Below are 57,192 nucleotides of genomic sequence, written 5' to 3' on the forward strand. Positions count from 1 at the left end.
TGCGCGCCGCCGATGCGGGCGCGGAACGCGGCGACGGTGCGCGTGAGCCGCGCGGCGTAGTCCGAGCCGGACAGCGCGCCGACATCGGCCTCGCCCTGGTGCCAGAGGATCGCGGCGAGGCAGGCGTTCGGCGCGGCGGCGAGCGCCGCGCTGGTGCGCTTCACCGCGGCCTCGAACAGGTCGTCGCCGGGGTTCCAGCGGCCGTTGGCGAAGCCGGTGCCGCCGACGGCCGCGGGCACGAGCAGGATCCGGCGGCCCGGCGGCCGCGCGGCGATGTAGGCGCGGGCGAAGCTCAAGCCGAGGCCGACCCGCCCCGCGGCGGGCCCCGGATGCAGGAGCGGATCGATCGCGGCCACGATCCGGCCACGGCCGCCGGCCTGGCTCCACTGCCCGATGCGCGGATCGGGCGTCCCGTCGAGCGCGGCGTCGAAGCCCAGGCCGAACCCGACCATGTTCGACTGCCCGGCGAGCAGCACCACGTCGGTGCCCCGCCCCCGATCGGTCGGCCTGCAGACCCCCGCCGTCGCGGGCGACGCCAGCGCGAGGCCGACGAGGGCCGAAACGCCGAGCCTCCTGGCCCGGCGAGGACCCGTGCGCTGCGTTCTCAAGATCATGGCTGCCGTGCCCGCGCCCCCGGGATCGAGGGGCTTCCGGCCCCCCTCTACACCGAAAACCCGCGGCGCCGCCGCCGTCCGTGCTCTGCGCGCCCTTGCGTCTGCCCGCGCGGTTGGCCAACTGGGCGCCCCCGCCTCACCCGGATCGGACCCGCCCCCGGTGTACCGCCTCACCGACATCGCCCTTTCGAACTGGTACCTCATCCGGCGCGAGCAGATCCGGATCCGGGGCGCGGCGGCGCTCGTCGGGCCGACGGGGGCCGGCAAGTCGACGATCTTCGATGCGGTCGGGACCGTGCTGGCCGGCAACAACGCCAGCCGGCTGGCGCTGAACGCCTCGGCCTCGGGCCGCAGCGCACGCACCGTGCGCGACTACTGCCTCGGCTGGATCAGCGACCCGGCCGAGGGCGGGCGCCCGACGCGCGAGGCCTGCGAGACCGTCATCGCCCTGGTGTTCGAGAACGCCGAGAGCGGTCGCACGGTCTCCTTCGGGCTGGCGCTCGCCGCGCGGGCGACCGACCAGAAGGAGGAGGTGCTCTCCCGCTTCATCGCCACCGGGCACCGCTTCGAGATCGGCGACTACCTGCGCACCAATGCCGAGGGCAGCTTCACCGCGCCGTGGACCGAGATCGCCAAGGACCTGCGGCTGCGGGCCGAGCGCTTCGAGGAGTTCCGCTCCTCCGGCGAGCGCTTCACGGCGGAAGTGCTGGCGACCCTGCGCGAGGGTGCGCCGGCGCCGGACCCGCGCCACTTCCTGCGCACCTTCTCGAACGCGGTCGCGTTCAAGCCGATCTTCGATTCGAGCGCCTTCGTGCGCAGCTTCGTCCTCGACCCCGAGCCGCTCGACGTCGCGCGCGTCCGGCAATCGGTCGAGAATTGGCGCCGGCTGCTGGAGACGATCGAGGAGCTGGAGGTCAAGCTCGCGCGGCTGAAGCGTCTCGCCGGGCGCTACGAATCCTGGGCCGATGCGGTGCTCGCCTCCGGCATCCACGAGGCCCGGGCGGCCAGCGCCGAGCTGCGCCGCCGCTGCCACGATCTCGTGGCGGTGCGGGCCAAGCTCCGCGCCGGCGCCGAGCCGCTGCGGATCGCCCGCGAGAGCGTCGCCACGAGCCGCGGCTTCGTGCGCGACATCGACGGGGAGATCGCCGAGAAGAAGGCCCTCGTCGTCGTCGGCGGCACGGACGGGCGCCTGGCCGCCTCGACCATCGGCCTGTCGATGCTGGAGCGCGACCGGCGGGACCTGGCGGCCCGGGTCGCCGACCTCGTCGGCCTCGTCGGGCAGATGGGCAAGCTCCAGGCGGTCGCGCCGGTGCTGCGCCAGGTGGCGCCGCAGGCCGCGCGGCTCGCCGAGGCCTGCGCCCGCTCGGGGCTGCGCCGCGAGGCCCCGCCGGAGGAGACCCTGCGCCACGACGGGCCCCTCCCCGACCTGATCGAGGGCCTGCTGCGGCTGCCCGAGTTCGACGAGGCCCTGGACCGGGCCGCCGAGGACACGGCGCTGAAGGCCCGCGCGCAGGAGAGCGAGGCCGAGCGCTCGGCCCCCGCCCCGGCCGCAGGGCACGGCGCGCGGCTCTCCTCCGACACGGTCGCCTTCCGCGCCGAGCTGGCCCGGCGCAACATCGATGCCGTGCCGGTCTGCGAGCTCGCCGAGATCGTCGATCCGCATTGGGGGCCGGCGCTTGAGGGCCTGCTCGGCCGGGCGCGCGAAGCCCTCGTGGTCGCGCCCGACCGGCTCGAGGAGGCGCTCGGCGTGCTCCAGGGCAACCGCGACCGGTTCAGCCGCTGCATCCTGGTGAAGACGACCGACACCGCCGGCCAGCGGGCGCGCCGCTTCGACGACGGCCCGCTCTCGGTGATCGAGACCGACGACCCGCACGCCGCCGCCTTCCTCGGCGTGCGGCTCGGCGGCTACGATCTCGCCCGCGACGACGCCGAGCTGCGCCGGATGAGCCGCGCCGTGGCGCCGAGCGGGCGCACCACCGCCGGCATGGCCTACTCGGTGACCCGCTCGGTCGACCTGCTGATGACCCGTGGCCAGCGCGGCCCCACCGCCGAAGGCCGGCGCAACCACGAGGTCGCGGTGGCGGAGGCCAAGCGCCTGCGCGGCGAGGCCGTGGTCCTGCGCGAGGCCGCGCGGACGGCGGCGGCGATCCGCGCGCGCATCGCCCGCGGCGTCGAGGATTGCGACGCCCTGCGCGAGGAGATCGACGGGATCGAGGGCCGCAAGCGCACGCTCGCCACCGAGCGCGAGGCGATCGAGAAGCGCGACACCGCCGGCCTCGCCGAGGAGATCAAGGCGCTCACCGCCGAGCGCATCGCCTATCTGCGCGAGCTCTCCGAGGTGCTGGAACCGAAGCTCGACGGCCTGCTCGCCGAGGAGGCCGGGCTCAAGGCGCGGCTCGGGGCCGGGCGCGAGGCGGCGCGCGCCGCCTTCGCCGCCCGCCGCAGCGCCCTGCATAGGCTCGCCAGCGGGGATTGCCTGCGCATCCGCATGGTGCGCGGGCAGGTGTTCTCGGCCGCCCCCGTCCACGCGATCCGCGCGGGATTGGCTGGGCGGGAGGCGAAGGCGATCTCGGCTGCGGCGTCGGCCGAGCGCAGCCTCGCGCAGGAGGCGGCCGAGAGCGCGCGCTCGCACGGCCGCGCGGCCGAGCGCGACCTCGCCGAGTATTGCGCCCAGTGGCGGATCGACAACCCGCTCGGCCGCGGTGACGGCAACCGCGGCGACCAGCCGGCGACCTTGGGCTATGCCTGGGTCCGGCGCGAGCACGACGAGGTCGAGGGGCACGAGCTGCGCCGCTACCGAGCCCAGGCCGAGCGGGCGACGGACGAGATGCGCCGCCTGATGACGGAGGACCTGCTGACGCGGCTCGCCGACAAGTTCGAGCGGGTGCGCGCGCGCCTCGACGCGCTCAACGAGCGGCTCTCGACTCAGCGCTTCACCGGCCAGACCTACGCCTTCGAGGCCGTGGTCGACCGCCGCTACGCCGCCGTCCACGCGCTGGCGACCGAGGTGGCGCGCTCGCCCGACGCGGCCCAGGCGCTGCTGCCGGACGACGGCGAGGGCCCGATGGCCGCTGCGCTTGCCGAGGTCACCGCCCTGATCTCCGGCGCCGAGGACGCGGCACGCCTGGCCGACTACCGCAACTACTTCGTCTACGAGATCGGGATGCGGGACGGGGCGGGAAACCGCACCACGATGTCGAGCCGGGCGCTGCGCGGATCCGGCGGCGAGGCGCAGGCACCGTTCTACGTGGCGATCGCGGCCTCGCTCGCCAGCGCCTACTATCCGGGCGACCGGCCGGGCGACGAGAATCCGGGCTTCGGCCTGTGCCTGCTCGACGAGGCGTTCTCGAAGCTCGACGTGCGCAACAGCCAGGCGCTGGTCGATCTCTACGCGGCGTGGGGGCTGCAGCTGCTCATCGCCGCCCCGGAGGACAAGCGCACCACGCTGACCGAGGTGATGGACACCATCGTCACCGTCTACAAGAGCCCGGATCTCGCCTCGGTGCGGATCGAGTCCGAGCACCCGCTGGAGGCGGCCAAGCGTGCGCTGCACGCGATCAATCCGGAGCGGTACGACGACGATCGCGATGCGGCCGAGTAGGCGGCGCGATCGCGATTAGGCACCGCCGGCGCGAGAACGATCGGGAGAACGTCCGGCCAGCGGTGCCAGCCAGACGAGAGGGGGGAACTCATCGAGCTGATTACATCCTAGGGTTTGCTCGGCCGATCGCCATTCACATTTGTGAAAGTGCCGACGACAAAACTCCGGCGTGTCGGACTTATGCACCGTCGCGCATCGTGGGCGGCCGGCGGTCGGCAGCGCGACCGCGCCCGCGCATCGGGCCGGGCGCGGTCGCGTCGCGGAAGCGCCGCCCGTCCGGGGGGCCGGCGCGACGTCTCAGTTCAGGTAGGTGCGGATCCAGTTCGGGGACAGGATCTCGCCCTCGTCCGTGATGATCCAGGGCTGCTTGGCCGGGTCGGTCAGCGCGCCGGCGGCGGCGGCGATCGCCTCGCGCAGGGTGCCGTAGCGCTTGGGCTGCGCCAGCGGCGAGCTTGCCGGCAGGGTGCGCCAGATCGTCAGATCGGCGGGTCGTTCGAGGGCCTCGGTTTCCATCTCACTCTTTTCCTTCCGAAACGGTATCGTCCGTTCAGGCGTCCACGGCCGGCACCAGGGCTGGCCGATCAGGAACGCAGCGTAATTGCCCAGACATCGAAGCATCTCTAAGGCAGCTTCACGATCATTGCGGCACCCTCGTCAGGAACCGGTCATGATTGCGTCGCAAATCGCCCGCGTCGGATTGCCGACCACCGGTGGCAGATCGGGCGCGAACACCTCAGGACTTCGTTTCGTCTTGTCGAAACTGTGGTCTTGAGGAATGACCATTCCGTTAGCGTCTCCGCCGCAGCGCGACGGTGCGGCGCCGCACCTTGACCATTCCCGTGAGAGAACGTTGAAGCGGGCAGGCTGAATGCCACGTTAAGGGTCGACGGATCGCGGGTCGGCCGCGTCGTCGTGCCCGTCGGTCGGAGATCGCGTCATCGTGCCGGATCGTTTCGCGCGCCTAGTGCTGGCCGCCATCCTGGTGCTGCTGGCGCTGTTCGTCGCACAGCCCTACGTCACCGCGTTCCTGTTCTCGCGGGAGGTCCCGCGCGCGGTGACCGCCCGCGGCGACCTCGCACCGGCGGAGGCGACCACCGTCGCCCTGTTCGAGCGGGCGAGCCCTTCGGTGGTGCACGTCTTCGCGCAAGGGGCGGCGCGCGGCGCCGACCTGATGAGCCTCGACGACGAATCCGAGCAGGGCCAGGAGGGCGGCCGGTCGGGCAACACCCAGACCGGGACCGGCTTCGTCTGGGATGCCGGCGGCCACGTCGTCACCAACAACCACGTCGTCCAGGCGGCGATCCAGTCGGGCGGGTCGATCTCGGTGCGCCTGTCCTCGGGCGAGGTGGTCTCCGCGACCGTGGTCGGCGCCGCGCCGGCCTACGACCTCGCGGTGCTGCGGCTCGGCCGGGTGGCGAAGGCGCCGCCGCCGCTGGCCATCGGCACCTCGGCCGACCTGAAGGTCGGGCAGTCCACCTTCGCCATCGGCAACCCGTTCGGGCTCGACCACACCCTCACCACCGGCGTGATCAGCGCGCTCCAGCGGCGCCTGCCGACGAGCGAGGACCGCGAATTGTCCGGCGTGATCCAGACCGATGCGGCGATCAACCCCGGCAATTCCGGCGGGCCGCTGCTCGATTCCGCCGGCCGGCTGATCGGCGTCAACACCGCGATCTTCTCGCCGTCCGGGGCGAGCGCCGGCATCGGCTTCGCGGTGCCGGTGGACGTGGTCAACCGCGTGGTACCCGATCTCATCCGCAACGGCCGCGTGCGCAACCCCGGCATCGGCATCATCGCCGGTCAGGAGGCGACCGCCGCCCGGCTCGGCATCGACGGCGTCGTGGTGCTCCGCGTCCTGCGCGGATCGCCGGCCGCCGGCGCGGGCCTGCGCGGGGTCGACCCGCAGACGGGGGCGATCGGCGACGTCGTCGTCGGCGTCGGCGACCGCCCGGTCCACCGCCTGGCCGACCTCACCGCGGCGCTCGAGGCGGCGGGTCTCGGCCAGCCGATCGACCTCGCGGTTGAGCGGGACGGGCGCACCCGCCGCGTGCGCATCACGACGGCGGACGTCGCGGAGAACCGGCCATGATCCCAACCCTCGCCGTGCTGATCGGCCTCGCCGCCGGCCTCTCGATCGCCGCCCCCCTCCCCGCGCGAGCCGCCGAGAGGCCGGCGCGCCCGCGGCTCTGCCCCGAGGACGCGCCGGAGGGCGTGCGCCTGCCGCCGCAACCGGGCTGCGGATCGCGCGAGATCCCGGCGCCGCGGCGCGATTCCGGGTTCCACGAGATCCTTCCGGGCACGGGCATCCGCATCAGCGGGCGCGCGAGTTCCAGCTTCGACACGCGGCGCTAGGCCGATGCTGCTCGTCCTCGGCTTCGCGGCGTGTTTCGGCCTGTGGTGGCTCGGCCGGAACGGCGGCCGGCTCGGGCCCAGGCTCACCCCGCGGTCGATCCGGCGTGCCGGCGCCTGGATCGCGATCGGGCTCGCCGCCATCCTGCTGCTGCGCGGCCAGCTCGCCCCGGCCCTGGTCGTCGGGCTCGGCGGCGTCTGGCTGCTCGACGGGCCGGAGACGCTGGGTTCCCGGCTCAAGCGGCTGCTGGCGTCGATGAAGCCGTCGCCGAGACGGCACCGGACGGCGCGGGTGGATTTCGTCCTGCGCGACGACGGCAGCGTCGGCGACGGCATCCTGCGCGGCGGCCCGCTCGGCGGCCGGCGTCTCGAGAGCCTCGGGCTCGCCGACCTCCGCGCGGTGCTGGCGGTCTGCCGGACGCAGGATCCCGCGGCGGTGGTGCCGCTAGAGGCGTATCTCGACCGCCGGCACGCCGGCTGGCGTGTAGACGCTGAGCGCGATCGCGACGCGGGGCCGCGCCGTCCGGCGCAGCCAGGGACGATGACGCAGGACGAGGCCTATCAGATCCTGGGGCTTGAGCGCGGGGCGACCCCAGAGGCCGTCCGCACGGCTCACCGGACCTTGATGAAGCGCGCCCACCCCGACCAGGGGGGAAGCGCCGAAGGGGCGGCCCGCGTCAACGCGGCCCGCGACAGGCTGACGAACCGACATCGCTGAGACTCCACGCGCGTTGCCAGGGGTGCAGGACGACGTTCGCCGAGGGCGGCGTCCGCCGTCGGCGTTGATGGCGACCGGGACGGCGAAGGCCGCCGGTCGCTGAATGCCACGGTCGAACGGACCGCGGCGCGACGTGAGGGGGATCAGCTGCGGGTGGCGAAGCAGCTGAAGCCGCTGCGCTTCAGGGCGGAGCAGGCATCCTGCGCCGCGTCCTGCTCCTGGAAGCCGGAGAAGCGTGCGCGGTAGAGGGTGGCGCCGCTGTGCTCGACCTTCACCGTGTAGGGCGCGGCCTTCGAGAGGCTGCCGCCGCCCTTCGCCTTGGCGTCGGCCAGCATCGCCTTGGCCTTGCCCTCGTCGTCCATGGCGCCGAGCTGGATCACCCAGGCCGTCGGCACGATCTTCGGGCCGGCGATGGGCTTCGGCGCCTCGGCGCGGGCGATCGGGCCGTCGGCCGACGCGATGCGCTGATCGGATTTGCGTGCGCCGCCCGGGAACGCGGCCTGTGCCGTCGCGGGCGCGGCGTAGGCCTGCGCCGCCTTCGGCAGGGGCTGCGCGCCGGCCTTGAAGGCGCCGGCGCTGCCGGGGGTCGCGGTCGAGCGCCGCGGCGCGATGTCGAGGGGCTGGCCGGCATCGGTCGAGTTCGTGGTCTCGACCTCGTCGTCCTCGGCCGAAGCCAGCTGCGTCCGGGTCCGCGAGACCGCGTCGGCGACGACCGCCGGCCGGGCGCGCTCGGCGACCTCGACGGTCGGCGGCGCCTGGCGGGCGCCGGCATAGGCGCGCGGCAGGCTGGCGCGGACGAGGTCGGCCATGATCCGGTCGCGGCTGGCGCCCGACTTGCCGCCGAGCACGATCGCGACGATCTGGCGGTCGTCGGACTTGGCCGCCGTCATCAGGTTGAAGCCGGAATCGCGGGTGTAGCCGGTCTTGATGCCGTCGACGCCCTCGACGTTGCCGAGCAGGTGGTTGTGGTTGCCGATCGTCCGGCCGCGGAAGGCGAAGGACCGGGTCTGGAAGTAGCGGTAGTAGCGCGGGAAGCGGTCCTGGATCGCGCGGGCCAGCACGGTGAGGTCGCGGGCCGTCGTCACCTGCTCGGAATCGGGAAGGCCCGAGGCGTTGGCGTAGTGCGTGCGGCTCATGCCGAGCGCGTGCGCCTTGGCGGTCATCAGCTCGGCGAACCGCTCCTCGGAGCCGGCGATGTTCTCGCCGATGGCGCAGGCCACGTCGTTGGCCGACTTGGTGACGATCGCCTTGATCGCGTCCTCGACGGCGATGGTCTGCCCGGGCCGCAGGCCGAGCTTCGACGGCGCCTGGGCTGCGGCATGGGCCGAGATCGTCAGCTCGGAATCGAGGGCGAAGCGCCCCTTCTCCATCTGCTCGAACAGCATGTAGAGGGTCATCACCTTGGTGATCGAGGCCGGGTGCCGGATCGCGTCCTCGTTCACCGCGTGCAGCGTGCGGCCGGACTTCACGTCGACCACCATCGCGGCGTAGGGCGGATTGTAGCCGCCGCCGGGGCGGACGTGGCGCCCGTGGCGGCGCGCCTCGGCGGGAGACGCCAGCGCGGTCAGGACCGCGGCGGCGGCGAGCGCGGCCGAGATCGTAGGCACGGTCCGGGAGCGACGGGAAACGCTACGCATCACGACTCATTGCCCTCGACAGACCGGCCACGGCCAGTTTGCATCGCACCATTCAGCTCGGACATGCCCTGCGGCGTGGCCCGATCACGTCTGTCAAACACGCTACGGCGATGCAGTTACGGCGCGGTTAATGGAGCCGACGACATTCGACGCATCACTTTTGCATCGCAACACGGATTGACGGCGGATGCTGCAGTGCACAAATGTGACGGGCCGTAGCCGTTCGGGCCGGACGACGGTGGCACCCCGATTATTCGCGGGCGCGCGGTCGAGGCCGTGGCGCCGCAGGAGATGCTTCATGACCCCATCCTACGCCCCGGCCGCCGACACGGTCCGCAACGGCCTCGACGGCGCGAAGGCCGGCGCCGCGGCGCTGAGCCAGAGCGTTGGCGCCGCCGCCCGCACCAGCCAGACCATCGGCATCGAGTGGATGGACTTCCTCAAGCAGGTCAGCGCCGAGGTCACCGCGACCACGGAAAAGGTCGTGAAGGCCGGCAGCCCGGCCAAGGCGATCGAGATCCAGAGCGCGTTCGTGAAGACCTCCGGCGAGCTCTGGATGGCGCGCGCGGCGACCTTCCGCGACCTCTACGCCACGCTGGCCCAGGACATGACGAAGCCGTTCACGACGCTGGCCGGCCGGTCCGCCACGGCGGCGGCGGCGCGAACCGCCGCCTGATCCGTTTGCGGGTGCGGCGGCCCGCTCCCGGACAGTTGCGCGCAGACGACTGGCGAAACCGAATCCCGCCGCCTAGATTGGCTCAGACGCGGCCGGGCCCGTCGCAGCGACGCGACAAGCCCCGGTCGGCACGAAGGAGCCGGTTCCATCACGATGACAGACGTCCCGATGCGGGGCACCGCTCATCCCCACGACTCGACAGGCCGGCCTTCGCTCGAGGCGGTGCGATTCACGACGACCGCCTCGGACCCCGGGGACCCGGGCGGCGACGATCGCTCGAATACGGCGATCATCACCCGTACCAAGCCGAAGACCAAGCGGCCGAGCCTGTATCGGGTGCTATTGCTCAACGACGACTACACGCCGCAGGATTTCGTCGTGCTGGTGGTCGAGCGTTTCTTCAACAAGACCCACGAAGACGCCTACCAGATCATGATGCACGTGCATCATAACGGCGTCGGAGAATGCGGGGTGTTCACCTACGAGGTCGCCGAGACCAAGGTGACGCAGGTCATGGACTTTGCGCGCAAACACCAACATCCTCTGCAGTGCGTTATGGAAAAAAAGTAGGCTCACGCAGCACAAAGGCTCGAGCATTGCCCAGCTTCTCACGCAGCCTTGAACAAGCTCTCCACCGCGCCCTGGCGCTGGCCGGCGAGCGCCGGCACGAATACGCCACGCTGGAGCATCTGCTCCTGGCGTTGGTCGACGACCAGGACGCCGCCGCCGTCATGCGGGCCTGCAACGTCGAGATCGACACGCTGAAGCGCAGCCTCGTCGAGTACGTCGACACCGAGCTTTCCAACCTCACCGGCGACGGACGCCAGGACGCCAAGCCCACGGCCGGCTTCCAGCGCGTGATCCAGCGCGCGGTGATCCACGTGCAGTCCTCGGGCCGCGAGGAGGTCACCGGCGCCAACGTGCTGGTGGCGATCTTCGCCGAGCGCGAGAGCCACGCCGCCTACTTCCTGCAGGAGCAGGACATGACCCGTTACGACGCGGTCAACTACATCAGCCACGGCATCGCCAAGCGCCCCGGCGCCTCCGAGGCGAAGCCGGTGCGCGGGGCAGACGACGAGGGCTCGAACGAGCGCCCGAGCGACGACGGCGAGAACCGCACGAAGAAGAAGGGCGACGCCCTCGACGCCTACTGCGTCAACCTCAACAAGAAGGCCCGCGACGGCAAGGTCGACCCGCTGATCGGCCGCAAGAGCGAGGTCCAGCGCACGATCCAGGTGCTGTGCCGCCGGCAGAAGAACAACCCGCTGCTGGTCGGCGATCCCGGCGTCGGCAAGACCGCGATCGCGGAAGGGCTCGCCCGCAAGATCGTGCAGAAGGAGGTGCCGGAGGTCCTGGCCGACGCCACCGTGTTCTCGCTCGACATGGGCACGCTGCTCGCCGGCACGCGCTACCGCGGCGACTTCGAGGAGCGCCTGAAGCAGGTGATGAAGGAGATCGAGGCGCACCCGAACGCGGTGCTCTTCATCGACGAGATCCACACCGTGATCGGCGCCGGCGCCACCTCCGGCGGCGCGATGGACGCCTCGAACCTGCTCAAGCCCGCGCTTGCCGCCGGGACCCTGCGCTGCATCGGCTCGACCACCTACAAGGAGTACCGCCAGTACTTCGAGAAGGACCGCGCCCTGGTGCGTCGCTTCCAGAAGATCGACGTCGCCGAGCCGTCGATCCCGGACGCGATTGAGATCGTAAAGGGCCTGCGGCCCTATTACGAGGAGTTCCACAAGCTCAAGTTCACCACCGAGGCCGTGAAGGCCGCGGTCGAGCTGTCGGCACGCTACATCAACGACCGCAAGCTGCCCGACAAGGCGATCGACGTGATCGACGAGACCGGCGCGTCGCAGATGCTGGTGCCGGAGGCGCGCCGCAAGCGCGTGATCGGCATCAAGGAGATCGAGGCAACGATTGCCACGATGGCGCGCATCCCCCCGAAGACCGTGTCGAAGGACGACGCGGTGGTGCTCCAGCACCTCACCGAGAACCTGAAGCGCGTCGTCTACGGCCAGCCCAACGCCATCGATGCGCTGACCTCGGCGATCAAGCTGGCGCGCGCCGGCCTGCGCGACCCGGACAAGCCGATTGGCTCCTACCTGTTCGCGGGACCGACCGGCGTCGGCAAGACCGAGGCCGCCAAGCAGCTGGCGTCGTCGCTCGGCGTCGAGATGCTGCGGTTCGACATGTCGGAATACATGGAGCGCCACACCGTCTCGCGCCTGATCGGCGCACCGCCCGGCTATGTCGGCTTCGACCAGGGCGGCCTGCTGACCGACGGGATCGACCAGCACCCGCACTGCGTGCTGCTGCTCGACGAGATCGAGAAGGCGCACCCGGACCTGTTCAACATCCTGTTGCAGGTGATGGACCACGGCAAGCTCACCGACCACAACGGCAAGCAGGTCGATTTCCGCAACGTGATCATCATCATGACCACGAACGCGGGCGCGTCCGACCTCGCGAAGTCGGCCTACGGCTTCACCCAGGCCAAGCGCACGGGCGACGACGTCGAGGCGATCAACAAGCTGTTCGCGCCGGAATTCCGCAACCGGCTCGATGCGATCATCTCGTTCGGCCACCTGCCGAAGGAGGTCGTGGCCAGGGTCGTCGATAAGTTCGTGCTCCAGCTCGAGGCGCAGCTCGCCGATCGCAACGTCACGATCGAGCTGTCGGACGAGGCGCGCGCGTGGCTGGTCGAGCACGGCTACGACGATGCGATGGGCGCCCGCCCGATGGCGCGGCTGATCCAGTCGAGCATCAAGACGCAGCTCGCCGACGAGGTGCTGTTCGGCAAGCTGAAGAACGGCGGCGCGGTCCGCGTCATCGTGCGCAAGCCCGAGGATGCGGAGGCGAAGGCCGGCGGCAAGGAGACGCTGGGCTTCGAGTTCCCAGCCGGCCCCGTGGTGCCGAAGCCCGAGGCGGACGTGACCAACGCGGTCAAGAAGCACAAGCGCGCCAAGCCCCGGGCCGCGGCCCGCAAGAAGACGCCCAAGGACGACAAGGGCGGCAATTCGGGTGGCGGCGGCGTCCGCACGGTGCCGAAAGTCCCCCTCGTCCGGGCTTGACGCCGGAGCGACGTGAGCCCGATCGACCTGGCCCCGGAGCGCGCCTCGCGCTCCGGGGCCTTGCGCATGACGGCGAATGCGGCTTTCAGGTTCGCGGACGATTGCACCATGGACGCGGCGGCCGACCGTCGCCGCGAAGGATCGAGCGGGCGTGACGATGAGCGAACTGCATGAGGGCCCCCTCCTGCCCGTCGATCAGCCCACGGCGGCGCCCGCCCGACCGAAGCCCGTCACCCGACGCGAGGAGCGCCGCCGCCGCCGGACCCGCCGCCGCCGCGGCGAGGAGATCCTGGCCTGGGTGCTGGTGCCGCTGATCTGCCTCGGGATCTACTGGGGCATCAATGCCGGCTTCGAGTTCATGGGAACCTCGCCGGGCCAGGTCTGGGACCAGCTGATGCAGGTCAAGGCGATGATGGAGAAGCGCGCCTGATCGCGTCGCTCCGGTCGCCGCACGCACTCGCGCGAACGGAGCCGTCATGTCCCTCACCCGTCGCGCCGCACTGATCGGCGCCCTCTTCGCGGCTCCGGTCGTGAGGGCGGCCGGTCGCGACGGGCCGGTGATCGTCGTCGGCGCCGGTGCGGCCGGGCTCGCGGCCGCCGACATCCTGCGCCAGGCCGGGCGTCCCTTCACCGTGATCGAGGCGCGCGACCGCATCGGCGGTCGCGCCCATACCGAGCTCGGGCTCGGGCCGGACTGTCCCTTCGATGCCGGTGCCGAGTACGTTCACTGGGCCGAGCGCAATCCCTGGCGCGCCGTCGCCGAACGCGAGAACGTGCGGATCGCCGGGCAGGAAGGCTGGGCGCGGATCCTGTTCGTCGACGGGCGCCCGGCGACCGTGACCGAGCGCAACCGACGCCGCGCCGCCTTCTCCGGCCTCGACGCCGCCCTGAAGCCGGTGGACGGCCCCGACCGGTCGCTTGCCGAAGCCGCCGCCGCGGCCGGGCCGGACATGGCGCAGGCGGCGGCGGGCCTTGCCCGGCTGTCGCTCGGCGAGGAGCCCGAGCGCGTCTCGGTGCTCGACTACGACCGGCTGTGGTCCGGCACCGACCTGTGGCTCGACGGCTACGGCAGCCTGGTCCGGCGCCGCTTCGCGACGATGCCGGTCTCCCTCGGCACGGCCGCGACCGCCATCGATTGGACCGGCGAGGGCGTGCGGGTGACGACTCCCGGCGGCACGCTCGACGCCGCGGCGGTGATCCTCACCGTTCCGGTCGGCGTGCTGGCGGCGGGCACGATCCGCTTCACGCCGGACCTGCCGGCCCCGACGCGGGATGCGCTCGGCGGCCTCGGCATAGGCGCCTACAGCAAGGTCGGCCTCCGGCTCGATCCCGCCCGGATCGACCTGAAGGCGGTGGGGGACGCAGTGTCCGTGGCGCACCGCGGCGACCAGGACCGGACGATCTACTTCGAGGTCTCGCCGTTCGACCGACCGCTCGCGGTGGCCAACATCGGCGGCGACGGATCCCGTGCCCTGTGCGAGCTCGGCGAAGCGGCGGCCGTCGCCGAGGTCACGGACCGGCTGGTGGCGATCCTCGGCACGCAGGCGCGCGGCGCCGTGACGGCAGGCAAGCTTGCCGGCTGGTGGACCGATCCGCATGCGCGCGGCAGCTACGCGATCGCCCATCCCGGCCATGCCGACGCCCGGACCGCCCTGCAGGCGGCGATCGGCGACCGCATCTTCCTCGCCGGCGAAGCCTATGCCGGCGGCGGCGCCATGACGGTCGGCGGCGCGACCCTCGACGGCGAACGCGCCGCGCGGGCCGTCCTGCGGATGCTGGGCTGAGGGGGATCGGACGCGGATCTCGCGTGCGGATCGGGGTGCAGGCCCTCTCCCATGCGGGAGAGGGGGTCGTGACGTGCGACGCTCTCGCGAGAACCGTCGAGCCGCCCCCTATCCCAAGCGCAGGGCATGCACCGAGAACAACCTCTCGGGGTCGGTCCACACCGTGACCGGCGACCACCCGGCCTCCGCCGCCAAGGCGCGAAAACCGTCGAGCGTGTACTTGTAGCTGTTCTCGGTGTGGATCGTCTCGCCCTCGGCGAAGGCGAAGGCGTGTCCGGCCACCGTCACCGTCTGGTCGGCGCGGCTCACGAGATGCATCTCGATCCGCGAGGCCGCGCGGTTGAACACCGCCCGGTGCGCGAACGCGGCGGCGGCGAAGGTGCCGGACAGGTCGCGATCGATCCGGGTCAGCAGATTGAGGTTGAACGCGGCGGTCACGCCGGCCGCGTCGTCGTAGGCCGCCTCGAGCACCGCGGCGTCCTTGACGAGGTCGACGCCGACGACGAGCGTCGCGCCCTCCCCCAGCACGTCGCCGAACTGGCGCAGCAGGCGGGCGGCCTCCGCGGGCTCGAAGTTGCCGATGGTCGAGCCCGGGAAGAACCCGGCGCGCGGGGCGTCGCCGAGGTCGTGCGGAAGGGCGAAGGGCTGGGTGAAGTCGGCGGCGATCGGCGCGATGCGCAGGGCGGGATGATCACCCTGGAGCGCGGCCGCCTCGCTGCGCAGGAACGTCTCCGACACGTCGACCGGGACGTAGGCCGCGAGGTCCGGCATGTGCCGGAGCAGGCGACGGACCTTCACGGTCGAGCCGCTGCCGAACTCCACCAGCGCGGCGCCGCGCGGCAGGGCGGCGGCTATCTCGGCGCCTCGCATGTCGAGGATGCCGAGCTCGGTCCGGGTCGGGTAGTATTCCGGCAGCCGCGTGATCTGCTCGAACAGGTCGGACCCGACGGCGTCGTAGAAGTACTTCGCCGGCAGGGTCTTCTGCGGCTTCGCGAACCCGGCCAGCACGTCTTCGAGGAACGCCCGGTCGTCGGGCAAGTGGGCGAGCGGCGTCGCGTCTGCGAAGACGGGCTTGATGGTCACGCGCGGTACTCCGGGATGCGACGTCAGGCGCGGGACTGCGCGAGGCGCAGGCCCGTGAATTGCCAGCGCTGATGCGGATAGAAGAAGTTGCGGTAGGGCAGCCGCGCATGACCCTCCGGCGTCGCCACCGACGAGCCGCGCAGCACGAACTGGTTCGACATGAACTTGCCGTTGTACTCGCCGAGTGCACCCGGCAGCGGGCGATATCCCGGGTAGGCGGTGTAGGCGCTGCGGGTCCATTGCCAGACGAGGCCGAACGCGTCGTCGAGCCCGCCGTCGCGGGCGGCGACCTCCCATTCGAACTCGGTCGGCAGGTCGCGCCCGGCCCAGCGGGCGTAGGCATCCGCCTCGTAGTAGCTGATGTGGGTGACGGGCTGCGCCGGATCGATCGGGCGCCGGCCGCCGAGCGTCATGCAGGTCCAGCCCGGCTCGCCCGGCTGCCAGTAGCCCGGCGCCTCCCAGCCCTCGGCCTGCGCCGCGAGCCAGCCGTCGGACAACCACAGGTCGGGGCGGGAATAGCCGCCATCTTCCATGAAGCGCAGCCAGTCGCCGGTCGTGACGAGCGCCCGGTCGATCGACACGGGCAGGACCAGGCTGTCGTGCCGGGGATGCTCGTTGTCGAACGAGAACCCGTCGCCGGCATGGCCGACCTGATGGATGCCGTGGGCCAGGTCGATCGTGCCGGAACGATTGGCCGCCTTCGGAAAACGCCATTCGGCGTCGTAGACTGGATGCAGCGGGTTCTGCGCGAAGGCGTGCAGGATGTCGGTGATCAGCAGTTCCTGGTGCTGCTGCTCGTGGAACAGCCCGATCTCGAGGATCGGCAGGATCGCCTCGAGCGCGCCCGGCGCGGCCTGCGCCAGCAACGTCTCGACCGCGCGGTCGATGTGGGCGCGGTAGCCGGCGATCTCCTCGGTGGTCGGCCGGGTGATCAGCCCGCGCATCACCCGCGGCTGACGTGGGCCGGCGGCGACGTAGTACGAGTTGAACAGGTAGTGCAGGCGCTCGTCGTGGATGTGGTAGCCCGGCAGGTGCTCGCGCAGCAGGAACTGCTCGAAGAACCACGTCGTGTGCGCGCGATGCCACTTGGTCGGGCTGGCATCGGCCATCGACTGGACCTGCTGATCCTCCGGCGACAGCGGCGTGGCACGGCGCTCGGTCTCGGCGCGGACGAAGCGGAAGGCGGCGATCCAGGCGTCCCGGTCCACCGGCCGGGCGGAGACGGGCGGCGGCGGGAAGGCCTGAGCGGGCGCGTCCGTCTCGCGAAGTGTCGCCGTCGCAGCCATGCTGGTCCTCCCGTCGTCCGTTGATCCGCCGGTCGCGGTTGATGGAGATATGGCCGAAGGCGCAGCCGACAACGGCAGCGCGACGATTCAGTTCGCAATAGGCTCACCGACGCCGGCCGACGCGCCGCAAGTCTGTGTAGAGCGGGGCCGCTCGACGCGGTTGATCGATCCCCGAGCCTTTTTGCAGCCGCAGTGAGATGGCCTTAACCCTCTCGTCCAAGACTGCGGGGCTCTGATGCTGGGGTACGCGTTCTGATGCGGATCGATCTGATGGCCGGAGCGAGCCTGTCGGCGGCGGCTTTGCGCGCGGCGCCCGAGCCCACCATCCTGGTGTTCGACTCGGGCCTCGGCGGCCTGACGGTGCTGGAGCAGGTGCGCCGGGCCCGGCCCGACGCGCGCTACGTCTACGCCGCGGACGACGCGGCCTTCCCCTACGGCCGGCTCTCGGAATCGGTCCTGATCCAGCGCGTGCTCGACGTGATGGCGCGCCTAATCGCGACGCACCGGCCCGACCTCGTCGTCATCGCCTGCAACACCGCCTCGACGCTGGTGCTGCCGGCCCTGCGCCAGCGCTTCCCGACGCCGTTCGTCGGCGTGGTGCCGCCGATCAAGCCGGCGGCCGAGACCAGCCGCTCACGCCTCGTCACGCTGCTGGCGACCCCCGGCACCGTCGCGCGCTCCTACACGCGCGACCTGATCATGACCTATGCCGAGGCCTGCTCGGTGACCTCGATCGGCTCGGCGAACCTCGCCAACTACGCCGAGGCGGAACTCGCCGGCACGCCGGTGGACGACGCGGCGATCGCCGCCGAGATCGCACCGTGCTTCGTCACGGCCGAGGACGGCCGGCGCACCGACGTCGTCTGCCTCGCCTGCACCCATTACCCGCTGCTGCGCGCCCGCTTCGAGCGGCTCGCGCCCTGGCCCGTCACCTGGATCGATCCGGCGCCCGCCATCGCGCGCCGGGTGACGCAGCTTCTCGGCAGCACCCCGCGCGATGCGCGCTCGGACGAGGGCCCGGTGCTCGGCGCCTTCACCGGCGGCGCGACGCTCACGGATGCGCTGCGCGCCTCGCTCGACCGGCGCGGCATCCCGTCGATCGGCGTCGACCCGATGCCGCTGACGCTGCAGTAGCGCCGCGCCGCCGCCTGGCCAGCGAGACCGGCGGGGCGCGCGACCGCAAGAAATCCATCGATCAGTGCTGGGCCGCCACGGCGCCGGGCCGCGGTCGCTCGGCGAGCGGTCGCCGGCGCAGCCCCGCCGCCTTGTAGGCCGCGAAGGCGAAGGCGGCGCCGAGCCCGAGCAGCGTGAGATCGAACCCGTAGAACGCCGCGTCGCCGGCCCGCATGCTCGCGAGCAGGTGGCGCCCGGTGGCGAGCCCGCCGACGACCGGCACGGCGGCGAGCAGCGCGGCCGCGGTCGCGAGCATCGCGGTCCATCCGGTTCGCGGCGGCAGGGCCAGCGGCACCAGCGTGGCCAGGATCCAGGCGCCGAAGAAGACCGTCACCTCGGCCTCCTTGCGCGCCGCCATCCCGAGCGGGAGCAGGCGGTTGGCCAGGAAGTAGCCGGCGATGGCGATCGGCAGCCCGGCGATGGTGCCGACGTTGAGCGCCTGCACCAGCCGCATCGCGAGATGCGCCCGCGTCGCGGTGCCGGGCTTGGGCACCCGCGCCACCGTCCAGAGGATCAGCCCGGTCGCCACCATGGCCGCGCCCATCGCGCCGCTGAGGAAGAACAGCACGCGCAGGGCCGGCCCGGCGAAATGCGCCTCGTGCAGGCCGACCATCGCGGTGAAGGTGCCGGCGGCGGGCTTCATCGCGCCCAAGGTCTCGATCACCGCGCCGCTGGTGCCGTCGAACGCCACCTGCGGATGGCGGTGCCTCAGGCCATGCGGCTCCTCGAACACCGCCACGACCGTCGCGTTGGCGTCGCCCGGGTTCTGCACGGTGATCCGCTCCAGCGGCTCGGCGTTCATCGCGAGCGCGCGCTCGACCATCGGGCCGAACGGGGCGAGCGGCGCGGGGCGTCCGGCGGGCGGGCGGGCGGCGGTGATCTGGCCGGATTCGGCGAAGAAGGCCTGCGCGTCGCCGCGATAGGCGGTGGTGACGCCCCAGGGCATGTACATCAGCGCCAGCGTCACGATCCCCGTATAGGTGATCATCAGGTGGAACGGCAGCGCCAGCACCCCGGTCACGTTGTGCGCGTCGAGCCAGCCGCGCTGCGCCGACTTGGCGTGACGGCGGAAGGTGAACAGGTCGACGAAGATCCGCCGGTGGGTGACGATCCCGGAGACCAGCGCCATGAGCATGATCATCGCGCAGCTTCCGACGAACCAGCGGCCCCAGAGCGGCGCCATGCTGAGCTCGAAGTGGAAGCGGTAGAGGAAGTCGCCACCGCGGGTGTCGCGGACGGCGACCGCGGCGCCGGTCGCGGGATCGAGCATCGCCTGGCCCGGCGGGGTGCCGGGCTTGCGGCGCCAGAACAGGTCGAGGGTCGGCCGGTCCGGGCTCGGCAGGGTGATGAACCAGCTGCGCGCGCCCTTCGCCTGCGCCTCGAGATGGGCGCGGGCGAGGTCGGCAGCGTGCCCGAGGGCGGCCGGGCTCAGCGGAGCCCCGGCCCTCAGTTCCGGCCGCATCCACTGCGAGATCTCCGAGCGGTAGTAGCTCGCCGTGCCGGTGACGAAGACGGAGAACAGCACCCAGCCGACGACGAGGCCGGACCAGGCGTGCAGCCACGCCATCGATTGCCGGAAGCCGTTGCGCATGGTTTCGCGTCCTACCAGCGGTAGCGGAGCGTGGCGTAGACCGTGCGCGGCAGCCCGTAATAGCAGCTGGTGTAGCCGTTGCAGCCGCTGACGTAGGTGTCGTCGAGGAGGTTGTTGGCGTTCAGCTGCATCGAGAAGCCGGCCAGCGTCGGGTCGAGGTTCTTCAGGTCGTAGGAGACCACGGCGTCGACCAGCACGCTTTCCGGCACCTTGAAGGTGTTGGCCGCGTCGCCCCAGGACGGGCCGAGATAGCGGACGCCGCCGCCGACCTCGAGGCCGAGCATCGGCCCGTCGAGGAAGCGGTAGGTCGCCAGAAGCGAGGCGGTCGAATCCGGCACCAGCACCGGGCGGCGCCCCTGCAGCGGCACCGTCTGCCCGGGCGCGAGGTCGTTGGCGGTCCGGCCGTCGTCGCGGACGTTGCGGATGTCGAGGAGCGAGAAGCCGCCGATCAGGGTCACGCCTTCGGTGAGGTTCGCCCGCGCCTCGAACTCGACGCCCTGCACGCCGACCTCGCCGGTCTGCAGCACGAAGCCGGTGGGGCGGCCGAGCGTGGTGTCGGCCGTCGTCCGGTTCGACTGGCGGATGTCGAAGAATGCGGCGGTGAGGAGGATGTCGGTGCCCGGCGGCTGGTACTTGATGCCGGCCTCGTACTGGTCGCTGAGTTGCGGGTCGGGCACGCGCCCGACGGTGCCGAAGGCGGTGTCGAACACCCGGCCGGCGACGATCGGCTCGAAGGCCTGGCTGTAGGACACGTACGGCGCGACGCCGGACTGGAACAGGTAGAGCAGGCTCGCCCGGCCCGTGAAGGCGTCGGAGGCCGCGTCCTGCAGCGTCAGCGTGCTTCCCGTCGCGGTGAACGACCGGGTCGGGCCGGTCTGGCGGGCGACGTCGTAGCGCCCGCCCAATGTCAGGATCAGGCCGTCGACCTTCATCTGATCCTGGAAGTAGACGCCGGTCTGCTGCGCGTCGACGCGCGAGGTCGTGTTGATGGCCGGGAACGGGATGTTCATTTCGTAGTTCGGCGCGAGCGCGTTCAGGTCCGGCGCGTTCGGGAACGGCGTCCCGCTGGCGCGCGTGCTGAAGGTGCGGTGGTCGACGCCGAGGAGCGCCGTGTGGGCGATGGGGCCGGTGTCGAAGTTGGCCACGACGTTCGAATCCATCGTGTAGGCTTCGGCCGCGACGATGTTGCCGATGACGGCGCGCGGCAGCAGCGGGCCGGTGGCGAACGGGCCGTTGCGGGGGCTGAACGCGCTGTAGACGCTGCGGTAATCGCCCTGCGTCCGCAGGTAGCGCCCGGCCGAGTGGAAGCGCAGGTTCTCGTTGAAGCGGTGGTCGAAGAGGTACTCGATCGACGCTTGGGTCCGGTCCGAGCGCTCGATGTTGCGGTCGCCGTCGTAGAAGTTCACCGGCAGTCGCCCGATCACGCCGCTGCCGAAGCTGCGCGGGAACACGGTGCCCACCGCCGGGAAGCCGCCGTAGAAGCCGGAGAACGGATCGCGCTGGTAGTTGCCGATGATCGTCAGCTGGGTGTCGGTGGAGGGCCGCCAGGTGACGCTCGGGTTGATCAGGGCGCGCTCGACCCGCGTCGTGTCCACCGGGCCGTCCCCGTTCCAGCCCGCGCCGACGATGCGGTAGGCGAACTGGTCGGCGAGCCAGGGCACCTCGGACTGGATCGGGCCGCCGACGTCGATGCCGCCGCGCACCTCGTTGAAGCCGCCGCCCTGGACGAAGACCTCGCCGTGGCGGACGAATTGCGGGACCTTCGAGACGAGGTTGACGATACCGCCCGGCCCCGACTGCCCGTAGAGCACCGAGGCGGGCCCCTTGATCACGTCGACCCGCTCGAGGCGGTAAGGATCGATCGTCGCGTTGGCGTCGCGGCTGGCGATCAGCGCCATGCCGTCGAGGAAGACCGGCGCGTTGAAGCCGCGGATCAGGAACTGCTCGAGCCGGGTCGAGCCGGCGCCGCCGCGCTGCTCGGTGGTGACGCCGGGCGTGTAACGCAGGGCCTGGTTGATGGTGAGCGCGTTCTGATCCTCGATCTGCTTGCGCCCGATCACCGAGATCGACTGCGCCGTCTCCACGATCGGCGTGTCGGTCTTCGTGGCGACGGTGCTGCGGCTGGCGACGTAGCCGGGCACGGCACCGGACGCGCCGCCGGGACCGTAGAGCGATCCGCCGAGGCTGCGGCCGGCGCCCTCGCCGGTGACGCTCAGCTCGCCGAGCTCGATGTCGGTCGTCTGCGCGGGCTGGGCCGAGGCGGAGGACGCGACCGAAATCGCGCATGTCGTCGACAGAAGAGCGACGATCAGAGCGCTGCGGCACCGACGTGCGGACGCGGACCGCACGACGGACGGACAGTAATGAATCATCTTGCCGACCCTAGACGCGACACGAAACAGCAGAGACCCGCCGCGTGGACTTGCGCATCACGGCGGCGTGATCGGGTTATCGGTAAGTTCTCGCGGCAACACAATTTCTATCTTATGGAAACATTCCAGGGTAACTTCGAAACGTTCCAGGCTGGAACGGGGTGTCGGGCGGCGGCCAGCATCACGCCCCTAGGGGAACAGCCCGTTTCGGCACCGTTTCCATGGAGGAGACCAGCGGCACCGCGCCATAACTCACGATGAAAACCGAGCGGCCGTTGTGACCGATCGGTAACACCCGACGGTTGCGACGCCGCGAAGGATCGTGTCAGGCCGGGACCGTCATCCGGCTCGGATCGACCCAGGCGCCGAGCGTCTCGGTCCGGTCCTGCGATAGGATCTCGGGGGGCACGTCGGAGACCGGCTCCGCTTCGGGGCGTTCGGCGCCGAAGGCCGCGAGCGCCGCGCGGGTCTCCGGATCGTGGCAGGCGCGGTCGAACGCGGCGCAGTCGAGGCAGGCGAGGCGCCCCGCCTCGAAACGGGCATAGACCCGGCCCGAGCCGGCCTCGGCGAAGCGGACCGAGCGCAGCCGCCGGGCGCATTGGCGCAGGAAGCCGGTGTTCCGTTCCGGCGCCAGGGCTACGGCGTCGGGATAGACCTCCGCCGGCGAGAGCGCGTCGATGTTGATCTTGGTGTAGCGCGCGATGTCGATGAGGCAGCCGGCATCGAGCACGGTGAGGTCGCCGTTCTCGCCGAAGGCGACCGTGCGCGGGCGCTCGCCCTGCGGCACGCTGTTGTCGAGGAACTCGTAATGCACCTGCTTGCCGGCCTTGGCCGCCCAGGTGAAGAACAGCTCCGGCATCCCGGTGAACGCCTCGACGTTGTGGGCGAGAAGATCGTCCACCGCCTTGTAGCGGCCGAAGATCCGCCCGCGGATCCAGGCGCGCTCGACGGTGGCGTCGGGCGGCGTAATCATGAACAGCATGAAGACGCGGTGGCCGAAGCGGGTCAGCAACTGGCTGCCATCCTGCGTGCGCGAATCGGCGTTGAAGCTGTCGAACCGGAACCGGTCGATCAGCAGATGCGACATCCGCCCCTCGCGGGCCTTGCGCGCCATGTAACGATCGAGCTTGCGGTCGACGATCTCGACCTCGTGGCCCGTGAGCGTGCCGGCATAGCCGATCGCATCGCCGATCGAATCGTAGTCGAGCAGGAACTTGCGCCAGATATCGGGGGTGATCACCGCGAAATCAGACCAGGATTCGCCGAGCCGCCGGGCCAGCGCCCGCTGGAGCGGACGCATCGTGCTCTTGCCCGAGGCGGAGGCGCCCTTGACGTTCATCACGATCGGCGCGGCCTGCGCACGGACCGGAACGTAGCCCTCCCGCGCCACGGCCTCGGCGAACCACGGCTCGATCAGGCAGCCGATCCGGCGGCTGCCCTCGTCGTTGGCGACGAGCGTCGTCGCGAGGTTCGCAAGCAGGGCGCGGTCGCCGACGAGCTTGCCGCGATGCCGGACGATCCCCGACGCGACCTTGTGCAGGGCGGCGCTCGCCGCAAGCTCGAGCGCGTTTTCGCTGGCCGCGGCGCGGACGCACCATGCGGCGCAATGGGCGAGCGCGCGCTCCTCCGGGGATCGCGCGTCGTCGGCGACGGGGGCCGGCGGCGCCGCGAGGCCGAGCACGTGCCGCCAGGTTCTCGGCGGAGGGGGCGGCGGCGCGGGCGGCGCGAAAGCCGCGTCGAGTTCCACGGCGATCCGGGCGCGCGCCTCGTCCGCCACGGCGCGAAGGGTCTCGGCGATCCGGTCCGCATGCGGCGCGATCGCGGTCGCGAGGATGTGGGCGACGATCGCGCGGAAGTTGACGCCGAGATCGCCGTAGGTCTCGCCGACGGGGACCGAGAGGTCGGCCATCACCCGGATCAGCAGCTCGTGCACGACGAGGCGATCCGGCCGGAAGGCGACGATCTCCGGCATCGGCAGGCCCGAGAAGGCGGAAAGCTCCATCGCCTCGGCGAGGGGCGTCGCGACGTTCTCGGGGCGGTACAGGGTCGTCAGCGGCAGGAAACGCCGCGGCAGCGTCGATTCGATGCCGGGATTCCACGGCCCGCGCCCGACGAGGCCGTCGTCCGGCAGGGCGTAGCCGGCCGGTGCCGCCGAAGCGCTCATCGCATCACGACGCGGGTCCGGCTCAGGCCGCCTCGGCCGGGGCCCGGAACAGGCTGGCGCAGCCGGAGCCGCGATGCATGCTCAGGATCGAGGCCCGGTCGATCTCGGGATGCGCCGCGAGCACGTGCCGGACGCAGTCCACGACCTTCTCGTACTGTGCCGCCTCGTAGTTCCGCTCGAGCGGACTGACGGCGATGTAGGTCTCGACCACCAGCACGCGCTCGGCGCGCTCCTGCGTGACCTCGACGGCGATCCAGGACGACTTGATGAGGCGGGAACTCGAAAGCATGGGCGTACCTCCGTTGGTCTTCGCTCGTTGATCGAGCGTCGTTTGACCGGGAGGATGAACCCGTATCCTGCCCGTGCCAAGTGCCTTGCTGGAAAGACAGGTGGGCGGCCGCGAACGTCGTCGGCCTGCGCGATGAATGCTGCGACGAGGGCCGCCAGATCAATCGAGCTCGCCGGCGGCCGAGATCGCCTGATCAAAGCCCGCCTGGTCGCCCAGCCATACGATCATCGACAACACGAGGCCGAGGCCGACGAGGTAGAGGATCGCGAACGCATCCCCGTTGCCCCGGCGCGTCGACAGCGCCAGCCAGGCGAACGGGAGCGATTGGATCGCCAAGGCGGCGGGAACATTCATCGTGTCGATCCGTCGGACGACGCAAGATGCCCTGCGCGGCCTGCGCCGACAACAACAATCGGCCCGCGTGAATGCGGAATTCGATCGATTTCAGGGGCGACATCTTGCGGTTGCACAAGTCGAGGCGGATCGTAAATTTGGTCGGCTCGCCCGATCGGCGGGCCCGGCATAGCGGAAATCGGGGCAACCGACGCCTTCGTTTGGCATATTGCATGCCATTCCATCTTCGGTCATCTTGCCGGCAACGGTCGACAAGGCCGACGTCGAGCAAGGCAACAGGGATGGAGCGTCGCAATGCCCCTCGGGCGTGATGAGGGCCTTCGGGCAGCCGCGGCCGGACCTGCGCGCTCGGACGCCCCGCACCGGGTCGGCGCATGCGTGACCCTGCGGCAAGCCGGGCTTGGCCGGCACCGGACTTTTATTGACTTGACGATGCGCGAGCGCACCCGCCAGGCATGAGGCCTGACGGGATCGCGGCGCGACACCTTCGAAGCCGGGCGGCATCGCCGGCATCCCGATCCACCGGACTCGAGAAGATCAGAGACAGACCATGAGCAAGGCCCTGGAAGGCGTCAAAATCCTGGACTTCACCCACGTCCAGTCCGGCCCGACCTGCACGCAGCTGCTCGCGTGGTTCGGCGCCGACGTGATCAAGGTCGAGCGTCCCGGCGCCGGCGACGCGACCCGCGCCCAGCTCCAGGACCTGCCCGACGTGGACAGCCTGTATTTCACCATGCTGAACCACAACAAGCGCTCGATCACGCTCGATTCGAAGACGCCGAAGGGCAAGGAGGTGCTCTGGCGCCTGGTGAAGGAGTGCGACGTGCTCGTCGAGAACTTCGCCCCCGGCGCGCTCGCCCGCATGGGCCTGACCTGGGAGAAGATCCACGAGGCCAACCCGCGCATGATCCTCGCCTCGGTCAAGGGCTTCGGGCCGGGCCGCTACGAGGAATGCAAGGTCTACGAGAACGTCGCGCAATGCGCCGGCGGCTCGGCCTCCACCACCGGCTTCCGCGACGGCATCCCGATGGTGACCGGCGCCCAGATCGGCGATTCCGGCACCGGCCTGCATCTCGCGCTGGGCATCGTCACCGCCCTGTTCCACCGCACCGTCACCGGGCTCGGGCAGAAGGTCGACTGCGCGATGCAGGACAGCGTGCTCAACCTGTGCCGGGTCAAGCTGCGCGACCAGCAGCGCCTCGATCACGGCCCGCTCACGGAGTACAGCCAGTTCGGCGAGGGCATCCCGTTCGGCGACTCGACCCCGCGCGCCGGCAACGATTCCGGCGGCGGCCAGCCCGGCCGCATCCTCAAGTGCAAGGGCTGGGAGCACGATCCCAACGCGTACCTGTACTTCATCACCCAGGCCGCGGTCTGGGCGCCGATCTGCGACATCATCGGAGAGCCGGGCTGGAAGACCGATCCGGGCTACGCCACGCCCAAGGCGCGGCTGCCCCACCTGAACGAGATCTTCACGCGCATCGAAGCCTGGACGATGAAGCACGACAAGTTCGAGGCGATGGACATCCTCAACGAGTACGACATCCCCTGCGGCCCGATCCTGTCGATGAAGGAGATCGCCGCCGACGAGTCGCTGCGCAAGACCGGCACGATCGTCGAGGTCGAGCACCCGACGCGCGGCACCTACCTGACCGTCGGAAACCCGATCAAGCTGTCGGCGAGCTCGAGCGAGGTGACGCGCTCGCCGCTGCTGGGCGAGCACACCGACGAGATCCTGCGCAGCGTCCTCAAGTACACCGATGCCGAGGTCGACGAGATCGCCCATTCCGGCGCCGTCGGACGGATCGAGAAGATCGCGGCGGAGTAGGCCCGCGGATCGCATCCGACCATCGCGGCGGAAGCGGGCCAACCCGCCTCCGCCCGTCATCCCCGGGGCTGCGTCGCAGAGCCCGGGATGACGGCGAGCATCCCGGGGCGGCCGAGGTCACCCGTGCATCCGGCATCCTCCTGGACGAACGGGTCGAGGCGGACCATCCCACCGAAACGACGAGGATCCCATGCGCATCGCCTTCATCGGTCAGCAGGATTTCGGCAAGGCGGTGCTGGAGGCCTTCCTGAAGCGCGGCGACACGGTGGCCGGCGTGTTCTGCGCGCCCGAGAAGGAGGGCGCCAAGCCCGACGTGCTCAAGACCGCGGCGCTCGAGCAGGGGCTGCAGGTGTTCCAGTTCCCGAGCCTGAAGAGCGCCGAGGCGGAGGCCGCGATGCGCGGGCTCGACGCGGAGATTGGCGTCATGGCCTACGTGCTGCAGTTCGCGCCGCAGGACTTCGTCACCATCCCGAAGCACGGCACGATCCAGTACCATCCCTCGCTGCTGCCGCGGTATCGCGGGCCGTCCTCGATCAACTGGCCGATCGCGAAGGGCGACACGAAGACCGGGCTGACGATCTTCCGCCCGACCGACGGCCTCGACGAGGGCCCGATCCTCCTGCAGAAGACCTGCGACATCGGCGCCGACGACACCCTCGGCGACGTCTACTTCAACAGCCTTTTCCCGATGGGCGTCGCGGCGATGCTGGAGGCGGCCGACCTCGTCGTCGCCGGCCGGCACATCGAGATCGACCAGGACGAGGACGCCGCGAGCTACGAGGGCTGGTTCCGCGCCCGCGAGGCGACGATCAACTGGGGCGCCCACGCCAACCAGATCTACGACCTGATCCGCGCCGCCAACCCCGCGCCCGGCGCCTGGACCACGGTGAACGGCGCCAAGCTGCAGATCTTCGATGCCCGCCTGCACCCGGTGCGGACGCTCGGCGGCGTGAAGGGCAAGGTCGGCGAGGTGATCGCGATCGGCGACGACTCGATCCGCGTCGCCGCGCAGGGCGGCCAGATCGAGATCTTCAAGGTGAAGCCCGAGGGCGGCAAGAAGGTCTCGGCGGTGGAGTTCGCGCAAGGCGGCGGCGTGAGCGTCGGCACGATCCTGGGCGGCTGAGCCTCGGAACGAGGACCCGAGCGCGCTGGCGATCGGCCGACGCGTCGATCGCGTCAGGCCGTCGGCCGAGGCCCGTAGCTCCTGAACTTCTCGATGTTGCGCGCGATCTCGTCGTCGGGCAGCACCACCGGCGTGCCGACCTGCAGCGCGATCGCGTATTGCCGACAAAGGGTCTCGATCTCGACCGCGAGCCACAACGCCTTGGCGAGGTCGGGGCCGGTGGCGATCATGCCGTGGTTGGCGAGCAGGCAGCCGTTGCGGTCCTCCAGCGCTTCGAGCGCTAGGCGCGAGAGCTCCTCGGTGCCGAAGGTGGCGTAGCCCGAGCAGCGGATCGTCGGACCGCCCACGGCCGCGATCATGTAATGCACCGCCGGGATCGTCTGGCGGCACATGGCGAAGGCGGTGCCGTGGTCGGGATGCGCGTGCACCACCGCGTTCACCGCCGGCTTGTCCTGCAGGATGTCGCGATGGAAGCGCCATTCCGAGGACGGGCTCAGGGGATGGTCGAAGCTGCCGTCCATGCGGAGGAAGACCACGTCCTCCGGGGCCATCCGCCCGCTCGGGATGCCCGACGGCGTGATCAGCAGGCCGTCGCGCCAGCGCAGCGAGACGTTGCCCGAGGTTCCGCGGTTGAGGCCCTGCGCATCGAGGCCGCGCGCGGCCTCCACCACCGACGCCCGCGCCCTGGTCTCGTCGGCGTCCATCCGCAATCCTCCGGTTCCCCTCCCCCCGATATGCGCGAAGGCCCGGCACCGTAAAGACGGTGCCGGGCCTCGTCGCGTTCGGACCTGTCGGTGGGGTGGCGCCCTCAGGCGGCCACGACCCCGCGGGTGGTGGTGGCCTCGGGCGCGGCGAGCATCGCGTTGGCGACCACGCGCTTGCGCCAGGGCTTCAGCACCGCGATCGCGAGGATCGAGGCCAGGATGTTGGCGCCGGCGGCCATCAGGAACACGCCGTCCCAGCTGCCGGAGCTCTGCTGCAGGTAGTTCGCCGCCGGCACCAGCAGGGCCGCCGTGCCCTTGGCGGTGTAGAGCAGGCCGGCATTGGTCGCCGCGAACTTCGAGCCGAAGGTGTCGGTGCAGGTCGAGGGGAAGAGCGAGTAGATCTCGCCCCAGGCGAAGAACACGAAGCCCGAGAGCAGCACGAACCACAGCGGATCGTGGCCCCAGAGGTAGAGCATGTAGATGCCGAACCCTTCCATCGCGAAGGCGATGAACATCGTGTTCTCACGGCCGATCTTGTCCGAGACCCAGCCGAAGAACGGCCGCGTCAGCCCGTTGAGCACCCGGTCGATGGTCGCGGCGAAGGTGATCGCCACCATGGTCACGCCGAGGATCGTCACCGGGATCTTGTCGACGCCGATGTCGGCGGCGATCGGCTTCAGGTTGGCGGTGATCATCAGGCCGCCGGCGCCGACGATGACGAACATGAAGTACATCAGCCAGAAGATCGGCTGCCTCGCGACCTCGCCGGGCGCGTAGTTGCGCCGGGTCTGGATCACGTTGGCGTTCACGGCGGCCTCCGGCACCTGGCCCTTCTTCGGCGAGACCAGGAAGAACGCCAGCAGGCAGACGACGAGGCCCTGGCCGAGGCCGAACCACAGGAAGGCGGCCTGGAAACCGTTCTCGGCGATCATCCACTGGATCGGGGCGACGGTGAAGGCCGAGCCGGCGCCGAAGCCCGCGGCGGTGATGCCCGCGGCCAAGCCCCGCTTGTCCGGGAACCACTTGAGCGCGCTGCCGACGCAGGTTCCGTAGACCGCGCCCGCGCCGATGCCGGCGATGACCTGGCCGAGATAGAACATGTTGAGCGAGGTGGCGTAGGAGTTGATCACCCAGCCGATCCCGCAGAGCAGGCCGCCGAACAGCACGACCACGCGCGGGCCGTACTTGTCGACGAACCAGCCCTCGACCGGCACCAGCCAGGTCTCGAACAGCACGAACAGCGTGAACGCCCACTGGATGGCGGCGCGGTCGAAGCCGAACTTCTTCTGGATGTCGGGCACGAAGAACGTCCAGCCGTACTGGAGGTTCGCGATCATCACCATGCAGATCACGCCCAGCGCGAGCTGCATCCATCGATATCCGTCGGACACCCGTCCGATCGCCGGCCGTTCTTCGTGCATCATGTCATCCTCCCAGAGGTCTCGCGTAAGGCCGGTTGTCCGGCACGTGGCGTGTCGTCTGCGTTGACCGCAGCATCGTCGTGTGGCGGCCGGCGTCCGAGCCGGCCGTCAGACGGCGCGCCATGGAACGCCGACGCCCTTCAATCCTCGATGTCGTCGCGCGAACACCGTCGTTCACGCGCGAACCGCAATGTCGGCATGATCCTGATGCCGCGTTCCGGCTTCCGATGCAGCTTCAATTGCACGGCTCATCTCGGAAAAACTTTTGGCACCGCAACAAGAAAAAGTCAGCGCCTCAGCCGGCCGATCTCTGGTCTACGGTATGCCAGAAATATCGTGCGTCATCCTCGCGGAACCTGTCAACGAGAGTGGAATAAAAATACAGAAATTTCGCCGGGATTACCAAGAAGGATCGGACGTGCACGCGGTCGGGCGGTGCTTTGACGATCCTGACGCCGAGCCGCCTTGGTCCCGCCCACGACGCGCCGAGCGGTGCCTGTGTGGAGCGCACGGGTGCCATCTAGGCTGGCGCCGAGGTTTGGGTTACTTCGGCGGTCGGTCGCGCGTCGAACACAAACCGAAGAACGCGGACCGACGGGTACGGCATGTCGAACTCCGAGTCGCTCAGCATCAAGCCGATCGTGGTCAGTTCGAGCCTGCGGACCTTGGCCTACGAGGCGTTGAAGACGTTCATCACCAACATGGACATCTACGGGCGCCCCGACGAGGTCCGTCTCGACGAGCGCAAGCTGTCGCAGGATCTGGGCGTCAGCCGGACGCCGGTGCGCGAGGCGCTGACGGTGCTGGAGCAGGAGGGCTTCGTCCGCTCCGAGGCCCGGCGCGGCGTGTTCGTGATCAAGAAGACCAAGAAAGAGATCGTCGGGATGATCCATGCCTGGGCGGCGCTCGAGAGCATGGCCGCCCGGCTCGCCTGCACCCGCGCCTCGGACGCCGAGCTGCGCTCGCTGCGCGAGGCATTCCCCGAATTCTACGACGGCCGCCCGGCCGAGCACATCGACGAGTACTCCGACGCCAACATCCGCTTCCATCAGAAGATCATCTCGCTCGGGCAATGCGCGATGATCTCGGAGCTGTCGAGCAACCTGCTGATGCACGTGCGCGGCATCCGCAACACCGCCTTGCGCCAGGGCGACCGGGCAGAGAAGTCGATTCGCGAGCACGTCGCCATCATCGACGCGCTGGAGGCGCGCGACGTCGAGCTCGCCGAGCGGCTGGTTCGCGACCACGGCATCGGCCTCGCCGACCACGTCGACGCCTACGGCGCCTATCTCGACTGACCTCAAGGATCGTTCGGAGGCTCCGAGCCGGATCGGTGGAACATATCCGCCGAGCCTGAGCGCATGCGTGATTCGCATATTTGGCATGTGGCGTTTGGTATACCATAATGCAGCGCAGCATGAGATCTATTGCGTCGCAACACGCAACCGGATCCCGCCATGCTGACCTCGTTCCTCGCCGTCTTCGCCGCCCTCGCCAGCGTGCAGGTGCTGCTCGTCGTGAAGCTTGCCGATTTCCTCACCGACGGCGCCGAGGCGCGCGGCGCCCGCGCGATCGACGCCGACGTCCACGGCGCGACTGTCGCCTGAATCGACGACGGGCGCATCCCGTGCGCCGGCGACCTGCGCACTCTGCCCGCTTACGGACGAGGTGAACGCCGACGCCGAATCGGGCATTAGCGTGGCGTCGCCGAAATATCCGGAAACGGTTCACTCACGAAGTTCGGTTTATCGTCAACGAAGCGTTGACGACGACAACCGAGGATTTCCGGCATTGGCTCAGGGCGCCCAGTTCCCGGCCGCGGAGGACGCCTTCGTTCTCCTGATCACCGATCATGCCGACCTGCGGCGCCCGCTTGCGCGCGGGATCGATCTGGTGATGCCGTGCCGCACGGCGGCCGCCTGGCCGCTCGGCGGCGGACGCCCCGCCCTGGTGGTGCTCGATCTCGCACCGCCGATCGCCGACGCCATCCTCGCCGAGACCCCCTGGATCCCGACGCTGGTGCTGCGCCGCGGCGGCCCGCAGCGTCCCTCCTCCTCGCCGATCGTGAGAAGCCTGCCCGCGACGGCCGCGCGCGAGACGATCCTCGCCGGCGTCTTCGCGATGATCGAGGTCGGGGCGAACCGGACGCGGCGTCTCGAGGCGCGCAGCGCGGCCGCCACCGGGATCGTCACGGAGATCTTCGATTCGGCGGCGCTCGGAGCCGGGTTCCAGCAGGCCGAGATCGACCGCGGCACAGACCTCGTCCTCGCGGCGGTGTCCGAGGCCGGGATCGGCGACTGGCTCGCCACCGTCTGGCGGCACGATGCCGGCGTCTACCAGCATACGCTCGGCGTGGCCGGCTACGCCGCGGCGTTCGGCGCGCTGGTCGGCCTGTCGCGTGCCGACCAGCATCGCCTCACCAAGGCCGCGCTGCTGCACGACATCGGCAAGGCGCGCATCCCGGTCGAGATCCTGAACAAGCCCGGCCGGCTGACGCCGGAGGAGATGCGCCTGATGCGGCGGCACCCGGAGATCGGCGCCGGGCTGCTGGTCGCGCAGGGCGGTTTCGAGCCGGAGATCGTCGAGGTGGTGCGCCACCATCACGAGAAGATGGACGGCACCGGATATCCGGCCGGCCTGCAGGACGGCGCGATCACCGATCTCGTGCGCATCGTCGCGATCTGCGACGTGTTCTCGGCCCTGACCGAGCGCAGGACCTACCGCGATCCGATCGCGGCGCCCGAGGCGCTGGCGACGATGGACAGGATGAAGGGCCATCTCGACGGCGCGCTGATGCGGGCCTTCGCGCCCGTGGCGCTCGGCCGGGCGATGGCCGCCGCCTGATCAGGCCCGCCGGCGCCGCCGGCCGGAATCCCGCCGCGCCGCCATCAGGGCGAAGACGACGCCGAGGCCTCCGACCACCGCGTACAGCGCGACGAACGCCCGCCCGATCCCGTTGGTGCCGAACACCCGGTCGTTCAGGAGGCCGAGCAGCGCCGGCCCTGCGCCCAGAGCCACGAGGGTCACGAAGGCGATGAACACGCCGCTGACCCGGCCCCGCAACGCGACCGGCGTCAGGAACTGGATGCCGGCCAACCCCGGGGGGCTGCAGAAGCCGAGGGCGACGACGAGGGCGGCGAACCCCGCCAGGGACGGCCCGAGGCCCGGCGCCAGAGCCATCGTCGCGGTGGCGGGGAGCGCGAAGAGGAGGCCAAGGCCCAGCATCAGCGGCGCGGCCCGCGGATTGGTGCGCCGGACCCGGTCGAGCACGATCCCGCCGACGACGTGCCCGATCGGTGCGGTGACCAGAACCACGAGGCCGAGGACCAGGCCGCTCTCGGCCGGCGTGACGCCGTGGGTGCGCACGTAGAAGGTCGGCGCCCAAGCCGTCAGCGTCTGGCCCATCAGGATCGCGGCGGTCGCCGCCGCGGCATGCGGCAGGTAGGCGCCGCGCCGGCGGATCATCCATCCGACGACGCGCGACCATTTCGGGCGGGCGACCGGCACGGCGGGCTGCGAAGGTTCGGCGATGCGCCAGATGAGGGCCAACAGCACGAGGTTCGGCAGGGCCGCCAGCACGAACAGGGCCTGCCAGGGTGCCAGCGTGCCGAACCCGGGGATCGCGATCCCGGCGCGTCCCGTGAGCCAGCCGAGGGTCGCGCCGCCGACGAGGAAGGCGAGACTTCGCCCGAGCGTCCCGCCGGCGGTCAGGAGCGAGATGCCGCGCCCGAGCTGCGCGCGCTCGATCCTGACCGCCAGGAGGGACAGGGCCGCCGGGGTGATCCCCGACTGCCCGAGCCCGAGGAGCACGCGGCTCGCGAACAGCGCGGCGAAGGAACCGGACAGCCCGCAGGCGATCGTCGCGATCGTCCAGGTGACGAGGGATGCCAGCAGCACCATCCGCCGGTGCCCGCGATCGGCGATCGCGCCGAACCCGGGCAGCGCCCCTGCGTAGAGCAGCGCGAAGGCGGAGCCCTGGAGCAGGCCGATCTCGGCGTCGCTCAGCATCAGGTCGTGCTTGAGCGGCGTGGCGATGACCGTGATCAGGAAGCGGTCGCTGAAGGCGAAGAGCTGCGTCGAGGCCAGAAGCAGCATCAGCGGCCGGCCCGAACGTCCTGCGCTGCGATCCGCGGTCGGCAAGGGGGCGGGCGAACGGACGGATCTGTGCGGGACGCCCGGATCAGTAGAGTTCACAAAGCCACGCGGCGAGCTGCGACCGGTCTTCGGCGATCCTCGCCCGGGAGGCGCGCGCCCGCTGCAGGTCGGCACGGAACTGGCCCGGCGGTTGCCCGAATGCCGCGTGGAACGCGCGGTTGCAATGACTTTCGCTGCCGAAGCCGCAGGCGAAGGCTAGGGCCGCGATCGAGCGGGTCTCGGTCGGCCGCCTCAGGCAGGCGCGCAGGCTCTCGAGCCGCCGAAGCCGCAGGACGTTCGCGACGCCGCCCTCGCCCGAGAACGAGCGATACAGGATGCTGCGGGAGACGCCGATCCCGCGCGCGATCGTCTCCGCGTCGAGGGCCGGGTCCGACAGGCGCGCGGCGATGAAGGCCTCGGCGCGCTCGCGCCTGAGACGCATCGAGTGCTCGTCCATGTCCGCGTCGAGGCCGGCGACGGACCGGTCGCCCAGCGCCCCCGCCAGCAGCATCGCGAGCGCACGCCCCGCCCCGGCCGCGGCCTGCGGGTCGATCGCGGCACCCCTGCGCGCGAGCGAGACCATCAGGTCCGCGAGCAATCCGGCCGATGCCTCCGGAAGCACCGCGCCGTGGAAGGCACGGAACGCGCGCAGCGGACCCTCGACCTGATCGCGCGCGAGCGCGATGGTGACGACGTGCGCGTGCTCGGCCCGGCTCGATTGCGGTCGCGTCGTATCGAACAGCAGGATCTCGCCCGGCGCGACCCGCCCCTCGTCGCCGGGCACACCGCCCCACAGCGTCCCGGCGAGCAGGAGATGGAGGTTGACGTGATCGAAGCCGTCGCGGCGCACCCGCGTCGCGTCGCGGCTGTGCACCAAGCCGTGCAGGAACCGGTCGAACACCACCATGCGCGGGAAGCGATGGGCCTGGAAGCGGGCGTAGAACCGCTCGCCCGCCAAGGCCACGTTGGAGCCGTGGGCATACAGATCGTGATAGGCGCCGAACCCGTCGGGGGCGTCAGGCTCCTGCGCAGCGAAGGTGAAGGATTGCAGCGTCACGGTTCGGCCGGCGATGACGTTCGACGCGCGGGCCGACTCCTTGTTCATTATTCATCGTGCGAAGGCGCATGCAAGCTGCGGCCGAGCCGCGGCCATGCGGGAACGAGGATCGATCGTCCCCGATCGACAGCGCCGAAAACCGGGTGATCGCTTCCGTCACGGGCCGGCAAGGTGCCGAGCCGCCCGCGTCGCGCCGGCGCCGGCCTGCGGGACTCCACGCAGGCTGAGCCCCGGGGTGCGTTGGATCGGCGCATCGACGGCCACCGTCACGGTGCTAGCGTCGTCGCCGCGCGCCGTAGGGCAGCGGCTCTCGGAGGATCGCGATGACCGGCGTGTTCTTTCTGTACTTCACCGCGTGCATGGCGAGCGCTCCCGAGACCTGCGAGGCGCGACGCATGCCGCTCGACGTCGCCACGCCGCGCGCCTGCCAGCACGTCGCGCAGCCGCAGCTCGCCCGCTGGGTCGGCGAGCATCCAGAATACCGGATCACCGGCTGGCGCTGCGGGGCGCCGCTGCGCGATCCCGGCACACGGATCTGAGGCTGGGCGTGGCGTCGCGGGCACAGGCGTCTGCCCTTGCGTCGTGCGGGCGTCCGCGCGCCCCGGTTTCGCCGCATCGGCCGGGCCAAGGCGACGGCCCGTCCCGCCAGCGAACCCTTTTCCGATGACCCACCGCGCCAGCCGCCACCGCAACGCCTTCGCCGGCCTGGGCCTCCTCGCCCTCGCGCTCTCCGCCTGCGGGACGCCGACGATCCTCGAGAGTCCGGGCCCGGTGAGCCCCGTGATCCTCGACGAGACCGCTGCCGCCGCCGCGATCTCGCGCTACCGGGCGCAGCACGGGCTCGGACCGGTGACGGTCGACGCGGGGCTGGCCACGGCGGCGGCGTTCCAGGCCGGCAACAACGCCCGCACCGGCCAGCTCAGCCACGAAGCCGGCGGCAGCTTCACGTCGCGGATGGCGTCGGCCGGGCTCGGCCGCACCTGGTCGGCCGAGAACCTCAGCGCCGGCTCCGAGACCTTCGATCAGGTGCTGGCCCGCTGGAAGGCCTCGCCCGAGCACAACAAGAACATGCTGATCCCGCAGATCCGCCGGATCGGCATCGCCCGCGTCGACGCGCCCGGCACCCGCTACAAGCGCTTCTGGGCGCTCGTGATGGCCGGCGGCTGAGGCCGGATCACTCGCTCGTGTTCGGCTCGACGACGTTGCCGGTGCCGCCGTCGGCATCGTCGCGGCTGCTGCCGAACGGGTAGCCGGCATCCTGGCCGCAATAGAGCCGCCATCCGCCGCGGGAATTGACGACGATCGCCGTCGACCCGAACAGGCCGCCGCCGCCGGTGAAGACGTTGCCGGTGATCACGTTGTCCGACGGGCTCTGGTGGCGGACCGTGCCGCCCTCCCCGCAATTGCGGTAGAGCCGCACGCCGCCCTGCCCGTGCTGGGCGATGCGGTTTCCGGTGATGCGGTTGCGCGCCGAGCCGTCGACGGCGATGGCCTCGCGCCCGATCGCGACGTCGATGGTGTTGTCGGCGATCACGTTGTCCGCGCTCTCGGCGTCGAGGTAGATCGCGTCCGCGCCCGAGCTCCCGTTCAGGGTCGATCCCTGGAGGGTGAAACGGGTGACCCCGGGGGCGAGGTAGATCGGGATGTGCCCGAGCGCGGTGATCGTCGAATCGCGGATCGCGACCTCTGTCGGCGCGGCGGCCTGTGCCCGCTCGGTATGGCCGAGGCTGTGCGAGGACGCCTTCACCGCGAGCCCCTGGCCGTTGAGGCCCATGCCCCAGACGCGGATATGGCCGAGGATGCGGCAGTTGCGCAGGGTCACGCCGCTCGGCCGCGACCAGATCCCCCCCGCTCCGGTCGGCGCGCGCGAGCGGATCTCGACCGCGAGCTCCGCGAGCGTCGGCGCCGGCTCGGCCCGGCCGATCGTCGCGCCGCCGCAGTCGATCTCGGCGCCCGAGGCCTCCGCCCCCTCGATCACGACCCGGCGCAGGACGTGGTCGCCGGGGCTCAAGCCAATCGAGCACGCGAGGCTGACGGCCTCGTCGCCGGGGCTCGGAGGCGACAGCAGGCGGGCGCGCGTCGCGGCATCGCAGGGCCGGGCGGATGCAGGTTCGACGAGGGCGGGCGGGGCCGGTGGCAGGCTGACGATCATCGCCGGGAGATGACGAGCGACGACGGCATTTTCAGGATAAGGCCGCGCAGGTCCGAGATGCCGGCCCCGGCGGTTCCGCTCGCGGGCGAAGGGTTCTAGACCTCCGGTGCGCCGAGGTTCGATCCGGCGCTGGAGCCGAAGGTTGGCCGACCCCGTCCCGAGCATGCCGAAGCAGACCGCGAAGCGGACGGTCGTGCGCCTGCGCCGCCGCCGGGTCGCGGGCGGGCGCGGGAGCCTGGGCCGGCCCGGCTCCGACCTGACGCGGCTGCCGGTGGCCCTCGACCCGCGGGGCCTGAGCCTTGTCGAGGGCGTGCGCGCGGCCTTCGCCTTCGCGATCGTGCTGCTGGCCAACGAATGGATTCAGTGGTCGCCGCTCCTGACGATGGCGCTCGCGGCCAACCTCACCTGCTTCTGCGACACCGGCGGCCCGATCCGCATCCGCCTGCGCGTGCTCACCGCCTTCTCGGTGCTCGGCGCCCTGATCTGGGGCGTGTTCGGGCTGATCCAGCCCTACGGCCCGCTCGTGGTCGTGCCGGCCGCCTGCGCGGTGATCTTCGCCTGCGCCTACGCCCGCGTCTGGAGCGTGCAGGCCCAGGCCGCGGGCAACGTGCTCGTGGTGGTGCTCTGCATCGCCATGGACCGGCCCTTGAGCCCGCAGGAAGCCGCGATCATCGCCGCGATGTTCCTCGCGGGCGGGCTGTGGGCGACCGTGCTGGCGCTGGTGATGTGGCGGCTGCACCCCTACCGCGCGGCCCATCGCGCCATCGCCGAGGTCTGGCACGCGCTCGCGCGGCTGACCGGCGATCTCGAGAAGCTCGCGGCCGCGCCCGAGACGGTGGCCGCCGCCTTCGACGGCCATGCCCGCGCCCACCGCCGCGGCGTCCGCGCCGGCATCGAATCCGCACGTGCGCTCCTCCTCGACCTCGCGCGCTCCCGCGAGCGCGTCTCCGAGCGCACGGCGCAGGCGCTGCTGCGCCTGGAGACGGCCGAGCAGCTGTTCTCCGGCCTGATCGGCATCGCCGAGCTGATCGAGAGCGCGCCCGAGCCGCACCGGCGCGCCGCCGCCAAGCTGTTCCTGCGGCGCCTGCGCCCGCTGCTGATCGCCATCGCCCGGGCGATCCGCGACGACGTCGACCTCGATCTGCCGCGCCTGGATCCGGCGATCGCCCGCGCCACGGAAGGGCTGGAGGCGACGCCGATCCTCGCGCGCCTGGCCGAGCGCATCATCGAGCGCGTCCGGATCGGGGCCAAGCTCTCGACGCCGGAGGGCTACCGCCCCGGCGGGGCGCTCGCCGACGGCGGCAGCCTCGACTGGCGCACGCGGTTCTTCGGGCCGCTGCGCACCAACTTCACCCTCGCCTCGGCCAACCTCCGCCACGCGGTGCGCGCCAGCGCGGTCTGCGCCCCGGCGCTCGCGGCGACGCTGATCTGGGCCGGCCCGTTCTCGCATTGGCTGGTGATGACCGTGGTCCTCACCATGCAGCCGTTCTACTCGGCGACGTGGCAGCGGGCGCTGGAGCGGATCGGCGGCACCGTGCTCGGCGGCCTCGTCGGCGCGCTGCTGGCGCAGATGGCGACGACGCCGCTGATGCAGATCGCGCTGATCCTGCCGTTGAGCATCGTCGGCTTCGCCGCGCGGCAGGTCAGCTACGGCGTCTTCGTCGCCTGCCTGACCCCGCTGATCGTGCTGCTGATCGAGGTGATCACGCCCGGCCATTCCTCCTGGGAGGTGGTCGGCATGCGTGCGCTGTTCACCATCCTCGGCGGGCTGATCGCCGTGGTCAGCTGCCTGCTGCTGTGGCCGATCTGGGAGCCGGACCAAGTCCGCAAGGAACTGCGCCGCGCGCTCGCGAGCCATGCCGCCTTCGCGGAAGCCGCCTTCGCGGAGACGCCGCTTTCGGAGCGCGAGGCGAAGCTCTCGACCTGTGCCCGGAGCGCCGGCCTCGCGCTCAACGACCTCGAAGCCGCCCTGTCGCGCGCCCTGCAGCAGCCGCGCGCCGGTCACCACCCGGAGGTCGAGGCGGCGATGGTCGCCGACGCCACGCTCCGGCGGATCAGCGCCCGCCTCACCGTGCTCCGCCATGCCGGCGCGCCGGCGGGCGCGGAGGACGGCCCGTGGAAGGCCTGGATCGCGGCGACGCTCGCGGCGCTGGCCGAGCACCGCTATCCGTTGCCGGACCGCCCCGATGAGGCGCGCAGCCCGCAGCTACAGCGCCTCGTCGCCCAGGTCGACCTGCTCACCGGCACCCTGCGGCCGGGGCAGGTGCGGGAGACGCCGGTGGGCGCGGCCGCATGACCCGCACCCGACCGGCTCAGTTCAGCGCCTGCGGCTCGGCCTCCTGAAGGAAGGCTGCGACCTCGCGGAAGAACTGCATGCGGTTCTTCTCCATCATCACCGTATGCGTGCCCTCGCCGAGCTCGACGAAGCGCTTGTAGGGGGCGTTCGTCAGCTGGGTGAAGTATTCCTGCGCCTGGTAGCTCGGCAGGTCGGCGTCCCATTCCGCGTGGATGATCAGGGTCGGGACGCGGATTTCGCCCGGGTCGTAGAGCGGCTTTCCCGCCTGCCAGTAGGCCTGCGAGTCGGCGACGACGCCGTTCGGCGCGCGCAGCACCGGCGGCGACGAGGCCGCGCCGGCCGCGTCGGTGGCCCAGGTCGCATCCGCCCATTGCTCGAACCAGCCCGCCGGGATCAGGTCGGCGCGCTTGTCCCCGGCGACACCCTTGAGCCAGCGGTCCCGGGCGCTGTCGCGGGTGACGGTGCGGTAGGCGCCGAGCGGCCCGGAGGTGCCGAGGTTCGGCGGCGCCTTGGCGATCCATTGCGGCGCGTAGAGCACGAGGCGGTTGACCCGGTCGTTGTGGGTCGTGGTGTAGAGCCCCATCGTCGAGGTGCCCCAGGACCATCCCATCAGGTCGAGTTTTTCGACGCCGCGCCGCTTCAGGATGAAGTCGACGGCGACGCCCACGGCCTTCGCCGCGTCGGCGGTGCGCATGAAGGGCGGGTTGTCCGCGGCCGGCCGGTCCATCTGCTTCGGGCGGCTCGAGAACCCGTAGCCGGGCAGGTCCACGAGGTAGACGTCGAAGCCGAGCCCGGCCAGGTAGTCCATCATCGACAGGCCGGCGAGCGGCAGGTCGAACGCCGTCGAGGCCGGGTAGGTCGCCCCATGGACGTAGAGCAGGATCCGGTCGGCGGCGAAGCGCGCCTGCCCCGCCGGGTGCTTGTTGCGGACGTAGAGCTCGATCCCGTCCTCGCCCGTCGGCACGCGGAACTCCTCGCGCGCGATGGCGGGTGCCGCCGGCTCGCGCGCCAAGGCCGGCGTCGCCGCCAGACCGAGGCCGAGGGCGGCGAGGCCGCGGAAGACGTCCCGGCGCGGCACGGCGCCGAGGTCCAGGTCCGCCGCGTTTCGGCCTTCGGCCGGCGGTTTCGGCTTCGATGGTGCGGGCATCGTTCTCTCCCATGCGGATCTGGCGTCCGATGCAGGAGATGAATCATTCCCGCGGCGCCCAGGCAACGGAGATCGCAGCGCAGCGCGGACGATCATCGGCGATCGTCGCCCGACGATCGGCCATCCCTATCGCGCTCACGGAAAAAACACGCTGCCGCGTCCGCGCGCATCGCGCCGTTTCCCGTATATCGGCGCGGGACATCGAGAGCGGACACGACCTTTGGAAGACGCGTTGATCCGGTGGCTGCAGTCCACCGCACATCTGAGGGCCGACGTCGCGGCCGTGATCGGCACCGTGCTGGCGCTCGGCGTCACCCTGCACGCGCTGCTGCGCAAGCGCCGGGTCAGCGTCGCGGTCGGCTGGATCGGGCTCGCCTGGCTGTCGCCGGTGTTCGGGACGTCCCTGTACCTGCTGTTCGGGATCAACCGGGTCGAGCGCCGCGCGCGCAAGTTCCAGTCGAAGCCCTCCGCGGCGCCCGGCGCGCCGAGCACCGAGGACGCCATCGTCCCCGAGGTGATGTGGCCGCTGGACAGGGCGGTGCGCCGCATCTCCGGCCTGCCGGCGCTGGCCGGCAACACGATCCGCCTGTTCCGCAACGGCGACGCGGCCTATCCGGCGATGCTGGCGGCGATCGGCGCGGCGCGAACCAGCATCGCCCTGTCCAGCTACATCTTCCGCGACGATCCCACCGGACGGACCTTCTGCGCGGCGTTGAAGGAAGCGCAGGACCGCGGCGTCGCGGTGCGGGTGATCATCGACGGCATCGGCGGCGGCTACTTCCGCGCCGCGGCCTTCCGGCGCCTGCGGGCCGCGGGCGTGCCGGCCGCCCTGTTCATGCATTCGGGCCTGCCCTGGCGCATGCCGTTCCTGAACCTGCGCACCCACAAGAAGCTGCTGATCCTCGACGGGCGCGAGGCCTTCACCGGCGGCCTCAACATCTCGCAGCCGAACCGCCTGCGGACGCGCCCGGACCACCCGATCCGCGACACCCATTTCCACGTCGCCGGCCCGGTGGTCGAGCAGCTGATGCTGGCCTTCTCGGCCGATTGGGCCTTCGCCGACGGCGGTGCGCTCGAAGGGCCGGACTGGTTCCCCGACCTCCAACCGGTCGGGGAATCGATCGCGCGGGTCGTCGTCTCCGGGCCCGACGCGGACGTGGAGAAGATCGAGTTCGTGATCCTGCAGGCCCTGGCCTGCGCGCGCAGCTCGGTCCGCGTCGTCACCCCCTACTTCCTGCCGGACGAGGTGGTGATGAACGCCCTCATCCTCGCCAGCCAGCGCGGGATCACGGTGGACATCGTCATCCCGCGGATCAGCGACCATCACTTCATCGATTGGGCGACGCGGGCGCACATCGCGCCGCTGCTGCGCAACGGCGTGCGGATCTGGCTCGACGAGCCGCCCTTCGACCATTCCAAGGCGACGGTGGTGGACGGGGCCTGGTGCTTCGTCGGCAGCGCGAACTGGGACATGCGCAGCTTCCGGCTGAACTTCGAGCTCAACGTCGAGATCCACGACGCGGATCTCGCCGCGCAGCTCGAGAGCTTCATCCGCGCCAAGATGGAGACGCCGCTGACCCTGGACGCGATCAACGCGCGGGTCTTGCCCGTCCGTTTGCGCGACGCAGGCGTGCGACTGCTGCTGCCATACCTCTGAAGCGCAGGCGCGGCGCCTCGCCGGGCGGGGCCGGGCTGAGATGGACGACGATCGGGCGGTGGTCTGAGGGTCCGCGCGGCAGCACCGCGTGCTCGCGGCAGACGAGGCCGCGCACCAGGCAGCGGTCGAGGCGCAGCGGCACCATCTCGACCATCGCGTGCGTCGGCCGGCGCGGGCCGACGTCGCGGAATCCCGGCACCAGCGCCGGCCCGACGATGTTGTAGTCGCCGAGGATCGCCGAGCGCTCCGGCAGCATCCCGACGATCCGGCGCAGCTGGCGCCGGTTCAGCATCTGGCCGTGCGACAGGTGCACGTTGGCCACGCCGAAATCGCCGAAATCGAGCACCTGGCAGACCCGGTGCACGACCGCGCCGGACGGCAGCTTGACGACGGTCGGCGTCTTCGCCCACGGGGTCGGGCACCACATCGCCAGGCCGTGGATGCGCCCCGGCAGCGGCACCCAGGCATAGGATCCGCCGACGCGGTCGGTGATCCCGGCGATCTCGCGGGTCGCCTCCTGCATCAGCAGCAGGTCCGGCCGTTCCTGCTCGATCAGGGCGACGACGTCCTCGACCGCCGCGCCCGTGCGCCGCAGCAGGTTCCAGCTGACGACCTTGCGCGACACCGCCGCGGCATCCGCCTGGCGGATCGGCGCCGGCGCGACCGAGTCGAGGCCGAGGGACGCCGGGGAAACCTGGATCGTTGCCATGCGGGCCGTTCGTGCTCCTGACGGCGCTCGCCTGACAGCCCCGGGCAGGCGCGAGACCGGGACGGGGTGCGGGGGTATCACGCCCGCGTCCCAACGCGCGACCGATGATCCCGTTGCCCTGTTGACGCAACCACCCTCGACCCTTGAGCCTCGCGGCGCGAGCGCCCAGAACCCATCTCGATCCGTTCGGACCTGCCGCGGGGCAGCGCTCCGGATCCCGAGGACCCAGATCACGGGGACCATGACGCGTTTCACGTTCATCCACGCCGCCGACCTGCATCTCGGCAGCCCGCTCGCCGGGCTCTCGGCGCGGAACGCCGAGATCGCCCAGCGCTTCGCCTCCGCCGGCAGGCGCGCGTTCGAGGACCTGGTCGGCCATGCGATCGAGGCGCGCGTCGCGTTCCTGATCGTCGCCGGCGACGTCTACGACGGCGACTGGGCCGACCACTCGATCGGCCTGTTCTTCGCCCGCCAGGTCGCGCGGCTCGACCGGGCCGGCATCCCGGTGGTGCTGGTGCGCGGCAACCACGACGCCGAGAGCGTGATCACCAAGGCGATCACCCTGCCGGACGCGGTGCGCACCTTCTCGACAAAGAAGCCCGAGACCCTTCGCCTCGACCACCTGAAGGTCGCGCTTCACGGGCAGAGCTTTCCCAACCGGGCGGTCGACGAGAACCTGTCGCTGGCCTATCCGGCAGCCGTGCCGGGCTGGTTCAACGTCGGCGTGCTGCACACCTCCTGCACCGGGCACGCCCAGCACGCGACCTACGCGCCCTGCTCCGTCGCCGACCTGCGCGCGCGCGGATACGACTACTGGGCGCTCGGCCACATCCACGAATATGCCGAGCTGTCGCAGGATCCCTGGATCCTGTTCCCGGGCAACCTCCAGGGTCGCAGCATCCGTGAATGCGGCCCCAAGGGCGCCGTTGTGGTGGAGGTCGGCGACGGGCAGGTCACGGCGGTGCGCCGCCTGATCGTCGATCATGCGCGCTTCCACAGCCTCACGGTGGCGGTCGACGCGGCCGAGAGCGAGAGCGAGGCGGTGGCCCTGGTCGAGGCGGCTCTGCGCCCGCTGGCGGCCTTGGCCGAGGGCCGCCTGCTCGCAGTCCGCGTGCACCTCACCGGCGTCACCGCCGCCCACGACCGGCTCGCCGCCGACCGCGAGAACCTCACCGCCGAGATCCAGGCCGCCGCCGACCGCGTCCACGAGGACATCTGGCTGGAGAAGCTGAGGATCGACACCGCCCGCCCGAGCAGCGGCCCGCGGGAGAACGTCGTCGACGCCATCGACCCGGCGACGCTCCTCGCCGAGATCGACCACGACCCGGAGTTTCGCGCGCGCGCGACCGCCGCGCTCGCCGAGATCGCCGCCAAGATGCCGGCGACCGAGGACGGCGACCTCGCCGCCGACCTCGACACCCTTTGTGCCGAGGCCGAGGCGATGATCCTCGGCCGCCTGACCAAGCGCGCATGCTGAGCCGCGCGACTTCACCGGACGCTCGCCGAAGCCCGGCGGAGCGGAGACACCCATGCGCCTGCTGAGCCTCGACCTCGAACGCTACGGCCCCTTCACCGGCCGCCGGGTCGACTTCCGCGCCGATGCGCGCCTGCACGTCGTGCTCGGCGCCAACGAGGCCGGAAAATCCTCGGCGCTCGCCGCGGTGACCGACCTGCTCTTCGGCATCGGGACACGGACCGCCTACGCCTTCCTTCATGAGATGCCGCAGCTGCGGATCGGCGCCGAGATCTGCAGCGCCGACGGGCGGACGCTCTGCTTCCGCCGCCGCAAGGGCAACCGCAACACCGTGGTCGACGCCGACGACGCGCCCCTGCCGGAGACCGTGCTCGCGCCCTTCCTCGGCGGCTTGACCCGCGAGGTGTTCTGCCGCGCCTTCGGCCTCGACGCGAACAGCCTGCGCGAGGGTGCCAGGGAGATGCTGCTCGCCGAGGGCGAGCTCGGCGCCAGCCTGTTCGCGGCGGCCTCAGGCCTGCGCGGCTACAGCGACCTTCAGAAGAGCCTCGAGGCCGAGTCCGACCGGATCTACGGGCCGCGCAAGCGCCAGGACCGCAGCTTCTACCAGGCGTTCGACCGCTACGAGGACGCCCGGAAGGCGATCCGCGACACCGGCCTGCGCGCCGGAGACTGGCGCGACCTCAACGACAGCATCGCCACGGCCGGGAACGCGCTCGACGCGATCAAGGCCGAGCGGATGCGGATCGCGGCCGAGCAGGCGCGCCTCACCCGCCTCCGGCGCGTCGGCCCGCTGCTCGCCGAGATCGACGGGCTCGCAGCGCGGGACGACGCCGAACCGGGGCTGGTCGAGGTTCCCGACGCCTGGGTCGACCGCCTCGGAGAGGCCTGCGCCGCGTTGCGCGCCCGGCAGGCGGACGCCGCGCGCATCGATGCGGCGGCGGACGCGGCCCGGGCGGCCTTCGCCGCCGTCGCCGTCGATGCCGGGCTCGTCGGGCGTGCCGAGGAGATCCTGGAAGGTTTTCGCGGGATCGACCGCTTCGACAAGAACGGGGTCGACCTGCCCCGCATCCAGGGCGAGGCGGACCAATTCGACGCCGAGCTCGCCCGGCTCGCCGTGCGGGTCGGCCTCCCCGACGTGGAGGCGCTGACGCGGCGCCAGCCCTCGGACGCCGTCCGCGCCCGGGTCGAAACCCTGATCCGCGACGGCCAGGAGGACACCGCAGCGATCGCCCGGCTGGAGCGCGACCTCGCCGCGGCGCGTATTGAGCACGAGGGCCTGCTGCGCGACGTGGCCGAAGGCGGCACGCCGGTCGATCCGGCACCCTTCCGCGAGACGTTACGCCCGCTGGCGGCGATCCGCGGCGTGATCGCTGAGCGCGACGCCCTCGATGCCACGGTGCGGCGGGCCGAGCAGGTGCTGCGCGGGCAGGCGGCCCGTCTGTCGCCACCGGTGGCCGACGTCGCGGCCCTCGCCGCCGCGCCGCTGCCGACGGTCGAGACGGTGGCGCGCTTCCGGGCCTTGCTCGACGGCAAGGAGCGCGAGCGCGTGCTGGCGGTCGAGCGCCGCGACGCCGCCCGGCGCCAGGTCGCGACGCGGCGGGGGCGCCTGCGCGAGCGCGAGGCCGGCCGGCCGATCGCGACGCTCTCCGACCTGTCTGCGCTTCGGGCCGAGCGCGACGCCGCCTTCGCGCCGCTCCGCGAAGCCTTGAGCGAGGGGGTCCGGCGAGCGCCGGGGGATATCGCCGCCTACGAGCGCCTGGCGCAGGCCGCAGACCGGCTCGCCGACGATCTCGCCGCCGACGCCGCCCGCGTCGCGGAGCACGCCGCCGACCGGCTGCGCCTCGACGCCGAGCTCGCCGAGGCCGAGGCCGCCGACGAGATCCTGAGGGAGATCGAAGCCGAGGTCGCGGAAGGCCATGCCGCCTGGGTCGACCTGTGGCGCCCCGCCGGCATCGCGCCCTCGACCCCGGCGGAGATGACGGCGTGGCTCGGTGAGGCCGAGACCCTGATCGAGGGCAAGGGCGATCTCGACGAGCGGCACATCGATCGCGCGCTCCGCACCGAGCGGATCGAGGCGGCACGGGCGCCGTTGCTGGATCTTGCCGAAAGGATGGGACTGACCGACCTCGCCGGCCTCGACGTCGGCCTGATCCTCGGCCGCCTGGAAGAGCGCGTTGCGGCGATCGCGTCGCGATGGGAGGCGACCCGCGAGGCGAACGCGCGGATCGGCGCCGCCGCGATCGGCATCGCGCGGTCCACGACGGCGCTCGCCGACGCGAAGGCGAAGCAGGCGGCCTGGCGCAATGCCTGGGACGACGCGGTGCGGGCGATCGGGCTCGACGGCGCGGCCGGGACCGAGATGGCGACGAGCGCCCTCGCCGCCTGGCAGGCGGTGCCGAACGCGCTCGCCGAGCGCGAGAACCGCCGCGCGCGCGTCGCCGGCATCCGCCGCGACATGGAGGCCTACCACGCCGCCGTCACGCCGCTGATCGCGGCGCTCGCCCCCGACCTCGCCCACATCCAGCCGAGCGCCGCGATCCGCAGCCTGCAGACGCGGCTGCAGGAGGCGCAGGCGAGCGAGACCCGCCGGCGCGAGCTCGCGAAGCGGCGCGACGAGGCGGAGCGGGAGGCCGGAGCGGCGATGCGCGCGCGCGACGACGCGCTCGGCCATCTCGCGGGTCTTCTGGCCGACACGGTGCCGGACCTCGGCGCCGACGCGCAGGACGCGGTCGAGGCGCTGCACGGCCGCCTCGTCGCCCGGCGCGCGTTGCGGGCGGAAGCGCTCGCGCGGCGCGTCGAGCTGGCACGCGCCGCAGACGGCGTTTCCGAAGACGCGCTGCGTGCCGACCTCGCCGCCATCGACGCCGATGCGATCGAGGCGCGGCTGCGCAGCCTGGCGATGGAGGACGAGGACCTCGACCAGCGCGGCAAGACGGCCTTCGCCGAGCGCGATCGCAGCGAGCGACGGCGCGAGGCGCTGGAGGGCGGGACCGGGGCCGAGCTGGCATTGGCGCAGAAAAAGGCGGCCGAGGCCGAGCTTCACGCGAGCGCCCGGCAATGGGCCGTGCTCAAGCTCGCGAGCCTGATGCTCGGCACCGCCATCGCCCGCCAGCGGACGGGGCAGCAGGACCCGTTGCTGACCCGGGCCGGCGCGATCATGGCGGCCCTGACGGGGGGCGGGTTCTCCGGCCTCGCGCAGGATTACGACGAGGCCGACAAGGCGCTGATCGTCGCCCGCCGCGCCGGTGGCGAGACCGTCCACGTCCAGGGCCTCAGCGAGGGCACCCGCGACCAGCTCTACCTCGCGCTGCGGCTGGCCTACCTGGAGGACTACGCCGGCAAGTCCGAGCCGGCGCCCTTCATCGGCGACGACCTGTTCTCGACCTTCGACGACGCGCGGACCGGCCACGGCCTCGAAGCGCTCGCTGCGATCGGCGGCACCGTGCAGCCGATCCTGTTCACCCACCACCGCCACGTCGCCGACCTCGCGCAGGCGCGTCTCGGCTCGGCGGTGGACATCATCCCGCTCTAGAGCATCTTCCGTGATCCCTGGATCAGGGAAGATGCTCCATCTTATTGTGAGATCGCGTTTCCTTCACGCGAGCCGGGATCCACTTCGCATGAAAATGCTCTAGCCGGTCCGTAGCGCGTTTCGAGGTGGGCGAGGTAGGCCTCGGTTCCGAGCGGGCGGCCGGTCGCCTGCTCGAGCAGCGCATCGGTGGGCAGGCGGCTGCCTTGCTCGTGGACGTGGCGGCGCAGCCAGCCGCGCAGCGGCGCGAAATCGCCCGCGGCGAGGCCCGGCAGGATCCCCGGCTCGTCGCGCTTGGCCGCGGTGAAGAGCTGGGCGGCGGCCATCGCGCCGAGCGTGTAGGTCGGGAAGTAGCCCCAGGCGCCGCTCGGCCAGTGGATGTCCTGCAGACAGCCGAGGCGGTCGTTCGGAACTTCGAGCCCGAGCAGGCTGCGCATGCCGTCGTTGAACGCGCCCGGCAGGTCGGCCACTGCGAGGTCGCCGGCGATGAGGGCCGATTCGAGGTCGTAGCGGAGCAGGACGTGCGCCGGGTAGGTCGCCTCGTCGGCGTCGACCCGGATGAAGCCGGGCTCGACCCGGGTGTGCAGGCGGTGAAGGTTCTCGGGCGTGAAGGCGGCTCCGTCGCGCCCGAATTCCGTACGGACCAGGGGCGCCAGGAACGCGAAGAATTCTCGGCTGCGGCAGGCCTGCATCTCGACGATGAGCGATTGGCTCTCGTGCAGGCTCATGCCGCGGGCCTTGCCGACCGGCTGGTTGCGCCACGCGGCCGGACGGCCCTGCTCATAGAGCGCGTGGCCGGTCTCGTGCAGCACCCCCATCAGCGCACGCCCGAAATCGGCGGCGTCGTAGCGCGTGGTGATCCGCACGTCGTCGGTGGCGCCCCCGCAGAACGGGTGCAGACTGATGTCGAGGCGCCCGCGCGCGAAGTCGAAGCCGAGCGCACGCATCAAGGCCAGCCCGATCCGCCGCTGCGCCTCAACCGGGAACGGGCCGTCGAGCGGCAGCGGCGTGGGCTCGCGCGCCTGCCGCTCGCGTGCCTCGGCCACCAGCCCGGGAAGCCGGGTGCGCAGATCGGCGAAGAGCGGATCGATGGTCGCGCGCCGCATGCCCGGATCGTACTCGTCGAGCAGCGCGTCGTAGGTGCCGAGCCCGAGGGCCGCCCCCTTGATCGCCCCGATCTCGCGCTGGAGTCGCAGCACCTCGGCCAAGTGCGGCAGCAGCATCCTGAAATCCGACTGCGCGCGGGCCTCGCGCCAGACCATCTCCGCCTTCGAGATCGCCCGCGAGCTCGCCTCGACGAGGTCGCCCGGCACCGCCGCGGCATGGGCGTGGAGGCGGCGCATCTCGGCGAGATTCGCAGCCCGCCACGGGTCGAGGGCGGTCTCGTCGGCAGCCGACAGCGCGTCGGCGGTCTCGGGCGCCGTCAGGATCTCGTGGGCGATGCCGCGCAGGACCGCGAGCTGGTCGGCGCGGCCGTCGGCGGCACCGTCCGGCATCAGGGTCTGCGAGTCCCAGCCGAGGATGCCGGCGGCGGCGCCGATCGCGTCGAGGCGGGCGAAGCGGCGTTCGAGGCTGGAATAGACGTTCACGATGCGAAGGCCCCGCGGTGACGATCCGGCCGCGAACGGCCGGGATGGGTGCTCTCGTCATAGGCGGCCGTCGGCGCTGCGAACACCCCGACCGGGGCCGAAGACGCTCGTGAGCGCATATCGGCGAGCCCGGCCGCGCCTTCCGAGCCGAAAACCCCATATGGTCGCGATGCGCCGCAGGCGTCGCCGACACCGGAGCCGTTTCGTGGATCGCCGCGCCTTCGTCGCCGCAGCCCTGGCCTGCACCGGCCTCGTCGGAGGATCGGCGGCAAGCACCGCACCCGAACCTGCGGCGATCCCGGACGGTCGCCCGGTGCGGATCGCCATGCTGCTGTTTCCGGGCATGACGGCGCTCGATGTCGTCGGGCCGCAGGAGATCCTCGCGGGCCTCGCGCCGGGAAACCTGCATCTCGTGGCGCGGGCGGCAGGTCCCGTGGCGAGCGACACCGGGCTCGCCCTCCTCGCCACCGCCGACTTCGAGACCTGCCCGCGCGACCTCGACGTGCTGTTCGTTCCCGGCGGGGACGGCACGCCCGACCAGATGCGCGACGCTGCGACCCTCGCCTTCCTGCGCGATCGCGCCGACCGGGCCGCCTGGGTCGCCAGCGTCTGCACCGGGTCGCTGATCCTTGGAGCAGCGGGATTGCTCTCGGGGTACCGCGCGACCTCGCACTGGTGCGTGCGCGACACCGTGCTGCCGCTGCTCGGCGCGGTGCCGGTCGACGAACGCGTGGTGTTCGATCGCAACCGCGCCACCGCGGCCGGCATCTCGGCCGGGCTCGATTTCGCCCTGGCGCTCGCGGCCAAGCTCCGCGGCGAGGCCTATGCCCGCACCAGCCAGCTCGTGGCGGAATACGCGCCGCGCCCGCCCTTCGATGCCGGAAGCCCGTCCGCGGCCGGCCCCGCGATCACCCGCGCGGCGGACGCGATCCTCGCGCCGCTCGTTGCGGGCGCACTGGCTGCGAGCCGCAACCGGTGAACCGCCCCGCAGCGCACGCCTCCGTGAACGGGCGCGCCGGAACGGCAACCACGGGTAAGCATTCTGGCAGGTGAAGCCGTCGCGAGGCGACGGCCGCCATCCTGGACCACTACGCCGGACCTGCCATGATCCTCGGAATGCTCGTCTCGGCCGTCATCGCGGCGCTCGGCCTGCTCGTGGCGCTCGGCCGGATCGGCCATCCGATCGACGGGCAGGTGCTCACCAATTTCGGCTGGAGCGGCGTGATCATCGGCGTCGCGCTGTTCGGCTTCTTCGCCTACCTGATGCGCGGGCGCCGACGCCCGGTGGCGTGAGCCGTGACGGTGTCAGGCGATGCGGATCAGCGGCTCGCGACGCAGCGCCGGCGTCGCGCCGACCTCGACGCGCTGGCGCTCGCGGGCGATGTAGGCCGTCGGCATGATCGCCTGCATGTCCGCCTCGACCGCGCGCAGGGTCGCGTCGGAGTGGCATGGATGCAGGTGGATGATCGCCAGCGCCTTCACGCCGGCGGCCTGCGCCAGCTCGACGCCCTTCTGCCAGGTCGAGTGGCCCCAGCCGCGGCAGGTCGGGTATTCGCAGTCGGTGAACATGCCGTCGTAGACGATCAGGTCGGCATCCTCGACGAAGCGCATCAGGGCTGCGTCCGGCCAGGGATCGGTGTGCTCGATGTCGCTGATGATGCAGAGCCGTTTCCCGTCATGCTCGAACCGATAGCCGACAGAGCCCTGGGGATGGTTGAGCAGGATCGTGTCGACGGTCGCGCCGTCGGAGAAGGTCAGGGTCTCGCCGGCGCGGAAGCCGTGATGCTTGAGCGTGCAGGGCAGGACGTCGAGTGTAACCGGGAAGAGCGGCGGCGCGTATAACCGACCGAGCGTGTCCTCGGCCGACTGCCCGCCGAGGTTCCCGCACCAGGTGTGGACGGTCCGCTCGGGATCGAACACCGCCGGCTTGAAGAACGGCAGTCCGCCGGTGTGGTCGAGATGGAGATGGCTGAAGAGAAGATCGACGTCCTTCGGCAGGTCCTGCCGGTTGTGCTGGCCGCACGCGTAGAGGCCGGAGCCGGCATCGACGACGAACAGGCGCTCGCCGCAGCGCACCTCCATGCACGGGGTGTTGCCGCCGAACTCGGCGTATTCCGGGCCGCTCACCGGCGTCGAACCACGCACGCCCCAGAAGCGCAGCGTGAGACCGCCGTCCGATACTGGACTTCTCGACATCGTCATCACGGGTCGTTTTCGTTCGGATGGTCCGATCGCCTTCGATCTGGAACCGTTCTCCGCTTCGCCGTCAATGCGACCGAGGCGGTGGGCGGACGGTGGTTTTCTCATCGCCGCTCTCTGACAGAGGTTGAGATGGGTGGCCGTCGCACGCTGCGATGTGCGAGCCCGCACATGGGATAAGTCCCATCCACGCCTCGCGTTTCGGAGATCACGGGCGTTCGGCGAGGGCGAGCGGACCGGTCGGAGCCCGAACGGGCACCGTCGGATCGCCGGCGCCGGCCGCCCGGACGAGCCGCGGAAGCCGGTCCCGGTAGCGGGACTCGAGGCCGTCGAAGCGATCGGCCTCGCGCTCGTAGGACGGCACGAAGCCGGCCATATGGGTCGGGGACAGGGGCGAGCCCGGCGCCGCCCAGGCGGCCCAGGTCGCCTCGGGCACCGGTGGCGCGCGCCGACGGGCGGGGATGACGATCGTCTCCAACCCGGCATAGGCCAGCGCCTCGGGGCGGCTGACCTCGCCGAGCGACGTGCCCTTGGCGGCGAGTGCCGCCCAGAAAGCGTGTTGGCCGCCGTCGGAATAGCTGGTGCGGATCGCGGCCGCCCCATCGTCGACGAAGGCGGCGATGCGGGCCTCCTCCGCCGCCCGGCGGGTGACGACGGCGGCTTCCTTGGCCGGGTCCTTCGACGGCGCGAAGACGTAGCGGCCGCCCTCGACGCCGACCTGCAGCTCGTCGCCGGTCGCCTCGAACCGGTCCGCGCCCGCCTTGAGCTCGCGCCAGAACCCGATGTTCGGATCGGTGCGATAGCGCGCCATGTTCTCCGCGGTCATCCGGAACGGATAGGCCTGGAACTGGAACGCCACCTGGCCGCCCTTCAGCGCGTCGCGGGCGATCGCATAGATCTCGCCGACGGTGTGGTCCATCATCGCGAAGCAGCCCATCGACGAGCACACGCCGTGCACCATCACCGCCGAGCCGGTTCCGCCATGCGCCCGGTCGTAGGCGTTCGGGTAGCCGACGTCGAAGGACAGGTAGTAGTGCGAGTTCGGGTTCATCTGGCGCTGCGGCACCATGTAGAAGCCCTCCGGCGTCTGCCGGTCGCCGTTCTTGCGCTTGGGACCGAGCTGGCCGGACCACCGGCAGATCGGGAAGGTCTTGAGATAAACGAAGCGGCCGCCGGCGGCCTTCTTCCACACCTCGATCTCGGAATCCTTCTTATAGGCCCGGAACAGCACCGGCGCCTGCGGGCTCGTGCCCTTGGCCGCCATCAGCGCGAGGGTGGCGGCGGGGATCGGCGCCTCGGCCTTGGCGTTCTGCGCCGACGCGTCGCCCGCGAACAGCAGGGCGAGCACGACGGCGAAGCCGGTCGGGACCAGACCTTTCAGACGGTGGGCGGGAGGCATCGCGGGGCCGGGGCGGGAGGGTCGCGCGACGCCGCGGCCGACGCGGCCGCGCACGGGACGGGCACGCGGCCCGAACCTGTGCGGCCAATACGGCGTCCGTATGGCTTCATCCCGGCTCGAGCGCGCGGGCGGGCTTCGTCGGCACCGGAACCACGGTGCTGTTCTCCACGGCGATCACCGCATCGAACGGGTCGAGGACGTCGAGGTCGGCGGCGTCGGGGACGCAGACGATGAGGCCGCGGCCGGCCCGGGCCGCGCGCAGGCGGGTGATCCGCGCCGCGATCTCGGCGGGCTTGCGCTCGTCGAGCAGGATCGCGACGACCACGATGTCGGGCTGGCGGATCAGGCAGCGGGCGAGGTCGATCGCGATCCGGGTCTCGACCGGGATCGCGCCCTCGCCGAGCACCGAGCCGGTGCCCGCGCTTCCGGGCTCGACCCGGCTGTCGAGGCCGAGCCGATAGACCGAGGCTTCCAGGCCCTCCTCGGTCAGCACACGCCGGACGATCGCCCGCACCCGCGGCTCCGCCCCGGCCTCTCCGAGGCTGACGCGGCCGAACAGCAGGTTCTCCTCGACGCTGGCCGCCGGATTGATCCGCGTGGGATCGTGGAACTCGACCGCGGCGGCGAGGTGAGCCGGCAGCATCCGCGCGAAGGAGTGGCGGGCGGCGACGAGCCGCTCCTCGAACGCGGCGTCGATCAGCCCGAAGCGGTGGCGGGTTTCGCTGTAGCGCAGCGCCAACCCGATGAGCCGCTCGCGGTCGCGCTGGCCCGCCGGGCCGCGACGCAGCGCGACCGCATTCGGCTGGCGCACCACCAGATCCTCGAAGTAGCCGCGCTCGTCGGCCGGAAAGAGGGAGAACGCGTCGAACAGCGGATGGTCGTTGGGCAGATCGGCGAAGATCTCGACGGTGCTGCGCGCGACCGCGAGGCCGATCTCGGTGAGCGGGCGGACGAGGTCTTCCGCCTCCAGCACGGCGCGCATGTAGGGATGGCGAGCGAGGCGCTTGGGCGCGAAGGTCTGGCCCACGGGCTCGCCGAACAGGATGTTCTCGCCGACCGTGGCCTGATGGTTGTAGCGGGCGGGATCGAACGGCTCGACCAGGCGCTCCGCCCCTTCCGCCATCAGCATCGTCCGCATCGTGGCGCGGGCGGCCACCAGGGCGCGGGCGAAGTCGGGGGCGGCGACCGGATCGACCCGGGCGAGGAGGCCGCGGGAATAGGCGAAGGCATCGAGCCCGGTGATCCGCAGGATCTCGACGAAGGCGGGCTGATCGGGCGCGGCCGCGGGATCGGCGCCGTAGAGGATGTTGGCGCGGAGCGTCCCCTCGACCAGGATCGCCTCGCCGGCGGCGAACGCGATCCGGCGGGCGCGATCCGCGGCGTCGAACGCGCCGAGATCGTGCCCGGCATAGGTGACGTTGCCCGCCGTCGGCGCGACCTGGCCCGCGAGGATCGCCGCGAGCACCCGGGCGCCGCTGCCGCGGATGCCTGTGATCGCGACGTGCGAGGGCATCGCCAGCGTGAGGTCGACTCCCGAGAGCCGTTCGCCGGTCGCCGCGTCGTAGGCGCCGACGCCCCGCGCCGCGAGATCGCCGGCGCGGGGGACGGCGAGCCCGCCCTTGCGCCCGCGTCGCCCCTCCAGGGCCGCGATCGTGCGGGCGGTCTCGCGGAAAAGCGGCTTCAACCCCTCGCGCAGACGCCAGAGGTTGAGCGTCAGGGCGATCAGGATCGCCGCGATCGCGAAGGCGCCGGCCGCCGCGACCAGGGCGGCGGGGTCGACGTCGCGGGCGGGCGGCGCACCGTTGCCGCCGCCGCGCCATAGGGCGGCACCGGCGGCCATCGCCGGTAGGATGATGGCCAGCGCCAGCGAGGGCGCACGGGCATAGGCGAGCTTCGCCTCGGCGCGCGCCAGCGCCGCGCGGGTCGCCGCGGCCTTCTCGGCGATGCGCGCGCGCTCCAGGGTCGCCGAGCCGTGGATCCGCACCGCCGGCATGCGTCGGACCAGATCCCCGAGCGTCCGCTCCGCGAGCGCGCTCGAGCGCAGGCGCAGAGCGCTCCGCGACGCCGAGCGGCGAAGGATCAGCTCGCGCGCCATCGCGGCCGCGAACAGGCCGACCGCCGCGGCGGGCACCAGCCGCGGGGCGGCCAGGGCGGCGAAGCCCAGGGCGACGAGGATCGCGCCGAGCGCCATCGCCGGCACGAGGATGCCGATGGCGAGCAGGCCGTCGACCCGGCCGAGCGCCTGCCCGAGGAGGCCGGCGAGGCCGCGCGCCTCCTCGCGGGCACCCGGCGGCGCATCGAGGATCGCCGCGGTCGCGGCCTCGCGCATGCGCAGGACCGCACGGCTCTGGGCCGAGAAGCTCAGGGCGGCGACGAACCAGCCGAGGCCGGCGAGCGCCAATGCGCAGGCGGAGAGACCGAAGAAGGCCGCGCGTTCGAGGTCGAGCGGCGCCAGGCTCCAGCCCGGTACCAGGACGAAATCGTCGGCCGTGCGGGCGATGGCGACGCGCAGGAAGACCAGTGCCGTCGCCTCGTCGTGGCCCAGGGTGTGGACGAGGTCGCGCAGGCAGAGCAGGGCGAGGATGCAGAGCGGGCCGCCGAGGCCGAGCGCCAGCGCGACCGCGGCGAGGTGGCGCCCGCGCGCCGCGCGCCAGGCGAGAACGATCGGATCAGGCTCCATGGCCGCTCACGTGATCGAAGGCTTTCGCATCGGCCGGTCCCGGGCGGCCGCCGGATCGCACGCCGCCTCCCAGCGCATAGGCGCTCTTCGGTCCCGCGAAAAGCGCGCCACCGCACGCCGCGCTCGCCGGCGGAAAACGCGGCCAATCGCCCCTGTCGCTCAGCTTGGAATTCTTCCATAGCGCGTGGCATCGGCCGGGCAAGAGCGAACCTCCGTCGCATTGCTTTGACGGTGCAGACCGGGTCAACCTTGCGGGACCGGGCTGCGGGCATGGCGAGGCAGGGTCGAACATCTTGGTGACGCTCTCCACCGACGACATGCGGCGGTCTCGGCGCCCGCGGGCCATCGCCTGATGGCGCAGCTGTTCTCGCCGGGCGCCGACGCGATCTACCGGCTCGCCCTGCTCACCGGCGTGGCGTGCCTTGCCGGCATTCCGATCGTCGCGGCGGGGATCGTGCGCTCGGATTACGTCACCGGCGTCGGGGTCGCCCCGGCCCAGCCGGTGCCGTTCAGCCACAAGCATCATTCCGGCGAGCTCGGGGTCGACTGCCGCTACTGCCACACGACGGTGGAGACCCAGGCGACCGCCGGCATTCCGCCGACCCACACCTGCATGACCTGCCATTCGCAGATCTGGACCGGGTCCGACATGCTGAAGCCGGTGCGCGACAGCTTCGCGCGCGACGAGCCGCTTCAATGGGTGCGCCTGAACAAGCTGCCGAGCTACGTCTACTACAACCACTCGGTCCATGTGACGAAGGGGATCGGTTGCTCGACCTGCCACGGCGACGTGACCAGCATGCAGATGACCTACCGCGCCAACGCCTTCGAGATGCAGTTCTGCCTCGACTGCCACCGCGATCCGGCGAAGTACGTCCGCCCGCAGGAGCAGGTCTGGAACATGACGTGGAAGCCGCCTGAGAACCAGGCGACCCTCGGGCCCGAGCTCGTCGCCAAGAACCGCATCCGGGGGGGCGAGCGCCTCACCGAATGCGCGATCTGTCATCGCTGATGGGGACGGACCGCACATGACCGGGCATCACGACATCGGCGCGATCCGCGCGCGCCTGGCGTCCGGCGACGGGCCGGCCTTTTGGCGCAGCCTCGACGCGGTCGCCGACACGCCCGAGTTCCGAAGCTACCTGGAGGCCGAGTTTCCCGCCGCGGCGCGGCTCGCGGCCTCGCCGGAGCGGCGCGGCTTTCTGAAACTGATGGCCGCCTCGTTCGCGCTTGCCGGATTGTCCGCCTGCGACTCGAGCGACGGGCGGCACTACGAGCTGCCCTACGTCAACGCGCCCGAACGGGTCCTGCCCGGCGCGCCGCTCA

At 71.5% G+C, this 57,192-nt stretch carries 46 protein-coding genes (2 of these 46 only partly in view); 25 read left to right on the forward strand and 21 right to left on the reverse strand.

Annotation, left to right across the window (positions count from 1 at the left end):
• Window positions 1-614, reverse strand: partial view of a sialate O-acetylesterase gene (locus MKK70_RS06435; RefSeq protein ID WP_243946419.1) — the 5' portion only. It extends 253 nt beyond the left edge of the window; only the first 614 of its 867 coding nucleotides appear in the window; its start codon is at window positions 612-614; the stop codon falls past the left edge of the window.
• A gap of 160 nt (window positions 615-774) precedes the next feature.
• Here MKK70_RS06435 and MKK70_RS06440 point away from each other — a divergent pair, with 160 nt between their 5' ends.
• The gene (locus MKK70_RS06440; protein WP_243946420.1) at window positions 775-4,215 is read left to right on the forward strand and encodes an SbcC/MukB-like Walker B domain-containing protein; all 3,441 of its coding nucleotides are present in this window, start codon (window positions 775-777) and stop codon (window positions 4,213-4,215) included.
• Window positions 4,216-4,512: 297 nt separating this feature from the next.
• Here MKK70_RS06440 and MKK70_RS06445 read toward each other — a convergent pair whose 3' ends face one another.
• On the reverse strand, window positions 4,513-4,728 hold the full coding sequence (locus tag MKK70_RS06445; RefSeq protein ID WP_147729791.1) for a hypothetical protein: 216 nt from the start codon (window positions 4,726-4,728) through the stop codon (window positions 4,513-4,515).
• Between the two features lie 427 nt (window positions 4,729-5,155).
• Between MKK70_RS06445 and MKK70_RS06450 the strand changes: the two genes are divergently transcribed.
• From MKK70_RS06450 to MKK70_RS06460, 3 genes are read left to right on the forward strand one after another with little or no spacing between them, the layout of a single operon-like run.
• Window positions 5,156-6,304 carry a S1C family serine protease gene (locus tag MKK70_RS06450; RefSeq protein WP_243946422.1) on the forward strand — a complete coding sequence of 383 codons (1,149 nt, stop codon included), beginning with the start codon at window positions 5,156-5,158 and terminating at the stop codon, window positions 6,302-6,304.
• Complete coding sequence (locus MKK70_RS06455; RefSeq protein WP_243946425.1) at window positions 6,301-6,567, forward strand: hypothetical protein; 267 nt, start codon at window positions 6,301-6,303, stop codon at window positions 6,565-6,567. Before MKK70_RS06450 ends, MKK70_RS06455 begins: the two co-directional genes overlap by 4 nt.
• 4 nt (window positions 6,568-6,571) lie before the next feature.
• On the forward strand, window positions 6,572-7,282 hold the full coding sequence (locus MKK70_RS06460; RefSeq protein ID WP_243946427.1) for a J domain-containing protein: 711 nt from the start codon (window positions 6,572-6,574) through the stop codon (window positions 7,280-7,282).
• 143 nt (window positions 7,283-7,425) lie between these two features.
• Here the strand turns inward: MKK70_RS06460 and MKK70_RS06465 are convergent, their stop codons facing one another.
• The gene (locus tag MKK70_RS06465) at window positions 7,426-8,919 is read right to left on the reverse strand and encodes a D-alanyl-D-alanine carboxypeptidase (protein WP_243946429.1); all 1,494 of its coding nucleotides are present in this window, start codon (window positions 8,917-8,919) and stop codon (window positions 7,426-7,428) included.
• Between the two features lie 298 nt (window positions 8,920-9,217).
• Between MKK70_RS06465 and MKK70_RS06470 the strand changes: the two genes are divergently transcribed.
• From MKK70_RS06470 to MKK70_RS06490, 5 genes are all read left to right on the forward strand, one after another.
• Window positions 9,218-9,595, forward strand: coding sequence for a phasin family protein (locus MKK70_RS06470; protein WP_243946431.1), 378 nt, complete (start codon window positions 9,218-9,220; stop codon window positions 9,593-9,595).
• A gap of 153 nt (window positions 9,596-9,748) precedes the next feature.
• Window positions 9,749-10,165: an ATP-dependent Clp protease adapter ClpS gene (gene clpS / locus MKK70_RS06475; protein WP_243933045.1), complete on the forward strand. Its 417-nt coding sequence runs from the start codon at window positions 9,749-9,751 to the stop codon at window positions 10,163-10,165.
• A 26-nt stretch (window positions 10,166-10,191) separates the two neighbouring features.
• A complete protein-coding gene (gene clpA / locus MKK70_RS06480; RefSeq protein ID WP_243946433.1) occupies window positions 10,192-12,672 on the forward strand; it encodes an ATP-dependent Clp protease ATP-binding subunit ClpA in 2,481 nt (826 codons plus the stop codon).
• Window positions 12,673-12,829: 157 nt separating this feature from the next.
• Window positions 12,830-13,102, forward strand: coding sequence for a hypothetical protein (locus MKK70_RS06485; protein WP_147727263.1), 273 nt, complete (start codon window positions 12,830-12,832; stop codon window positions 13,100-13,102).
• 46 nt (window positions 13,103-13,148) lie between these two features.
• The gene (locus MKK70_RS06490; RefSeq protein ID WP_243946435.1) at window positions 13,149-14,456 is read left to right on the forward strand and encodes a flavin monoamine oxidase family protein; all 1,308 of its coding nucleotides are present in this window, start codon (window positions 13,149-13,151) and stop codon (window positions 14,454-14,456) included.
• 108 nt (window positions 14,457-14,564) lie between these two features.
• Here MKK70_RS06490 and egtD read toward each other — a convergent pair whose 3' ends face one another.
• Both egtD and egtB read right to left on the reverse strand, forming a co-directional pair.
• On the reverse strand, window positions 14,565-15,539 hold the full coding sequence (egtD, locus tag MKK70_RS06495) for an L-histidine N(alpha)-methyltransferase (protein WP_147858613.1): 975 nt from the start codon (window positions 15,537-15,539) through the stop codon (window positions 14,565-14,567).
• A 23-nt stretch (window positions 15,540-15,562) separates the two neighbouring features.
• The gene (gene egtB, locus MKK70_RS06500) at window positions 15,563-16,825 is read right to left on the reverse strand and encodes an ergothioneine biosynthesis protein EgtB (RefSeq protein WP_243946438.1); all 1,263 of its coding nucleotides are present in this window, start codon (window positions 16,823-16,825) and stop codon (window positions 15,563-15,565) included.
• A gap of 255 nt (window positions 16,826-17,080) precedes the next feature.
• Between egtB and murI the strand changes: the two genes are divergently transcribed.
• Window positions 17,081-17,959, forward strand: a complete 879-nt coding sequence (murI, locus tag MKK70_RS06505; RefSeq protein WP_243946440.1) for a glutamate racemase — start codon at window positions 17,081-17,083, stop codon at window positions 17,957-17,959.
• A gap of 61 nt (window positions 17,960-18,020) precedes the next feature.
• On the opposite strand, the gene MKK70_RS06510 is transcribed toward murI, so the two are convergent.
• The 5 genes from MKK70_RS06510 to MKK70_RS06530 all read right to left on the reverse strand — a co-directional run bounded on the left by MKK70_RS06510 (window position 18,021) and on the right by MKK70_RS06530 (window position 24,768).
• Complete coding sequence (locus MKK70_RS06510) at window positions 18,021-19,589, reverse strand: PepSY-associated TM helix domain-containing protein (protein ID WP_243946442.1); 1,569 nt, start codon at window positions 19,587-19,589, stop codon at window positions 18,021-18,023.
• A gap of 11 nt (window positions 19,590-19,600) precedes the next feature.
• Entirely contained in the window at window positions 19,601-21,961 is a 2,361-nt protein-coding gene (locus tag MKK70_RS06515; RefSeq protein WP_243946444.1) for a TonB-dependent siderophore receptor, read from the reverse strand.
• A 325-nt stretch (window positions 21,962-22,286) separates the two neighbouring features.
• Window positions 22,287-24,125 (reverse strand): zeta toxin family protein, encoded by a 1,839-nt coding sequence (locus MKK70_RS06520; protein ID WP_243946446.1) that lies wholly within the window; start codon window positions 24,123-24,125, stop codon window positions 22,287-22,289.
• Window positions 24,126-24,147: 22 nt separating this feature from the next.
• Entirely contained in the window at window positions 24,148-24,414 is a 267-nt protein-coding gene (locus tag MKK70_RS06525) for a hypothetical protein (protein WP_147726388.1), read from the reverse strand.
• Window positions 24,415-24,573: 159 nt separating this feature from the next.
• Entirely contained in the window at window positions 24,574-24,768 is a 195-nt protein-coding gene (locus MKK70_RS06530; RefSeq protein WP_147726389.1) for a hypothetical protein, read from the reverse strand.
• Between the two features lie 550 nt (window positions 24,769-25,318).
• Between MKK70_RS06530 and frc the strand changes: the two genes are divergently transcribed.
• Both frc and MKK70_RS06540 read left to right on the forward strand, forming a co-directional pair.
• Window positions 25,319-26,596, forward strand: coding sequence for a formyl-CoA transferase (gene frc / locus MKK70_RS06535; RefSeq protein WP_243946448.1), 1,278 nt, complete (start codon window positions 25,319-25,321; stop codon window positions 26,594-26,596).
• 190 nt (window positions 26,597-26,786) lie between these two features.
• Entirely contained in the window at window positions 26,787-27,719 is a 933-nt protein-coding gene (locus MKK70_RS06540; protein ID WP_243946450.1) for a methionyl-tRNA formyltransferase, read from the forward strand.
• Between the two features lie 53 nt (window positions 27,720-27,772).
• Here the strand turns inward: MKK70_RS06540 and MKK70_RS06545 are convergent, their stop codons facing one another.
• Both MKK70_RS06545 and oxlT read right to left on the reverse strand, forming a co-directional pair.
• Window positions 27,773-28,423: a class II aldolase/adducin family protein gene (locus tag MKK70_RS06545; protein WP_243946452.1), complete on the reverse strand. Its 651-nt coding sequence runs from the start codon at window positions 28,421-28,423 to the stop codon at window positions 27,773-27,775.
• A gap of 104 nt (window positions 28,424-28,527) precedes the next feature.
• Window positions 28,528-29,847, reverse strand: coding sequence for an oxalate/formate MFS antiporter (gene oxlT / locus MKK70_RS06550; RefSeq protein WP_243946454.1), 1,320 nt, complete (start codon window positions 29,845-29,847; stop codon window positions 28,528-28,530).
• 602 nt (window positions 29,848-30,449) lie between these two features.
• Between oxlT and MKK70_RS06555 the strand changes: the two genes are divergently transcribed.
• The 3 genes from MKK70_RS06555 to MKK70_RS06565 all read left to right on the forward strand — a co-directional run bounded on the left by MKK70_RS06555 (window position 30,450) and on the right by MKK70_RS06565 (window position 32,688).
• On the forward strand, window positions 30,450-31,142 hold the full coding sequence (locus MKK70_RS06555; RefSeq protein ID WP_147726394.1) for a GntR family transcriptional regulator: 693 nt from the start codon (window positions 30,450-30,452) through the stop codon (window positions 31,140-31,142).
• Between the two features lie 159 nt (window positions 31,143-31,301).
• On the forward strand, window positions 31,302-31,451 hold the full coding sequence (locus MKK70_RS06560) for a hypothetical protein (RefSeq protein WP_187274712.1): 150 nt from the start codon (window positions 31,302-31,304) through the stop codon (window positions 31,449-31,451).
• Window positions 31,452-31,635: 184 nt separating this feature from the next.
• Entirely contained in the window at window positions 31,636-32,688 is a 1,053-nt protein-coding gene (locus tag MKK70_RS06565; RefSeq protein ID WP_243934077.1) for an HD-GYP domain-containing protein, read from the forward strand.
• Here MKK70_RS06565 and MKK70_RS06570 read toward each other — a convergent pair whose 3' ends face one another.
• Both MKK70_RS06570 and MKK70_RS06575 read right to left on the reverse strand, forming a co-directional pair.
• Entirely contained in the window at window positions 32,689-33,939 is a 1,251-nt protein-coding gene (locus MKK70_RS06570; protein WP_243946455.1) for an MFS transporter, read from the reverse strand.
• An 85-nt stretch (window positions 33,940-34,024) separates the two neighbouring features.
• A complete protein-coding gene (locus MKK70_RS06575; RefSeq protein WP_243946457.1) occupies window positions 34,025-35,083 on the reverse strand; it encodes a helix-turn-helix domain-containing protein in 1,059 nt (352 codons plus the stop codon).
• 275 nt (window positions 35,084-35,358) lie between these two features.
• On the opposite strand from MKK70_RS06575, the gene MKK70_RS06580 reads away from it, so the two are divergent.
• Together MKK70_RS06580 and MKK70_RS06585 are read left to right on the forward strand one after the other, a co-directional pair.
• A complete protein-coding gene (locus MKK70_RS06580) occupies window positions 35,359-35,574 on the forward strand; it encodes a hypothetical protein (RefSeq protein WP_147726397.1) in 216 nt (71 codons plus the stop codon).
• A gap of 124 nt (window positions 35,575-35,698) precedes the next feature.
• Window positions 35,699-36,202 carry a CAP domain-containing protein gene (locus MKK70_RS06585; RefSeq protein WP_243933068.1) on the forward strand — a complete coding sequence of 168 codons (504 nt, stop codon included), beginning with the start codon at window positions 35,699-35,701 and terminating at the stop codon, window positions 36,200-36,202.
• Between the two features lie 7 nt (window positions 36,203-36,209).
• On the opposite strand, the gene MKK70_RS06590 is transcribed toward MKK70_RS06585, so the two are convergent.
• On the reverse strand, window positions 36,210-37,187 hold the full coding sequence (locus MKK70_RS06590) for a right-handed parallel beta-helix repeat-containing protein (RefSeq protein ID WP_243946459.1): 978 nt from the start codon (window positions 37,185-37,187) through the stop codon (window positions 36,210-36,212).
• Between the two features lie 163 nt (window positions 37,188-37,350).
• Here MKK70_RS06590 and MKK70_RS06595 point away from each other — a divergent pair, with 163 nt between their 5' ends.
• The gene (locus tag MKK70_RS06595; RefSeq protein WP_243946501.1) at window positions 37,351-39,483 is read left to right on the forward strand and encodes an FUSC family protein; all 2,133 of its coding nucleotides are present in this window, start codon (window positions 37,351-37,353) and stop codon (window positions 39,481-39,483) included.
• A 16-nt stretch (window positions 39,484-39,499) separates the two neighbouring features.
• Here the strand turns inward: MKK70_RS06595 and MKK70_RS06600 are convergent, their stop codons facing one another.
• Complete coding sequence (locus MKK70_RS06600; RefSeq protein ID WP_243946461.1) at window positions 39,500-40,630, reverse strand: alpha/beta hydrolase; 1,131 nt, start codon at window positions 40,628-40,630, stop codon at window positions 39,500-39,502.
• A 220-nt stretch (window positions 40,631-40,850) separates the two neighbouring features.
• Between MKK70_RS06600 and MKK70_RS06605 the strand changes: the two genes are divergently transcribed.
• Window positions 40,851-42,287, forward strand: coding sequence for a phospholipase D-like domain-containing protein (locus MKK70_RS06605; protein WP_243933074.1), 1,437 nt, complete (start codon window positions 40,851-40,853; stop codon window positions 42,285-42,287).
• Here the strand turns inward: MKK70_RS06605 and MKK70_RS06610 are convergent.
• The gene (locus MKK70_RS06610; protein WP_147727785.1) at window positions 42,220-42,996 is read right to left on the reverse strand and encodes an endonuclease/exonuclease/phosphatase family protein; all 777 of its coding nucleotides are present in this window, start codon (window positions 42,994-42,996) and stop codon (window positions 42,220-42,222) included. The two genes, MKK70_RS06605 and MKK70_RS06610, sit on opposite strands and share 68 nt — an antisense overlap.
• Before the next feature lie 241 nt (window positions 42,997-43,237).
• Between MKK70_RS06610 and MKK70_RS06615 the strand changes: the two genes are divergently transcribed.
• Complete coding sequence (locus MKK70_RS06615; RefSeq protein ID WP_243946462.1) at window positions 43,238-44,473, forward strand: exonuclease SbcCD subunit D; 1,236 nt, start codon at window positions 43,238-43,240, stop codon at window positions 44,471-44,473.
• A 52-nt stretch (window positions 44,474-44,525) separates the two neighbouring features.
• Entirely contained in the window at window positions 44,526-48,002 is a 3,477-nt protein-coding gene (locus MKK70_RS06620; RefSeq protein WP_243946464.1) for a YhaN family protein, read from the forward strand.
• A gap of 41 nt (window positions 48,003-48,043) precedes the next feature.
• On the opposite strand, the gene MKK70_RS06625 is transcribed toward MKK70_RS06620, so the two are convergent.
• A complete protein-coding gene (locus tag MKK70_RS06625; protein WP_243946466.1) occupies window positions 48,044-49,588 on the reverse strand; it encodes a carboxypeptidase M32 in 1,545 nt (514 codons plus the stop codon).
• A gap of 325 nt (window positions 49,589-49,913) precedes the next feature.
• Between MKK70_RS06625 and MKK70_RS06630 the strand changes: the two genes are divergently transcribed.
• Window positions 49,914-50,567, forward strand: coding sequence for a DJ-1/PfpI family protein (locus MKK70_RS06630; RefSeq protein WP_243933109.1), 654 nt, complete (start codon window positions 49,914-49,916; stop codon window positions 50,565-50,567).
• Between the two features lie 125 nt (window positions 50,568-50,692).
• Complete coding sequence (locus tag MKK70_RS06635) at window positions 50,693-50,881, forward strand: hypothetical protein (RefSeq protein ID WP_147728892.1); 189 nt, start codon at window positions 50,693-50,695, stop codon at window positions 50,879-50,881.
• Window positions 50,882-50,893: 12 nt separating this feature from the next.
• Here the strand turns inward: MKK70_RS06635 and MKK70_RS06640 are convergent, their stop codons facing one another.
• The 3 genes from MKK70_RS06640 to MKK70_RS06650 all read right to left on the reverse strand — a co-directional run bounded on the left by MKK70_RS06640 (window position 50,894) and on the right by MKK70_RS06650 (window position 55,866).
• Window positions 50,894-51,790, reverse strand: a complete 897-nt coding sequence (locus MKK70_RS06640; protein WP_243946468.1) for an MBL fold metallo-hydrolase — start codon at window positions 51,788-51,790, stop codon at window positions 50,894-50,896.
• A gap of 205 nt (window positions 51,791-51,995) precedes the next feature.
• On the reverse strand, window positions 51,996-53,186 hold the full coding sequence (locus tag MKK70_RS06645) for a murein L,D-transpeptidase family protein (protein ID WP_243946469.1): 1,191 nt from the start codon (window positions 53,184-53,186) through the stop codon (window positions 51,996-51,998).
• 106 nt (window positions 53,187-53,292) lie between these two features.
• Window positions 53,293-55,866 (reverse strand): ABC transporter ATP-binding protein, encoded by a 2,574-nt coding sequence (locus MKK70_RS06650; protein ID WP_243946470.1) that lies wholly within the window; start codon window positions 55,864-55,866, stop codon window positions 53,293-53,295.
• A gap of 352 nt (window positions 55,867-56,218) precedes the next feature.
• Here MKK70_RS06650 and MKK70_RS06655 point away from each other — a divergent pair, with 352 nt between their 5' ends.
• A complete protein-coding gene (locus tag MKK70_RS06655; protein WP_243946471.1) occupies window positions 56,219-56,878 on the forward strand; it encodes a cytochrome c3 family protein in 660 nt (219 codons plus the stop codon).
• A gap of 16 nt (window positions 56,879-56,894) precedes the next feature.
• On the forward strand, window positions 56,895-57,192 hold the 5' end (the start) of the coding sequence (locus tag MKK70_RS06660; protein WP_243946472.1) for a TAT-variant-translocated molybdopterin oxidoreductase. Its footprint extends 2,648 nt past the window's final position; the window shows 298 of its 2,946 coding nt (coding positions 1-298); the start codon lies at window positions 56,895-56,897; its stop codon lies beyond the right edge, outside the window.

The sequence above is a fragment of the Methylobacterium sp. E-041 genome (assembly GCF_022829665.1).
In the GTDB taxonomy this organism is placed as follows: Bacteria; Pseudomonadota; Alphaproteobacteria; order Rhizobiales; family Beijerinckiaceae; genus Methylobacterium.

What these genes read in the sequence shown, in the direction of transcription:
- MKK70_RS06465 (WP_243946429.1), bottom strand. Translation starts at nt 8,919, where the DNA reads ATGCGTAGCGTTTCCCGTCGCTCCCGGACCGTGCCTACGATCTCGGCC.
- MKK70_RS06470 (WP_243946431.1), top strand. Translation starts at nt 9,218, where the DNA reads ATGACCCCATCCTACGCCCCGGCCGCCGACACGGTCCGCAACGGCCTC.
- MKK70_RS06630 (WP_243933109.1), top strand. Translation starts at nt 49,914, where the DNA reads ATGCTGCTGTTTCCGGGCATGACGGCGCTCGATGTCGTCGGGCCGCAG.
- MKK70_RS06575 (WP_243946457.1), bottom strand. Translation starts at nt 35,083, where the DNA reads ATGAACAAGGAGTCGGCCCGCGCGTCGAACGTCATCGCCGGCCGAACC.
- MKK70_RS06570 (WP_243946455.1), bottom strand. Translation starts at nt 33,939, where the DNA reads ATGCTGCTTCTGGCCTCGACGCAGCTCTTCGCCTTCAGCGACCGCTTC.
- murI (WP_243946440.1), top strand. Translation starts at nt 17,081, where the DNA reads ATGCGGATCGATCTGATGGCCGGAGCGAGCCTGTCGGCGGCGGCTTTG.
- MKK70_RS06460 (WP_243946427.1), top strand. Translation starts at nt 6,572, where the DNA reads ATGCTGCTCGTCCTCGGCTTCGCGGCGTGTTTCGGCCTGTGGTGGCTC.
- MKK70_RS06530 (WP_147726389.1), bottom strand. Translation starts at nt 24,768, where the DNA reads ATGAATGTTCCCGCCGCCTTGGCGATCCAATCGCTCCCGTTCGCCTGG.
- MKK70_RS06510 (WP_243946442.1), bottom strand. Translation starts at nt 19,589, where the DNA reads ATGCGCAACGGCTTCCGGCAATCGATGGCGTGGCTGCACGCCTGGTCC.
- MKK70_RS06620 (WP_243946464.1), top strand. Translation starts at nt 44,526, where the DNA reads ATGCGCCTGCTGAGCCTCGACCTCGAACGCTACGGCCCCTTCACCGGC.
- frc (WP_243946448.1), top strand. Translation starts at nt 25,319, where the DNA reads ATGAGCAAGGCCCTGGAAGGCGTCAAAATCCTGGACTTCACCCACGTC.
- clpS (WP_243933045.1), top strand. Translation starts at nt 9,749, where the DNA reads ATGACAGACGTCCCGATGCGGGGCACCGCTCATCCCCACGACTCGACA.
- MKK70_RS06645 (WP_243946469.1), bottom strand. Translation starts at nt 53,186, where the DNA reads ATGCCTCCCGCCCACCGTCTGAAAGGTCTGGTCCCGACCGGCTTCGCC.
- MKK70_RS06485 (WP_147727263.1), top strand. Translation starts at nt 12,830, where the DNA reads ATGAGCGAACTGCATGAGGGCCCCCTCCTGCCCGTCGATCAGCCCACG.
- egtB (WP_243946438.1), bottom strand. Translation starts at nt 16,825, where the DNA reads ATGGCTGCGACGGCGACACTTCGCGAGACGGACGCGCCCGCTCAGGCC.
- MKK70_RS06445 (WP_147729791.1), bottom strand. Translation starts at nt 4,728, where the DNA reads ATGGAAACCGAGGCCCTCGAACGACCCGCCGATCTGACGATCTGGCGC.
- MKK70_RS06560 (WP_187274712.1), top strand. Translation starts at nt 31,302, where the DNA reads ATGCTGACCTCGTTCCTCGCCGTCTTCGCCGCCCTCGCCAGCGTGCAG.
- MKK70_RS06580 (WP_147726397.1), top strand. Translation starts at nt 35,359, where the DNA reads ATGACCGGCGTGTTCTTTCTGTACTTCACCGCGTGCATGGCGAGCGCT.
- MKK70_RS06525 (WP_147726388.1), bottom strand. Translation starts at nt 24,414, where the DNA reads ATGCTTTCGAGTTCCCGCCTCATCAAGTCGTCCTGGATCGCCGTCGAG.
- MKK70_RS06515 (WP_243946444.1), bottom strand. Translation starts at nt 21,961, where the DNA reads ATGATTCATTACTGTCCGTCCGTCGTGCGGTCCGCGTCCGCACGTCGG.
- MKK70_RS06655 (WP_243946471.1), top strand. Translation starts at nt 56,219, where the DNA reads ATGGCGCAGCTGTTCTCGCCGGGCGCCGACGCGATCTACCGGCTCGCC.
- MKK70_RS06540 (WP_243946450.1), top strand. Translation starts at nt 26,787, where the DNA reads ATGCGCATCGCCTTCATCGGTCAGCAGGATTTCGGCAAGGCGGTGCTG.
- oxlT (WP_243946454.1), bottom strand. Translation starts at nt 29,847, where the DNA reads ATGATGCACGAAGAACGGCCGGCGATCGGACGGGTGTCCGACGGATAT.
- MKK70_RS06545 (WP_243946452.1), bottom strand. Translation starts at nt 28,423, where the DNA reads ATGGACGCCGACGAGACCAGGGCGCGGGCGTCGGTGGTGGAGGCCGCG.
- MKK70_RS06635 (WP_147728892.1), top strand. Translation starts at nt 50,693, where the DNA reads ATGATCCTCGGAATGCTCGTCTCGGCCGTCATCGCGGCGCTCGGCCTG.
- MKK70_RS06610 (WP_147727785.1), bottom strand. Translation starts at nt 42,996, where the DNA reads ATGGCAACGATCCAGGTTTCCCCGGCGTCCCTCGGCCTCGACTCGGTC.
- MKK70_RS06555 (WP_147726394.1), top strand. Translation starts at nt 30,450, where the DNA reads ATGTCGAACTCCGAGTCGCTCAGCATCAAGCCGATCGTGGTCAGTTCG.
- MKK70_RS06490 (WP_243946435.1), top strand. Translation starts at nt 13,149, where the DNA reads ATGTCCCTCACCCGTCGCGCCGCACTGATCGGCGCCCTCTTCGCGGCT.
- MKK70_RS06585 (WP_243933068.1), top strand. Translation starts at nt 35,699, where the DNA reads ATGACCCACCGCGCCAGCCGCCACCGCAACGCCTTCGCCGGCCTGGGC.
- MKK70_RS06640 (WP_243946468.1), bottom strand. Translation starts at nt 51,790, where the DNA reads ATGACGATGTCGAGAAGTCCAGTATCGGACGGCGGTCTCACGCTGCGC.
- MKK70_RS06615 (WP_243946462.1), top strand. Translation starts at nt 43,238, where the DNA reads ATGACGCGTTTCACGTTCATCCACGCCGCCGACCTGCATCTCGGCAGC.
- MKK70_RS06650 (WP_243946470.1), bottom strand. Translation starts at nt 55,866, where the DNA reads ATGGAGCCTGATCCGATCGTTCTCGCCTGGCGCGCGGCGCGCGGGCGC.
- MKK70_RS06595 (WP_243946501.1), top strand. Translation starts at nt 37,351, where the DNA reads ATGCCGAAGCAGACCGCGAAGCGGACGGTCGTGCGCCTGCGCCGCCGC.
- MKK70_RS06520 (WP_243946446.1), bottom strand. Translation starts at nt 24,125, where the DNA reads ATGAGCGCTTCGGCGGCACCGGCCGGCTACGCCCTGCCGGACGACGGC.
- MKK70_RS06455 (WP_243946425.1), top strand. Translation starts at nt 6,301, where the DNA reads ATGATCCCAACCCTCGCCGTGCTGATCGGCCTCGCCGCCGGCCTCTCG.
- MKK70_RS06600 (WP_243946461.1), bottom strand. Translation starts at nt 40,630, where the DNA reads ATGCCCGCACCATCGAAGCCGAAACCGCCGGCCGAAGGCCGAAACGCG.
- MKK70_RS06590 (WP_243946459.1), bottom strand. Translation starts at nt 37,187, where the DNA reads ATGATCGTCAGCCTGCCACCGGCCCCGCCCGCCCTCGTCGAACCTGCA.